This window comes from Streptomyces sp. YIM 98790 (assembly GCF_011421595.1).
In the GTDB taxonomy this organism is placed as follows: domain Bacteria; phylum Actinomycetota; class Actinomycetes; order Streptomycetales; family Streptomycetaceae; genus Streptomyces.
Genome location: NZ_WTLH01000025.1, coordinates 1 through 44,513 on the forward strand (window position 1 = coordinate 1; position 44,513 = coordinate 44,513).

At 73.3% G+C, this 44,513-nt stretch carries 25 protein-coding genes and 4 pseudogenes; 13 read left to right on the forward strand and 16 right to left on the reverse strand.

The features are described 5' to 3' along the window. Positions 1 to 6,493 (reverse strand): ricin-type beta-trefoil lectin domain protein (locus GQS09_RS30590; RefSeq protein ID WP_165985116.1); only part of this gene is annotated, 6,493 nt, incomplete at its 3' end. A 718-nt stretch (positions 6,494 to 7,211) separates the two neighbouring features. Here GQS09_RS30590 and GQS09_RS06985 point away from each other — a divergent pair. Next, the gene (locus tag GQS09_RS06985; protein WP_165985117.1) at positions 7,212 to 10,502 is read left to right on the forward strand and encodes a VCBS repeat-containing protein; all 3,291 of its coding nucleotides are present in this window, start codon (positions 7,212 to 7,214) and stop codon (positions 10,500 to 10,502) included. A gap of 62 nt (positions 10,503 to 10,564) precedes the next feature. Here the strand turns inward: GQS09_RS06985 and GQS09_RS06990 are convergent, their stop codons facing one another. Further along, positions 10,565 to 11,443, reverse strand: coding sequence for an AfsR/SARP family transcriptional regulator (locus GQS09_RS06990; protein ID WP_165985118.1), 879 nt, complete (start codon positions 11,441 to 11,443; stop codon positions 10,565 to 10,567). A 224-nt stretch (positions 11,444 to 11,667) separates the two neighbouring features. Here GQS09_RS06990 and GQS09_RS06995 point away from each other — a divergent pair, with 224 nt between their 5' ends. The 3 genes from GQS09_RS06995 to GQS09_RS07005 all read left to right on the forward strand — a co-directional run bounded on the left by GQS09_RS06995 (position 11,668) and on the right by GQS09_RS07005 (position 16,490). Next, complete coding sequence (locus GQS09_RS06995; RefSeq protein WP_165985119.1) at positions 11,668 to 11,826, forward strand: hypothetical protein; 159 nt, start codon at positions 11,668 to 11,670, stop codon at positions 11,824 to 11,826. A 101-nt stretch (positions 11,827 to 11,927) separates the two neighbouring features. Beyond that, positions 11,928 to 13,664 (forward strand): SagB family peptide dehydrogenase, encoded by a 1,737-nt coding sequence (locus GQS09_RS30595; RefSeq protein WP_165985120.1) that lies wholly within the window; start codon positions 11,928 to 11,930, stop codon positions 13,662 to 13,664. A 261-nt stretch (positions 13,665 to 13,925) separates the two neighbouring features. Then, entirely contained in the window at positions 13,926 to 16,490 is a 2,565-nt protein-coding gene (locus GQS09_RS07005) for a sensor histidine kinase (protein WP_165985121.1), read from the forward strand. A gap of 202 nt (positions 16,491 to 16,692) precedes the next feature. Here GQS09_RS07005 and GQS09_RS07010 read toward each other — a convergent pair whose 3' ends face one another. The 5 genes and pseudogenes from GQS09_RS07010 to GQS09_RS07030 all read right to left on the reverse strand — a co-directional run bounded on the left by GQS09_RS07010 (position 16,693) and on the right by GQS09_RS07030 (position 25,144). After that, positions 16,693 to 19,002, reverse strand: a complete 2,310-nt coding sequence (locus tag GQS09_RS07010) for an MMPL family transporter (RefSeq protein WP_313896024.1) — start codon at positions 19,000 to 19,002, stop codon at positions 16,693 to 16,695. A 353-nt stretch (positions 19,003 to 19,355) separates the two neighbouring features. Further along, complete coding sequence (locus tag GQS09_RS07015) at positions 19,356 to 20,258, reverse strand: 4'-phosphopantetheinyl transferase superfamily protein (RefSeq protein WP_165985122.1); 903 nt, start codon at positions 20,256 to 20,258, stop codon at positions 19,356 to 19,358. After that, positions 20,255 to 22,060, reverse strand: a complete 1,806-nt coding sequence (locus GQS09_RS07020; protein ID WP_165985123.1) for an acyl-CoA dehydrogenase — start codon at positions 22,058 to 22,060, stop codon at positions 20,255 to 20,257. Before GQS09_RS07020 ends, GQS09_RS07015 begins: the two co-directional genes overlap by 4 nt. A 363-nt stretch (positions 22,061 to 22,423) precedes the next feature. Further along, a pseudogene (locus tag GQS09_RS07025) lies at positions 22,424 to 22,960 on the reverse strand (PadR family transcriptional regulator); the annotation flags it as partial. Between the two features lie 117 nt (positions 22,961 to 23,077). Then, positions 23,078 to 25,144, reverse strand: coding sequence for an FAD-dependent oxidoreductase (locus tag GQS09_RS07030; RefSeq protein ID WP_165985125.1), 2,067 nt, complete (start codon positions 25,142 to 25,144; stop codon positions 23,078 to 23,080). Between the two features lie 331 nt (positions 25,145 to 25,475). Between GQS09_RS07030 and GQS09_RS07035 the strand changes: the two genes are divergently transcribed. Then, positions 25,476 to 26,459: a TerC family protein gene (locus GQS09_RS07035; RefSeq protein ID WP_165985126.1), complete on the forward strand. Its 984-nt coding sequence runs from the start codon at positions 25,476 to 25,478 to the stop codon at positions 26,457 to 26,459. An 89-nt stretch (positions 26,460 to 26,548) separates the two neighbouring features. Here the strand turns inward: GQS09_RS07035 and GQS09_RS07040 are convergent, their stop codons facing one another. The 3 genes and pseudogenes from GQS09_RS07040 to GQS09_RS30305 form a co-directional block, all read right to left on the reverse strand. Beyond that, complete coding sequence (locus tag GQS09_RS07040; RefSeq protein WP_165985127.1) at positions 26,549 to 26,731, reverse strand: DUF397 domain-containing protein; 183 nt, start codon at positions 26,729 to 26,731, stop codon at positions 26,549 to 26,551. Further along, a pseudogene (locus GQS09_RS30300) lies at positions 26,718 to 27,022 on the reverse strand (Scr1 family TA system antitoxin-like transcriptional regulator). The gene GQS09_RS07040 and the pseudogene GQS09_RS30300 overlap by 14 nt, the downstream one beginning before the upstream one ends. 14 nt (positions 27,023 to 27,036) lie before the next feature. After that, entirely contained in the window at positions 27,037 to 27,228 is a 192-nt protein-coding gene (locus tag GQS09_RS30305) for a Scr1 family TA system antitoxin-like transcriptional regulator (RefSeq protein WP_165985129.1), read from the reverse strand. Between the two features lie 478 nt (positions 27,229 to 27,706). Here GQS09_RS30305 and GQS09_RS07055 point away from each other — a divergent pair, with 478 nt between their 5' ends. Next, complete coding sequence (locus GQS09_RS07055) at positions 27,707 to 28,099, forward strand: hypothetical protein (protein WP_165985130.1); 393 nt, start codon at positions 27,707 to 27,709, stop codon at positions 28,097 to 28,099. Between the two features lie 104 nt (positions 28,100 to 28,203). Here the strand turns inward: GQS09_RS07055 and GQS09_RS07060 are convergent, their stop codons facing one another. Continuing rightward, positions 28,204 to 30,426 (reverse strand): catalase, encoded by a 2,223-nt coding sequence (locus GQS09_RS07060; protein ID WP_243761186.1) that lies wholly within the window; start codon positions 30,424 to 30,426, stop codon positions 28,204 to 28,206. Between the two features lie 431 nt (positions 30,427 to 30,857). On the opposite strand from GQS09_RS07060, the gene GQS09_RS07065 reads away from it, so the two are divergent. After that, positions 30,858 to 32,789, forward strand: coding sequence for a SpoIIE family protein phosphatase (locus GQS09_RS07065; RefSeq protein ID WP_165985132.1), 1,932 nt, complete (start codon positions 30,858 to 30,860; stop codon positions 32,787 to 32,789). Positions 32,790 to 32,855: 66 nt separating this feature from the next. Here GQS09_RS07065 and GQS09_RS07070 read toward each other — a convergent pair whose 3' ends face one another. Both GQS09_RS07070 and GQS09_RS07075 read right to left on the reverse strand, forming a co-directional pair. Next, positions 32,856 to 33,527 carry a response regulator transcription factor gene (locus GQS09_RS07070; RefSeq protein WP_165985133.1) on the reverse strand — a complete coding sequence of 224 codons (672 nt, stop codon included), beginning with the start codon at positions 33,525 to 33,527 and terminating at the stop codon, positions 32,856 to 32,858. Further along, positions 33,524 to 34,948, reverse strand: coding sequence for a sensor histidine kinase (locus tag GQS09_RS07075; protein WP_165985134.1), 1,425 nt, complete (start codon positions 34,946 to 34,948; stop codon positions 33,524 to 33,526). The genes GQS09_RS07070 and GQS09_RS07075 overlap by 4 nt, the downstream gene beginning before the upstream one ends. Positions 34,949 to 35,210: 262 nt before the next feature. On the opposite strand from GQS09_RS07075, the gene GQS09_RS07080 reads away from it, so the two are divergent. Continuing rightward, positions 35,211 to 36,602 (forward strand): Cmx/CmrA family chloramphenicol efflux MFS transporter, encoded by a 1,392-nt coding sequence (locus GQS09_RS07080; RefSeq protein WP_399552434.1) that lies wholly within the window; start codon positions 35,211 to 35,213, stop codon positions 36,600 to 36,602. A 170-nt stretch (positions 36,603 to 36,772) separates the two neighbouring features. Then, a pseudogene (locus tag GQS09_RS07085) lies at positions 36,773 to 37,475 on the forward strand (lytic polysaccharide monooxygenase). A gap of 222 nt (positions 37,476 to 37,697) precedes the next feature. Here GQS09_RS07085 and GQS09_RS07090 read toward each other — a convergent pair. Then, positions 37,698 to 39,113, reverse strand: a complete 1,416-nt coding sequence (locus GQS09_RS07090; RefSeq protein ID WP_207957549.1) for a DUF2252 domain-containing protein — start codon at positions 39,111 to 39,113, stop codon at positions 37,698 to 37,700. Positions 39,114 to 39,267: 154 nt separating this feature from the next. Continuing rightward, positions 39,268 to 39,831: a uridine kinase gene (locus GQS09_RS07095; protein ID WP_207957550.1), complete on the reverse strand. Its 564-nt coding sequence runs from the start codon at positions 39,829 to 39,831 to the stop codon at positions 39,268 to 39,270. 314 nt (positions 39,832 to 40,145) lie between these two features. On the opposite strand from GQS09_RS07095, the gene GQS09_RS07100 reads away from it, so the two are divergent. After that, positions 40,146 to 40,586: a pyridoxamine 5'-phosphate oxidase family protein gene (locus GQS09_RS07100; protein ID WP_165985138.1), complete on the forward strand. Its 441-nt coding sequence runs from the start codon at positions 40,146 to 40,148 to the stop codon at positions 40,584 to 40,586. A 198-nt stretch (positions 40,587 to 40,784) separates the two neighbouring features. Further along, positions 40,785 to 41,696: a helix-turn-helix transcriptional regulator gene (locus GQS09_RS07105; RefSeq protein WP_165985139.1), complete on the forward strand. Its 912-nt coding sequence runs from the start codon at positions 40,785 to 40,787 to the stop codon at positions 41,694 to 41,696. A gap of 138 nt (positions 41,697 to 41,834) precedes the next feature. Here GQS09_RS07105 and GQS09_RS07110 read toward each other — a convergent pair whose 3' ends face one another. Next, positions 41,835 to 42,167, reverse strand: coding sequence for a trypco2 family protein (locus GQS09_RS07110; protein WP_165985140.1), 333 nt, complete (start codon positions 42,165 to 42,167; stop codon positions 41,835 to 41,837). 300 nt (positions 42,168 to 42,467) lie between these two features. Here GQS09_RS07110 and GQS09_RS07115 point away from each other — a divergent pair, with 300 nt between their 5' ends. Beyond that, positions 42,468 to 44,216 carry a serine protease gene (locus GQS09_RS07115; protein WP_165985141.1) on the forward strand — a complete coding sequence of 583 codons (1,749 nt, stop codon included), beginning with the start codon at positions 42,468 to 42,470 and terminating at the stop codon, positions 44,214 to 44,216. Further along, positions 44,213 to 44,513: pseudogene (locus GQS09_RS07120) on the forward strand (hypothetical protein); the annotation flags it as partial. The gene GQS09_RS07115 and the pseudogene GQS09_RS07120, both read left to right, overlap by 4 nt.

Sequence of the window (44,513 nt, forward strand, 5' to 3'; positions counted from 1 at the left end):
GGGCGATGTGGTCCTTGGCGAAGTCATAGGTTTCCACAAAGGGCTTTGCCGCGCCTTTGAGGAAGCTGACGACCGCGTTGGAGGACTGCCTGGGGGCTGCCTGGACGGCGATGTCGACCAGGGCGTCGTGGTAAGGATTGGCGCCCCGGCTTCCGCCGGCGGTGCTCCAGGGCGGGCGTCCGGTCACGCCGGCCTGGCAGGGGCCCTGTCCGGCTGAGGGCAGAGTGTTGCAGTGCGCGATGGCCGGGCCGGCGTTGTGGTCCTTCGCCGCGTAGCAGGCGCTCTGGCCCGCCGAGGGCAGGGACGCGCAGTCGGACAGTCCGGAGGGGTCGGCGAAGGTGACGGGGTTGTTGCGGCTGTAGGTGTAGCCGTTCATCCGCAGGGGTTCGGTGAGATCCAGAAGCGGGTCCGCGGAGAGGAAACGGCCGGTGGCCGGGTCGTATTCGCGGGCGCCGAGGTGGGTCAGGCCGGTGGAGTCGTCCTGGGTGCCGCCGAGGAAGCCGCGGTCGGGCAGCCAGTCGGCGTGGCGTGCGCCGCGCGGTGCCCCGTACGGGTCGTACTTCTCCCGCAGCACCCGCTGGTCGCCGTCGAGTTCGACGGTGGCCACCGGGGTGCCGTGGTGGTCGGTGAGCAGAGTGGTGAGCGTGGAGTCGGACTGCCCGGCGGAGATGTGGCGCATCACCGTGGGCGCGCCGGGGTGGGCGTAGTAGCGCCGGGCGGAGGAGAAACCGCCGGCGCCGTCCGTGGACAGCTCCTGACCGCCCAGGTAGAGCGTGTGGGAGCCGGCGGTCGAGGCGATGACGCGGTTGCCGCCCGCGTCGTAGAGGTAGGTGGTCTCGTCGGCGAAGGACCACTGCTGCTCCGGGCTGGTGCCGGTGCACGCGGACAGGGTGAGGTTCGTGCCATCGGTGGTGTCCCCGCCGGGGACGGTCAGGCACCGGCCGGTGCCGAGGTGTTCCAGGTCGCCGTCGAGGTGGGAGCGCCACTGCTGGCCGGAGCCGCCGTCGCAGGGGACCAGGACGACACCGGAGCCGGAGGCGGCGGGGGCGGCGCAGTGGTCGAGAATCTTCAGCTCACCGGTGGAGGGGTCGGTTCCGGCCGCGTCGATGTGGGCGAGCTGGGTGCGGTCCCCTGTGCAGGTGCGGATCTCCAGCGGGCTCCCGGCCCCCGGGTCGCTGCCCTGGAGGGCGAGGCATTTGCCGTCCGGACCGAGCAGCTCGCCGCGCCCCTCGGCGCCGAAGCCGGTGACGGTCTCGGCCAGCCCGTCCCATGTCCAGGACAGCGTCTGGGTGTCTCCGCCCTGGGTGCGGGAGACGGTGTTGCCCGAGTCGTCGTAGGCCCAGGTGGCCAGGGAGTCCACCTGGGGGGTGTCCGTGGTCAGCCGGGTGAGGGTGTGGGGCTGGGCGCCGGTTGCGTCACCGTAGGTGTAGTCGGTGACGGTGTCACCGCTGGTGTCGACCTGGCCGGAGGTGAGGGTGACGTCCGGGTCGTGCTGGACCAGCCGGGTGCGGTTCCCGAGGGTGTCGTAGGTGTAGGTGTGCCAGTAGCCGTCGTTGGTGGCGGTGACGTTGACGGTGCCGTCGCCGTAGACCGGCTCGGCGGTGGACTTTCGGGGTGCTGTGCAACCGGAGTGCGGGGAGGTCCAGGCCTCGGTGAGCTGGGCGAGTGCGTCATAGGTGAAGCACTGCCGGTCCACGGTGGAGCCGGTGGTGTCGGTGATGGAGGTGGCGTTGCCGGCCGGATCGTAGGCGTAGACCCGTGCGTTGATGCGGGGGGTGGCGGTCTCGCGGTCGGTGATGGACTCGATGAGCTGCTTGGTGTTCTCGTCGAACAGGTTGGTGGTCCATACCCGGTGCGGCTGGGCGCCGGTGACGCTGCGCTGCACCTGTCCCCAGGGGTTGTAGGTGACGTCCGCGGTGTACCAGTCGAACCCGGAGGTGGTCACCGGCAGCCCGTCGGCGTTGTAGCGGGTGATGATCTCTTCGCGGCCGAGGTCTCCGACGGCGGGCACGGTGGTGGACAGCGGCTTGCCGGTGCGGGTGTAGCGGTAGGTGTACTCGTAGGTGCCGGCCAGGCCGGTGGTGGGGCCGCCTGCCGGGCCCAGCGGGATGGTGATCTTCTCGCCGGTGGGCTGGTACTCGGCGTTGTAGCCGGTGATCTCGGTGGTGATGGGCAGACCGTCGGTGTAGCGGGTGGAGGCCACGGGGAGGCCATGGGCGCCGGGCAGAGTGTCGTAGGTCTGCTCCGTGAGGAGTTCGCCCGTGGAACCGTCCAGGCGCTGTTCGGTCCGGCGGCCGATGATGTCGTAGCCGTTCCAGACGGTGATGCCGCGGGCGTCGGTGGTGGTGACGATCTGGTCGAGGTCGTTGTACGTGGTGGTGGAGGTGCCGGTGTCCGGGTCGACGGCCCGGGTGACGCGTCCGCGCGCGTCGTAGGTCCAGCTCCAGACGTTGCCCTCGGTGTCCTTCACCTCGGTGCGGTTGCCGCGTGCGTCGTAGGTGTAGGTGGTGGAGCGATGGGTGGTGCGTGCCGCGTTGGTGAAGTGGTCCAGCCTTACCGGGCGGCCCACGGCATCGGTGAAGGTCCGGGTGGCGACCGCGCCCTTGGGCGGGATGACGGTGGTGACGTCGTGGTCGTAGGTGTAGCGGGTGCGGCGGTCGGGCTGGACTGTGTCGTCGACGACGGTGGCGCCGTCCTGCGGGAAGCTGGAGTGGACGGGTGTGACGGTCAGCGGACGGCCCAGGCCGTCGTAGGTGTAGCGGGTCGCATGGGGCACTTCCGTCTCCGAGCGCAGCTCGAACAGCGTGGTGCCCGGCTCACCCTTGCCCAGATAGGCGTCGTTGGTCTGGCGGACGGAGCCGTTGGCGTTGTAGAGGGTGTCGGTGATCAGCCTCCCGCCGCCGGCGGCTTCGGTCTGGCTCTGGCGCTCCCGCCCCAGCCCGTCGTAGAGAACGGTGCTGACGGCGTAGGTGCCGTCGTCCCGCAGGCTGGACCTGGTGACCGCCAGCGGTTTGCCGAGGGTGACCTGGTAGGCGAAGGCGTGCCGCGGTGGCTCGGACGCGGCCTGCTCCGGGGTGCGCACGGAGGTCAGGCGGCCGAGCGCGTCGTAGGACTGGGTCACCTCGCGGCCGTTGGTGTCCGTGGTGACGACCGCGGTGCCGCGGCCGGGCTCGACGTCCACCGTGGCGGTGTGGCCGAGCGCGTTGGCCGTGACGGTGGTGAAGGTCTGTCCGGTGGCCGGGCTGTATGCGGTGGTCGTGGTGTGGCCGGCGGTGTCGGTGACGGAGGTGAGCCGGCCGTAGCTGTCGAAGGTGTTGACGGCCACGCGGATCCAGCCGGTGCCCGCGCCGTTGATCTCCCACTGGGTGGTGGCCATGCCCTTGGTGGGGGTGGAGCCGAAGGCACCGCCGTCATGGGCGGTCCGGGCCGCGGCGATGATGTCGTCGCCGGTGGCGGTGGCGGCATCATCGCAGGTGCCGGCGGTGGTCTTGACCTCGCTGGGCAGGCCGATGAGGTGGGCTCCGGTGTTGTGGACGTGGGAGAGCAGGGTGCAGGTCCGGGGATCTGGGGAACCCGTCTCGCCCGAGGTCTCGACCTGGGTGGGCAGGCCGTAGGTGGTGTCGTACCAGGTGCGGGTGGTGACGGTGCGGGTGGTGCGGGGGTCGTCGGGGTTGGTGCCGGAGGAATCGGTTTCGGTGAAGGTCTCGTCGGTCTGGACCCGGTAGGCCTTCAGATCGGGGACGCCGTCGCGGGCGCGGGTGGCCAGCAGGTGACGGGAGGGTGTGGTCACGGTGCGGGAGACGACCGCGCCGCCGGAGCGGCTGTAGGTGATCGTTTCGGCGGCCATGCCCTGGAAGGCGGGGTGGTCGGTGGCGATGGTGGCGCCGGTGGAGTCGGTGAGGGTGACCGAGCGGGAGGCGCCGCCGGGCAGCGGGTCGCCGTGCAGGCCGCGGAAGTAGCGGGTGGTGGTCTTGCCCTGCACCGTGCCCACGGCCGCGTCGGTGACGCCGCTGACCACACTGACCTGCGCGTAGCCGCGCCACTGGTCGTAGGTTCTGGTGGTCTTCCTGGTGAATTCGCCCTGGTTCCTGGCCCAGCCGGCGCCGCCGGAGTACTGGTACTGGGTGACCACATCCGGCACGCCGTCGATGCGGGGTTTCTGCTCGACCTTGGTGACGAGGTACTTGTTGAACCAGTCGATGGATTCTTCTTCCGGGTCCGGGTGCCAGTAGACCGGGTAGCACAGGGAGGTGTTGTCCTGCGGGGCGGGGTGTCCGGTGCCGGTGGCGCAGTGGCCGTTGGGGGTGCTGTAGGTGACGGCGATCTCGCCGCCGATCTCGGTGATCACCCGGCGGATCCGCAGCCGGTCGAACGCCGGGCGCGGGTCGGAGGCGCCGGCGACGACGCGGTTGGGCATGGGGTCGTTGTTGTGGGAGAACTCCACCGGGTTCATCCGCTGCGAGACCCCGCCGGGGGCATAGCCGGTGCGGGTGATCGACTCCAGCCACAGCGGGGGTGCGGTGTCGGTCAGGGTGCGGGGGAAGGACTGCGCCAGGTCCCAGGAGTCCACGGCGGACAGGGTGGTGGAGCCGGGGGTGCGCTGGGCGCGGGTGGTGATCTTGTCCAGCAGCTTGCGTGACCAGAAGGTGGGAGCGGAGACGGGGCAGCGTTTGCCGGTGGTGCCGGGGCAGTGCAGGTTGACCGGGGTGTCGTACCAGATGCGGTAGCGGCCGAAGTCGCGGGAGGTGAAGGCCTCTTCGGTGCACTGCAGTTCCTGCTCGGCGAAGCACCGCTCGGCCACGGTGAAGACCACTTCGGCGACCGGAGCCGCGGAGAACAGGGTGCCGGAGCGCTGGCCGTACTTGATGGTCTTCAGGTGGCCGCCGCGCACGTAGGGCACCGGTGAGGTGTATTTCTCGTTCTTGGCGTAGTGGTTGGTCTCCTTGTTCCACCACAGCGACATGGCGTTGCCGTGCACGTCCACCACGTAGTCCAGGTTCCAGCGCCAGGCCTGGGTGCAGAAGGAGGAGGTGAAGGCGGTGTCGTAGCAGGGCTCGCCCGGGTGGTTGCCCGCGACCGGCACGGTGAACACCGAGTCGGTCACCGGGTCACCGCTTGCCCAGCCGGGCAGCTTGTGCCGGCCGAAGAAGTACTGCGTGCCGTCCCGGGAGGTGATCTTCCAGTACTCCCCGTCGGCGTCCCCGTTGGAGGTGGCGGTGTCGGTGACGCGCTGGATCCTGCTGCCGTCTCCGTTGGCGGTCACCCAGGTGCCGGTGGTGTCATCGCGTACGAGTTCGACGGTGGACCCGCCCAGGTGCATCACCGCGTTCCACGACGCCCAGCACAGGTCCGAGGTTTTGCGTGAGGTGTTGTTCGCCCCTCCCGTGGCGTCGTCCTCACAGTTCCGGTAGGTGCGCTCGATGTAGCCGGGGTGGTAGTCCCAGCCGTCCCCGATCCAGGAGGCCTGGTTGTTCGTGACCGAGGTCCGCCCGTCCACCACCTGGGAGTTGTAGGACAAGGAGATGTTCGGGCTCGGGCCGGCCGGCACCGGCGGCACCGCAATCGGCTCCGACCAGCTGAACGCCCCCGAGGACCCCCCGGCCGACCACGTCCCCGCCGCCGCGATCGGCGTCGCGGTGTAATCCCCCTTCGCGCCCGAACCCGAATCCGTCGCCGCCAGCACCGCCGCACCACCGCCCGAGGAGGAGGCGGTGAACGCGGCCTGGACGGTGGAGCCTTCTCCCCCCGCGGACGTCTGCGCGGCCTGGCCGGCCGAGGCCGCGGCCACGGTGGCGGCCTGCGCCGACGCGTCGGCCGCGGCCGCCATGTCCACCGTCGCGGTGATCTGCCCGGTGGTGTCGTCGTTCTCGGTCGGCAGCGTCCTCGCCTCGTTACAGGCCTCCACCTCCGGGGAGGTCAGGAAGCACTCCGGATAGAGCACGAACTCCATCCGGTCCGCCCAGTCCGCCGAGTACAACTGCTCGAAATCGGAGTAGTCCAGCACCACATCGACCTCACCGGCCGACTCCGACGGCGGCGTGACACTCAGCACCAGCGCCTCGATCTCATCGGCCACCGCCTGCTCCGGCGTCGGGGAAGCCGCCTCCTCCGGTGTGCCCAGAGCGACCTGCCAGTCCCCCTCCAGCGCCGCGGCCTCCGCCGCGGTCGCGTCCTGCGGCACCCCCACCAGCACCGGCAACTCACCGGCCGGGACCCGGTCACCCGCTGCAGGCGCGCTCAGCTCCGCCGCATCCGTTCCCGACACCGGCGCCGCCGTCTTCGACGGCTCGTACTCCACCACCGGATCCGCACCCTCACCGGCCAGGTCCGCCAGCACACCGGTATCCGCGTCCGCCGTCGGTGTCTCCTGCGGCAACTCCGGCAAGTCCACCCCCGTCCGGTCACCGTCCGACGGCGGCACCGCCCACACCTGCCGCGGCATGACACCCACCAGCAGCACCAAGGCCAGGACGGCGAGCACTGAGGCCCGCACCCACCGCACACCACGGACGGCCCACGACGACGGCACAGGCACCGGAACAACCCCCAACGAGCGCAGCGGAAAACCCCCGAAGAAGCAGACCACCCCGGAAATTGCGACAAGAGAACTGCCGCATCCTCGGCAATGCGCATTCCTGCGTCAACAATCGACAATGGCGGTGTGACCGGATTCACACGAGGGGACCGACCGCGATCCGAAGGATTCCGTGAGCGACAAGGGAGGCGGAGCAATCGCGATTTGGGCAGTTCCAGAACCTTTCTTCTCATGCATGAAGGAAAAGTGAAATTCAGGCGCAGATCCACGCAAAGCAGCCTTGCCACCAGGCTTGATGCCACAGGTTTCGCCGGGCAATCGAGGGGGTAGTGTGAAGCCCCGTGTGCTCCGGAAATGCGGAAGCAGCCTCGTCGGCCGGTGTTCAGAACCACGTTTCACGTGGCAGACCTGGCGCCGATGACGCATATGGGGCATGATCTGCTCGCGCTTTTCCGTCCTGCGCCAGGGTGTCTTCCCCCGCGCTGAGGGCGACCGCGCACGAGGACCACCGCTTGCCGACACAGGGAATTCCGGGGCTCCTCACTTCGGTGTCCGGTGGTGGCGGCCGGCCGGTGAGACGGGGCGGACGCGTGAGCAGGGGAGGGACCTTCCGGTGAACGGGCAAGGACTGCGGCCGCCGGCGGCGAACAGACGACGGACGGGGATGCTGGCCGTGGTGACCGCGACGGCTGTCGCCGTCGCCGGGCTCGGCCTGTGGGGACTGACCGGCGCCGACGAGTCCGGCCGGGCGAAGACCGGCACCGGGACCGAGGACGACAACGGTGCGCTGCCCGAGGGGCCGTGGGACGAGTCGGAGGCACAGCAGGTGGCCAGGGCCCGCGGTGAGCGGGTGGAGGCTACGGAGCTGCGCGACGCCTACAGCACCACCTGGGCACTGCCCGACGGCTCCTTCGAGTACGAGGCACATGTGGCGCCCGTGCGGGCCCTGGTGGACGGCGAGTGGCGGGAGATCGACACCGCCCTGGAACCGGACGGAGAGGGCGGCTGGTCACCGGCCGCGGTGACCCGTCCCATGGTGTTCTCCGGCGGAACCGCATCCGGGACCGCAGCGTCCGGGAGGGCGGACCGGGCCGGTGCCCGCCCGGCCGAGTTCACCCGGGACGAGAGCACGGCAGAAGGCCGGGAATGGTCGGAGCTGGTGACCTTCACCGTCGACGGTCGCCAGATGACCCTGTCCTGGCCCGGGGTTCTGCCCCAGCCGGTGATCGAGGGGCCTCGGGCGCTGTACCAGGAGGTCCTGCCCGGGGTGGACCTGCTGCTCACCGCCCGCGACTCCGGATTCTCCAACGTACTGATCGTCAAGACCCGCCAGCCCGCGGCCGACGGGGTGGTCGAGCAGGTCCGCTACCGGCTGACCTCACCGGACCTGACCTTCACACTGGACCCCGTCACCGGTGTGGTGTCCGCCAAGGACGCCAGCGGCAAGGAGGTCGCCGTCTCGCCCTCCCCCTACATGTGGGACTCCGCCGGGAAGCCGGCGATGACCCAGGGGGACGATCCGCAGCCGGACCCCCCGCAGGAGGAGCCGGTACCGGAGGCGGACGAGAGCATCGACCCACCCGAGGAGCCCGAAGACACCATCGACGACAGCTACGTCCCGAACCCGCTGGACGAGGACCGTGCTGACCGCGGCCGGTCCCCACGGGCCGCGCCGACGGCGGCGGATGCGGGCCAGATGCTCGAGCTTCCGGGGCTTGCCGGTCCGCAGCCGGGCACCCATGACGCGGTGGCGGGGATCTCCCTGGCCGCCGACGGAACCCTCACCCTCTCGCCGGACACCGGCCTGCTGGCCGACGACCGGACACAGTTCCCGGTGTTCATCGACCCGTCGTTCACCGCCGGCACGAACAACTGGACCACCGTCTACGCCAAGCACAAATCCACCAGCTTCTGGAACGGTCAGAACTTCAACGACGGCACCAACAGCGCCCGGGTCGGATACGAATCGACGACGGGGGGGCTCTCCCGCTCGCTGTTCCAGCTCCAGTGGGACAGAAAACTCCGTGGCGCGCACATCTCCTCGGCGTACTTCTACGCCAAGGAGACCTACGCCTGGTCGTGCTCTCCGCGCAGCGTGGAGCTGTGGCGCACCGGCCCGATCAGCTCAACGACCACCTGGTACAGCCAGCCGGACTGGCACGACGTGGTGGATTCCAAGAACGTCGCGCACGGCTACAGCAGCTCCTGCCCGGACGAGTTCGTCAAGTTCACCGCCACGTCCCTGGCCCAGACCGCCGCCGACTCCGGCTGGTCCCTCATCACCGTCGGCCTGCAGGCGACGAACGAGGCGGACGACCACGCCTGGAAGAAGTTCACGGCCAACGGCTCGGATGCGCCGCGCCTGAAGGCCACCTACAACCGCAAGCCCAACGAACCCACCAAGCTGAAGATGAGCGGCGGGCACGGGTGTGACACCGGCGGGCAGATCTCCATCGGCAAGCAGGGCACCATCAACTTCGCGGCCACTTCCTCCGACCTGGACCACAACCTGAAGTATCTGCACTTCCAGTTGTGGCGCGAGGGCTGGAGCGACATCAAGATCCTCGACCGCAAGGTCACGGTGGACTCCACCGGCCACGCCTGGACCGGTGTCTCCACCACCGCCACCGAGGAGCAGCCCCACCCGCTGCGCAACGGGGTGCGGTACTGGTGGCGGGTGCGGGCCATCGACTCCACCGGCGCCGCCTCCACCTACGCCCCGCCCGGCTCGGACAACTGCGGCTTCGTCTACGACAGCACCGCCCCCAGCTCTCCGTTCGTCTCCTCCACGGACTTCCCCGCGGAAAGCCCGGACAACGAATGGAGTCTGAAGAAGTTCGGCGAATCCGGCGTCATCACTTTCGCGCCCGGCGACGAGAACGACGGTGTCGTCCGCTACGACTACTCCTTCAACGGCCATGCCTACAACAAGGAGGCCACTCCCGGTACCGACGGCACCGCGGAGATCACCGACTTCCGGCCCCCGCACGCCGGCCCGAACGTGGTGTACGTGCGGGCGGTGGACACCGCCGGCAACGTCTCGGCAGGCACCCCTTACGTCTTCTACGTCAGGCCCCGCAACACGCCCGACGCACCAGGGGACACCGGGGGCGACGGCTACCCGGACATGTTCGTCATCAACCCCGACGGCAGTCTGCGCTCCCTGCCCGGTGACGACGCCGGCGACCTCCACCGCTCCATCGGCGGTGCCCACGACAGCGGCGACCCGCCCCCGGCCGGATACTGGAAGGACGCCGCGGGCAACCCCGCCCTGATCACCCACAACGGTGACTTCCTGCCCGGCGATGGCATAGCCGACGTCCTCGCCCGCATGCCCGTCCCCGACGACCGGCTCTACCTCTATCCCGGCGACGGCTACGGCAGCGTCGACATCAGCAGACGCATCGAGGTGCTGCTGCCCCCGAACGCGCCGGACCCCGCCGCGCTGACCGAGATCAAGGCGGCCGGTGACATCACCGGCGACGGACGGCCGGACATGTTCGCCATCGCCGAAGATCAGCTGTGGGCCCTCACCGGCTACACCGGCGGCGCCTTCGACCGGGCCGTGCTGCTGCTCAATGGCGCCTGGGGCAACCGTGACATCGTCAATGTCACCGACATCTCCGGTGACGGCATCGCCGACCTGCTCTACCGCAACCGCAGCAACGGCGAGCTCCTGCTGCGCCTGGGCAAGCCCGGCGCCGACGGGACCGGGGTGGATCTCACCTCACTGGGCCGCGCCGTGGACTCCGCCACCGGCACCGACGCCGTGTACGGCACCGGCTGGACCGCCACCGGCCACCCGATGATCATGGGCATCCCCGACGCCAACGGCGATTCCGTCCCCGACATCTGGACCACGGTCTCGGACGGCTCCCTCCGCGTCTACCACGCCACCCGCACCTCGGCCGGAAGCTGGACAAAGATCATGAACGTCAACTGGGACACCAAACTCGCCCTGGGATGACTGCCCTTGGCGCGGCGCCCGCTCCCCGGCCGGGGTGAGGGGTCGGGGAGCGGGCGCCGGGTTCAGGCGGCGAGGTAGCCGGCGAGTTCCCGGCCGGTGCGGGACGTGCCCGCGGGCACGGGCTGCTGCCCGTCCTGGACGCCGCCGCGCCGGGCGACCGGCGGGTCGAGTGCCGGGTCGCCGACCAGGATCGCCTGGTGCAGCCGCCGCACCCACGGCGCGGGCTCCACACCCAGGGCGGAGATCAGGGTCGAGCGGAGCTGCTGGAAGGTCTCCAGGGCCCGGGCGGTGTGGCCGGAGCGGTACAGCGCGGTCATCAGCTGCGCGCTCAGGCTCTCGTGCATCGGGTTGCGGGCCACCAGGGTCAGCAGCTCGCCGAGCAGTTCGGTGTGGCGGCCCAGCCGCAGGTCGGCGTCGATGCGGCGGCCGAGCAGGCCCAGCCGGGTCTGCTCCAGCGAGTTGGCCTCCAGCTCCAGCACCCGGCCCAGCGGCAGGTCCATCAGGGCCTCGCCGTGCCAGAGTTCCAGGGCGCGGCCGAAGTAGGCGGAGGCGGCCCGGTCGTCACCGGCGTCGAAGGCGGTCCGTCCGGCGCGGGCGAGCCGGCGGAATTCGTGGACGTCGACGCATTCCGGCTCGACGGCCAGTGAATACCCGCCGTGCCGGGTGACGAGAATGTCCTTGGCGGTCCGGCCGTCCTCGTCCCCCTCGGCCAGGGCCTTGGTCAGTTTGCCGCGGAGTTGCAGGATGTACGTCTGCAGCGTCGTCGGCGCGCTGCGCGGCGGATGGTCTCCCCACAACTCCTCGAACAGCCGGGCGACCGTGACCACCTGGCCGGGAGTGAGGGCCAGCAGGGCGAGGATCTGCCGCTGCTTCGCCGCGCTCGGCACGACCGACCGGTGGTTGAGGCGCGCTGACAGATGTCCCAGGAGTTTGATCTGCATGACACGTCGCTCCTTTAGCGCCGGTGATTCCCGGCCCCCCGTCCGAGAACGGGCCGGATACCGCTTGAGTCTGGAACGAAGCGCGCTCCGGGCCCAGTTATGCGCTCATGAACCCGGCCATGAATAGTCCACGCCCGGGGCATGAGATTTTCACTACCGGTGGCCGGTCCGGAGCCTGGATGCTGAGTGCCGTCCTCAACGCCGACGGATCCTCAGGGGGAACCATGCCGATCAGTGAGCTCCTCTCCGCCGCCACTCCCGAGACCGGCGCCATCATCGCCCAGGGCACCGCCGCCGCGGCCGGCGACCTGGTCATCGAGCCCCTCGACTACACCGGTGACCTGGGCAGCGCCATCCCCTGCTTCAGCTCGTCCGACGCCTGAACCGCCGCACCGCCCGCCCCGATTCCGGCGACGCCGGACGGCCCTCGCCGTCCGGCGCGCCGTGCCGTTTCCGCACCGATTCCGCACCGTCTGGAGTTCCCGTGTCAGCACAGGATCCCGCGCACAAGGACGACGTTCATGGCGCCTCGGTGTTCCCGCTGTGGTCCCTTCGCGAGGATGTGCGGATCGAGGACGAGAACGAGAACGGAGCCGAGGACGGAGCCGAGGAGGGTGGGCGGGGCGGGCGGGGGACCGGCGGGGGGCGGCTGACGCTGCTCTGCCGCTGGGGCGAGACCGTGCTGGACCGGCCGCAGCCACTGCTGCGCCAGGCCCTGCACCGGATGAGCCTGGGCCCGATCCGGCTGGAGAACGTGACGTCCGGGGACGGCGGCCACCGCGAGCGGGCGCTGACCGTCCTGCTCCGGGAGCTGCGCCCGCTGCATCCGCTGACCGTGCGCTCGCTGGGCGCGGACGCCGCCCGCCCGCTGCTGTCCGTGGTGCCCCTCACGCCGGAGGCGGGGCTCCGGCTGCATGCCCCGCGTCCCGGCCGGCCGCTGCGGGTGTCCCGGTTCGCCATGCTGCGGGCGGACGGCGGCACCATGCGCATGGAGTCGCCGCTGTCGCTGCACCGGGTGGAGTTCGGCCGGCCCGAGGCGCTGGGCGTGATCGGCGCCATCGGCGCGGCCACACCGCCGGAGGAGGTGGCCTCGGCATCGGGGCAGCCGCCGGAGGTGGCGCACGCCGTGCTGTCGTATCTGCTGTCGGCGGGCATGCTGGTGCAGGCCGGGGCGGGGACGGGCACGGGGGAGGAACGGCACAGTGACGGCGACGGCGACGGGGACGGGGACGGCGACGGTTGCGGGGACGGCGGGCGGCCGGTGTTCGGCGAGGACGACGACCCGGTGCTTGCCGCCTGGGCCCCGCTGGAGCTGCTGTTCCACACCCGCAGCCGGCCCGGCCTGCACGACAGCGACTTCGGCACCGTGGAGGAGGCGGCAGGCTTCTCCGCGCCTCCCGAGCCGGTGGTCAAGCCGCCTCGCGGCGGCCCCGCCCTCCCGCTGCCCCGCCCCCGCTGGGAGGACGTGCTGGCCGCCGATCCCCCGCTCACCGCGGCCGTGGAGGGCCGCCGGTCCCGGCGGCTCTGGCACCACGGCCGGCTGACCGCGGACCAGCTCGGCGAGCTGCTCTACCGGTCCGCGCGGGTGCGGGCGCTGACCGGCCCGGGCACCGGCCCGACCGGCGCCGGAACCAGTGACCGGCCGTATCCGAGCTTCGGCTCGCTGCACGAGCTGGAGCTGTATCTGACGGTCAGCGACTGCGACGGCATCCCGGCCGGCGTCTACCACTACGACCCGCTGGGCCACCGGCTGGAGCGGCTGCGCACCGACACCCCCGAACGGCTGCTGCGCTGCGCCGCGCCCGCCACCGCCGCCGGGCCGGCCGCCGCCGAGGGGCCGCACCGGCCGCCGGTGCTGATCACCATGACCGCCCGGTTCCGCCGGCTGGCCGGGGTGTCCTGGGGTCTGCGTTACGCCCTCACCCTGAAGCATGTGGGCGTGCTGATGCAGAACGTCTACCTGGTGTGCGAGGCCATGGGGCTGTCGGCGTGCGCGGTGGCCAGTGGCGATGTGGAAGCCTCGGCCCGGGTGCTGGGCACGGACTGGCGCGAGGAGTCCAGCGTCGGGGAGATCGTGGTCGGCCCCCGCGGGCCCGAGTCCGAGCCGTCCCGGGAGGCAGGGCGGGACGACGGGGGCGGGCGGCGGGCCGCCAACGACCCGGAGTGGGCGGCCCGCGCGCGGGCCCTGCTCGGCGGCCCGCCGGCCGGGAGACAGCGGTGATGGCGCTGGTGGCGATGACGGCATGACGGCATGACGGCATGACGGCAGCGGCAGCGACGGCAGGGGCAGCGGCGACGGCGGTAACGGCGGCCCGGGCGGGGACACGCGGGGCGCGCGGCGGGCGGGCGCGCGACGGCATGGTGACGCTTCGTCATATCACGGGCGGCTTCTGGTTTTTGATGTCCGTCACACATACCATCTGACCAGTCCTTCCACCGAGGTGCGGCGTTGGTGTGCCCACAGCGAACAGAAGGAGCAGGCATGGCCGGCGGTCAGGCGAGGAGGGTGGCTCACCCGGCCGCGCTCGGGGTCTTCGGCGGCTACTACGTGGTGACGCTGCTCAATGTCGCCTCGCTGCGTCCCGGGGCACCGGGGATGATCGCCTTCGCGGGATGCGCGGCGGCGGCCTTCGCCCTCCACCTCCTCCACCTGGCCGCGGCCCGGCGCTGGCCCGCCCGGTTACGGCTGCTCACGCTGACGCTGCAGGCGGCCATCAGCTTCCTTCCGCTGCTCTGGCTGGGCCAGCCCTGGGGCAGCATGACCGCGTTCCTGGTCGGCTCGCTGCTCCTGCTGCTCCCCGGCTGGATACGGTGGGTCTGCTTCGGCGGTGCCGTGGCCGCCGTGCTGGCCCTGAGCGTGGCCTCCGGCGGCGACACCCTGTGGCGCGTCTATCTGGCGCTGGCCGCGGTCAACAGCGGGCTCGCCGTCTACGGCCTGAGCCGGCTGTCCGCCTCCGTGCTGGAGGTGCGGCGCACCCGCGGCGAGCTGGCCCGGCTGGCGGTGATCCGGGAACGGCTGCGCGTCGCCCGCGACCTGCACGACCTGCTCGGCTACAGCCTCTCCGCCATCACCCTCAAGTCCGAACTGGCGCACCGGCTGCTGCCGCAGGCCCCGGGCAGGGCCCGGGAACAGGTCGGCGAGGCGCTCGCGGTGTCCCGGCAGGCCCTGGCGGACGTGCGCTCGGTGGCCAGCGGCTACCGGGAGATGTCTCTGAAGGCGGAGGCCGACTCGGCCCGCTCGGTGCTGGCCGCCGCCGACATCGACGTCGATCTGGCCGTCACCGCCCGCTGCCTGCCGGCTGAGGTGGACACCCTGCTGGCGACCGTGCTGCGCGAGGCGGTCACCAATGTGCTGCGCCACTCCCGCGCCAGCAGGGTCGAGATCCGGGTCACCGAGACCTCCGGCGCCGTCGGCCTGACCGTGGTCAACGACGGGCCGCTGCCGGCCGGGGCGGATGCCCTCGGCGAGGGGGCGGGCAAGGGTGAGCGCGAGGGCGAGCGCGAGGGCGAGCGCGACGCCGGGCCGGGCGGCAGCGGTCTGGGGAATCTCACCGAGCGGGTGAAGCAGGCGGGCGGCACGCTGAGCGCCGGTCCGGACGGGCAAGGACGGTTCCGTGTCACGGTCGCTGTTCCCCGGACCGGCGGCGAGGGCCGGCCGGCCGCCGGGGCGGCACCGCCCGGCATGGCCTCGGCGACCGTGACAGCAGCCGCGGCGGCAGCAGCAATGGCGGCGGTTCCGGCAGCGGACGAGGATGTGCCCGCAGCCGTGCGGGCCACGGTCGCGGACGCGGCCGTGGACGGCGCCGTGGACGGCGCCGGCCCGGGCGGCGGCGCGGCCGATACCGAGCTCACCGACCTCACCGCGCCCCGGCTGGCGCTCGTGGTCGCCCTGGTGGTGTTCACCGGCTATGTGGTGCTGGCCGTGCTCAACGTCCTCCAGCTCTGGCCCGGCGCCGATCCCGCCGCGCTGGCGTTCTGGATCGCGGTGATCCTCGCCTGCCAGCTTGCGCACTCCCTGACCGGTCCGGCCGAACGGCTGGGCCGGATGCGTCTGGCCACCCTGGCCGTGCAGGGTGTGGCCACCTACCTGCCGCTGGTCTGGTTCGGCTGGCCGTGGTGCGCGATCTCCGGCTTCCTTGCCGGCTCGGTGCTGCTGGTGGTGTCCTCGGGGCGGTTCCGCTGGCCGCTGTTCGGCATGATCGTGGCCTCCATGCTGGTCATCGCCAGGGACGCGGGCATGAACTGGGTGGACTCCGGCTATGTGGCGCTGAACGCGGTGATCAGCGGCCTGACCGTGTACGGCCTGAGCCGGCTCTCGGTGGCCGTGGTGGAGGTGCGGCGCAGCCGGGGCGAGCTGGCCCGGCTGGCGGTCGCCCGGGAACGGCTGCGGGTCGCCCGCGAGCTGCACGACCTGCTCGGCTACAGCCTCTCCGCCATCACCGTGAAATCGGAGCTGGTGCACCGGCTGCTGCCGTCCGACCCCGACCGGGCGCGGGAGCAGGTCGGGGAGGCGCTGGCGGTGTCCCGGCAGGCGCTGGCCGATGTGCGCTCGGTGGCCCGCGGCTACCGGGAGATGTCGCTGGAGGCGGAGGCCGACTCGGCACGCTCGGTGCTCCTGGCCGCCGACGTGGAGGTCGACGTGGCGGTGTCGGTGGGCACGGTGCCGCCCCGGACGGGCACCGTACTGGCGGCGGTGCTGCGGGAGGCGGTGACCAATATCCTGCGCCACTCCCGGGCCCGCCGGGTGCAGATCGTGGTGGTGCAGACGGATGGCATGGTGCGGCTCACCGTTGTCAACGACGGGTCCCTGCCGGCCGAGGAGCAGGCCGTGAAGGAGGGCGGCGGGCTGGCGGATCTGGCGGTCCGCATGGTGCAGACCGGCGGCTCGCTGACCGCCGGCCCGGACGGGGCGGGCCGCTTCCGTCTCACCGCCGAGGCCCCGCTGACCGACGCGCGGGAGGCCGGAACCGGCACCCGCGGTCCCGGCCCCGGTCCCGGCTCCGGCCCCGGCCCCGGCCCGTCGGAATGGATCACCCTTCCGAGCTGAACGCGCAGCACGCGCAGCACGCACGTTCCGCGCATTCGCGAAGCGGCGCCGGCGGGGTGTCCCGCCGGCGCCGGGTGGGGGTTGCCGGCGTACGGGCCGGATGCCCGGGCCCGTACGCCGGTTGCCGTCGCGTGCCGTGTGCGGCGTCCGGTGCGCGGGCCACGCTCGCCCGGCCCGCGCACCGGAGCCCGGTCGAGCCCGGTCACTGCCGTACGAGGTGCTCCTCGGGGCGGCCGCCGCCGGCCGCGGCCGGGACCGCATCGGCATCGGCATCGTCCGCGCCCTCGGCGCCTCCACCGGCACCGGCACGACCACCGGCCCCGGCGTGGGCACCGGCATCGGTGTCGTCGGGCTCGCGCTCCGACAGGTCCGGCAGCCAGCGCAGCCAGCTCGGCAGGTACCAGTTGGCCTCCCCGAGCATCGCCATCACCGCGGGCAGCAGCACCGCCCGGATGATGGTGGCGTCCAGCAGCACCGCCACCGCCAGGCCCACGCCCATCTGCTTGACCGAGGTGGCGGACACCGTGGCGAAGACCAGGAAGACCGCCACCATGATCAGCGCCGCCGCGGTGATCACCGACGCCGTGGAGCGCAGGCCCCGCACGATCGCGGTCCGGGTGTCCGCGCCGCGCAGCCGCGCCTCACGGATGCGGGACACCACGAACACGTGGTAGTCCATGCTCAGCCCGAACAGGATCACGAACAGGAACAGCGGCAGCCAGGAGGCGATCGGCCCGGCCGTGTGCGCGCCGGTCAGCCCGATCCCCACACCCTCCTGGAAGACCAGGGTGAGCACCCCGTAGGCGGCGCCGGCGGAGAGCAGGTTGAGCACGATCGCGGTGAGCGCGATGGTCAGCGAGCGGAACGAGGCCAGCATCAGCACCAGGGTGAGCAGCAGCACGAAGGCCAGCACCGGCGCCACCGCATCGCCGAGCTGCTCGTTGAAGTCGACCGAGCCGGCGGTGACGCCGTTGACGGCGGTCTCCGCGCCCTCGACCGCGCCCAGGGTGCCGGGCAGGACGTCGCCGCGCAGCGCCTCCAGGGCGGCCACGCTGGTGTCGTCGCTGCCCTCGCCCGCCATCGGCACCTCGATGGCCAGCACCGAGCCGCCGGCGTGCTCGGTCACCTCGATCGGCTCGAAGAGCTGCCCGGTGGCCACCGCCTCGGCGCGGAACGCCGCCACGGCCGCGTCCAGTTCGGCCGGGTCGGCGTCTCCGGCCGCCACCACCACGGTGGCGAGTGTGGCGCTGCCCGGGAACGATTCGTCGATCGCCTCCATGGCCTGGACGATGGGCGTGTCCGGGTCCATGTCCTGGGCCGCGCTGGGCATGGCGGTCTGCATGTTCAGCACCGGCAGGGCCAGCGCCACGAGCGCGCCGACGGCCACCGCGGCGGACAGCGCGGGCCGGCGCAGCACCCGGTCGGTCAGCACCCGCCAGAAGCGGGAGTCGCCGCCCTTGCGGTCACGGCGCAGGAACGGCAGCCGGCCCTTCTCCACCTTGTCGCCGAGCATCGCCAGCATGGCGGGCAGCACGGTGACCGAGCCGAGCACGGCCACCGCCACGGCGGCGATGGCGGCCACGCCCATGGCGGCGAAGGTGGCGATGCCGGTGAGGAACATGCCGGCCATGGCGACGATGACGGTCAGGCCGGAGACCACGACCGCCCGGCCGGAGGTGGCCGCGGCGATCCGCAGGGCGGTGGCGTTGTCCCGGCCGGCCGCCCGTTCCTCACGTGCGCGGCGCAGGTAGAACAGGCTGTAGTCGACGCCGACGGCCAGGCCGACCAGGGTCAGCACCACGCTGGCGTTCAGGTCTGTCGGCACCGCGTGGCTGCTCACGACGAGCAGGCCGTAGGCGGCGGCGGTGGCGGTCAGCGCCAGCACCACCGGCAGCACGCTGGCGACCAGCGCGCCGAAGGCCACCAGCAGGATGCCGATGGCGAGCGGGACCACGGCGTACTCCGCGAAGACGAGGTCCTCGGCGAAGGTGTCGTCCAGCGCCTTCTGGGCGGTGGCCTCGCCGAAGAGTTCCGCGGACACCTCCGGGTGGGCCGCGACGGCCTCCTCGATGGCGTCCAGCACCCCGCCGATGTCCTTGGAGGCGTCGATGCGGCCCTCGGTCATGGTGTAGCCGACCAGTGCGGCCGTGCGGTCCTCGGAGATGGTGCCGGTCTCGTAGGGCGAGTCCACGTCCGTGACGTGCTCGGAAGCCCCCACCGCGGAGACCACGTCGTCGACGGCCGCCCGGAACGCGGTGTCGTCGGCCGTCACGTCCGTACCGGTGATGAGCACAAGTTCCTGGGCGGGCGACTTGACGCCCGCGTCGGCGAGGATCTGCGCCGCCCGGCCGGACTCGCCCACGCCGTTGTCCACGTCGTCGGACAGCACCGTGCCCAACGAGCCGCCCATCGAGGCGAGCACAACGAACAGCAGCCAGCCGAAGACGGCTGTTTTCCGGTGCTGCGCGCTCCACCCACCGATTGCAGCGGCAATGCCCTTCTTGGCTGCCACGTCGGTCCTCCTCTTGTAGGTCGCCTCATCGGCTGGCTTCAGCGTGGGTCAGTGCGGTGGAGCCGCCCTTGAGCGCATGCGTGACGGATTCCTATACGCTCGGTAACTCTGACGCGGCGTCACGATGTGCGGGAGCAGCCGGCGGGAGCGGCCAACCGGTGCGGCCGGTGGGTCTCCACGGCGGGCCCGCCCGCCACGACGCCCGGCCGGGGCCTCGTGCCCGGACCGGACCGGCCCCGGCCCGGACCCGCCCGGCTCCTTCGTGCCCCACCCCGCTCGGCTCGGGCTCGGCTCGGCTCGGACCCGGCTCGGACCCGGCTCGCCTCCTGCACGGAGGGCTGGGTACCGGGGACTCAGCCGGCGGCGGTGCGGCCCCAGATGGCGCGGACGGTGCGGCGGTCCACCGCGGTGCCGCCGCGGATGTCGTCCGAGGAGCCGATCGGCAGGTACTGCAGGGCGACCGCGGCCAGCATTCCGCCCTCCAGGTCCAGGCTGTGGAAACGCCAGGTCGGGGCGTCCACCGGGGCGCCGTCCCGGCCGCACAGCAGGGCCGGCCCGGGGCCCGCGGTCACCGTGCCGCCCAGCGGGGTGCGGGCCGCGCGCACCCCGCGTGCGCCCCGTCCCGGCGGGGCCGGGGCGAAGCCGAACTCGGTGAAGGAGAACCGCAGGCCCTGTCCCAGGGCCTTGCTGTACGCCTCCTTCAGCATCCAGGTGCGCAGCAGCCGGGCCGCGCGCTCCCCGGCCGGGCCCTCGTTCACCGCCCCCAGCTCGTGGGGGGTGCAGATGTGCCGGTCCAGCTCGGCGACCTCCTTGGCGCGCCCGGCCGGCTCCACGTCCACCCCGATGCGGCCCCGGGAGGTCACCCCGACGAGGATGATGTCGCCGGTGTGGCTGAGCGAGATGTCCACCTGGTCGTAGCCCCGGGCGTACGGCCGGCCGCTGAGGTGGTAGCCGATGTCCACGCCGCCCGGCGGCACCCCGATGGCGGCGGCCACCACGCAGCGCAGCAGCACCCGGGAGGCGGCGAACCGCTCCCGGACGATGCCCTCCTCCATGGCCGTGTACCGGGGCAGGTCCCGGCCCAGCAGGGTGCGCACCCGGGGCTCGACCGGACGGTCGCTCTCCCAGCGGCCCAGTGTGGTGGCGGCCAGCGCCACCCCGGTGGTGCGGATGTCCCTGGACACCGTGTCCCACACCCCCCAGGGCGCACCGACCATGCGCACCGGGGGGAGTGCGGGTTTCCGTTCGGCGCTCATCCCGCCAGCTCCGCGGCGTAGAGGTCGAAGGCGCGGGCGCCGTCTGCCCGCCGCCGCAGTTCGTCGTGGACCCGGGCCATCGCCTCGGCCGGCACCGCCGGCACCGGGCGGCCAAGCCGGCGCAGCAGCCGGTCCAGGGCCAGCAGCAGCCAGGCCGGGTCGGCCAGGAAGGCCGCGCCCGGGTCGTCGGCCGGGGCGGCGGCGGCCTCCCGCCAGACGCCCAGGCAGGAGGCGGCGGCCAGCAGCAGGGTGTAGCGCTCGCTGAGCGGGATGGCCCGCGGGTCGTCCACCGGGTCGCCGGTGTCGAAGCCCAGGTCGGTGGCGGTCTCCATGACGTCGGCCAGTTCGGCGGCGAATGCGGTGGCGCGCACCGCGAACTCGTCGCCGAGTTCGTCGGCCGTTCCGGCCGGGCCGAGTTCGCCGCTCTCCACGGCACGGGACAGGTAGCCCCACAGCCGGTCGCCGCCGCCGAACTGTGCCAGCCGGTCCGGGTCCAGGGCGGGCACCGTGGTGCCGGGCCGGAACAGCGCGGGCTCCGGCTGTGCCGAGCGGGCGTCCGAGTCACGGGCCAGCAGCGGCAGGAACGGCACGATCGCGGTCTGGCACACCGCGCTGCCCACGTGGCCGAAGCTGATCGTGTCGATGTCCCGCAGGTGCTTGCGCACCAGGGCGGACGGTCCGGCGGTGGTGTGGAAACCGTCGCCCAGGATGGTGGACAGGTGGTGCATGGACTCGCTCAGCACCTTCGGCACCAGGTACTTGGCGGCAGCAGTCAATACGTCGCACTGCTCCGGCACCAGGTGCAGGGAGCGGGTCGCGGTCAGTGTCAGGCAGTCCGCGATCAGGAGGTCGACGAAGGCGCCGTTGACGGCGGTGCGCACCTGGGCGGGGGTGGACCGGGCCAGGCCGGAACCAGAACGAGAACCGGGACCGGAACCGCAGTCGGAACCGGAGCCGGAGCGTTCGGCGGCGAACCGCAGGGTGACGCGGAGGGCGGTGTCCCCCAGGCCGATGAGCATGGCGGCGATGGTGGCGTTCATCAGCGGGTAGGCCGAGGCGCCCACCTCCACGCCGCGGCCCCAGCCGCCCACCAGGGCGGAGGCCGGGACGGGGCACTCCAGCAGTTCCAGGCCGCCCAGGCCCATGCCGCCCCAGCCCGTGGGCGCGCCGCCGAGCCGCTTCATCCAGGGGCCGGGCAGGCGTTCGCGGTCCAGCAGGAAGAGGGAGTGGCCGTCCGGTCCGGAAGCGAAGGCGAGGATCAGCTCGGCGCGGTCCAGGTTGTTGATGGCCGGTTTGCGGCCGGACAGCAGGTAGCCGCCGCCGGCCGGTCTGGCCCGGAACTCCTCCTGGAAGAAGATGTTGGCGTGCTCCAGCTGGTGACAGGCGATGGCCAGCCGGCCGCCGCCGAGCAGGGCGTCGGCCGTGCGGCGGCGCTGGGCCTCGCTGCCGGCCGCCCACACCACGGAGGCCGCCAGCAGGGAGGAGATGCAGCCGATGGCGCCCAGGCGGGCGTCCCGGCGGAACACCGGGCGCAGGAGGGCGCCGGCGGTGTCCATGCCCACCAGCCGCCCGCCCAGCGCAGCGGGTACGAATTCGGCGTTCAGCAGCTGCGCGTCGTAGGTCTCCAGGGCCGCCGGCAGACAGCTCTCCCGCTCGTCGGCGGACAGGATCTCGGAGAAGCCCAGCGGGTTGTTCTCGTCCCACGGATCGCCGAATGCCTGGTCCACCGCGGTGATCCGGCGGCGGACCGCCGCCCACTGGTCCACCGCCGGCTGTCGCGGGCGCACCTCGCTCAGCAGCATGTCCGTCTCCTCTCGCGCGACACCGGGAGATCCCACGGTGCGCCCCCGCGCTAGAGGCATTCTTGGCCGCCACCGGACGCCGACTCGTCTCCGGGCTGCTTTTCATACCTTCCGGGTGTTTCGCACGTTCCGCTTGTGTGGGCGCTGTCAGAGTTCCGGACGGACCTCGTGCGCCACCCCGTGCGGCCCGGCGGGGCGGGGGCGGGCGCCGCCCGTCCGCTGCGCCGCTGTGTCCGCCGCTGTGTCCGCCGCTGGTTCCGCCGCTGGTTCCGCCGCTGTTCCCGCTTCCGCTCCGGCACCGGCCTCGGCCTCGGGACCGGCACCGGTACCCGCACCGGCAGCGGCACCGGCAGCGGCACCGGTTTCGCGGATGCCCGCCAGCGCCTCGGTGAGCCAGTCGAGCCAGAAGGTCTCCAGCCCGATCCCCGCCCGCAGCACCAGGTGCCGCAGCCGCTGCCCACCACTGCCGTCGTCGCCCCGGGGGCCGGTGAAGTCCCGCTGTTCGATCTCCAGGTATTCCGCGAGCTGCCGACGGTGCAGGGCGAGATGGCGCGTCAGCTCCTCCTCCAGCCCTTCGGTGCCGATGACCGCGGCGGCGCGCAGCCGCAGCAGCAGGGCGTCCCGGACGGGCCGGGGTTCGTGGCGGCCCGCCGCCCAGGCGGCCAGCTCGGACCGCCCGGCGGGCAGCACCTCGTACTCCTTCTTCCGGCCCCGGGCGGGCTGTTCGGACGGCAGGGCCCGCACCAGGCCCTCCCGTTCCAGCCTGCCCAGCTCGCGGTAGATCTGCTGGTGGGTGGCCGGCCAGAAGTAGCCGATGGACTTGTCGAACCGGCGGGTCAGCTCCAGTCCGGAGGAGGGCTTCTCCAGCAGGGCGGTGAGGATCGCGTGCGGCAGCGACATGACGCCGGTACCTCCGGGCGGCGGGAGTGCGGTGCGTGGGGTGCGGGCAGGGCGGGCGGTGCGGGGCGGTGCGGGCGGTGCCGGGCCATCCTGGGAACGGCCCGGCACGGGGCGCGTCTACAGCCCGGCGGCCAGCCGGGTGCCCTGGTCGATGGCCCGCTTGGCGTCGAGTTCGGCCGCGATGTCGGCTCCGCCGATGAGGTGGACCGTCTGCCCGGCGTCGCGCAGCGCACCGTGGAGTTCGCGGCGGGGCTCCTGCCCGGTGCACAGCACGACGGTGTCCACGGCCAGCACCCGCGGCGCGCCGCCGTCCACGGACAGGTGCAGCCCTTCGTCGTCGATCCGGTGGTAGGTGACACCGGGCAGCATGTGCACGCCCCGGTGCCTGAGCTCGGCGCGGTGGATCCAGCCCGTGGTGCGGCCCAGCCCGGCGCCGACCTTGCCGGTCTTGCGCTGGAGCAGGTGGACCGTGCGGCGCGGCCGGTGGCGCCGGGGTTCCGTCAGCCCGCCGCGCTCCCGGTATCCGGTGTCCACGCCCCACCGCCGGAAGAACTCCTCGGCGTCCACCGCTTCTCCGGCACCCCCGGTGTCCTCGGCGCCCCCGGCGTCCTCGGTCAGGTACTCGGCCACGTCGAAGCCGATGCCTCCGGCGCCCAGGATGGCCACCCGCTCCCCCACCAGCGCATCGCCCGCGAGCACGTCCCGGTAGCCGACCACGCTGCGGTGGCCGACGCCGGGGATGTCCGGCGTCCTCGGGGTCACGCCGGTCGCCAGCACCACCGCGTCGTAGCCGCCGGTGAGCAGTGTCCCGGCGTCGGCCGGGGTGCCGGGCCGGACGTCGACGCCGCTGGCGTCCAGGCGGTGCGCGAAGTAGCGCAGCGTCTCGTCGAACTCCTCCTTGCCCGGGACGCGGCGGGCCAGGCTGAGCTGGCCGCCGATCCGGTCCTCGGCCTCGAAGAGGGTGACCCGGTGGCCGCGCTCGGCGGCGGCCACGGCGCAGGCCAGGCCGGCCGGTCCGGCGCCGACCACGGCCAGCCGCTTGCCCGCGCCGGACCGGACGGGCTCCAGCACGAGTTCGGTCTCGTGGCAGGCGCGCGGGTTGACCAGGCAGGAGCTGATCTCGCCGCTGAAGGTGTGGTCCAGGCATGCCTGGTTGCAGCCGATGCAGGTGTTGATGGTGTCCGCCCGCCCGCGCCGGGCCTTGGCCACGAATTCCGGGTCGGCCAGGAACGGCCGGGCCAGCGCCACCAGGTCGGCGGCACCGTCCGCGAGCAGTCCTTCCGCGACCTCGGGGGTGTTGATGCGGTTGGCGGCGGCCAGGGGGAGGGAGACCGCCCCCATGAGCCGCTTGGTCACCCAGCCGTAGGCGCCGCGCGGCACGGAGGTGGCGATGGTGGGGATGCGGGCCTCGTGCCAGCCGATCCCGGTGGTGATCATGGTGGCGCCGGCCGCCTCGATCTCCTTGGCCAGCGCGGTGACCTCGTCCGGGGACGACCCGCCCGGCACCAGGTCCAGCATGGAGAGCCGGTAGACGATGAGGAAGCCGGGGCCGAGCCGTTGCCGGGTCCGGCGGACGATCTCGACCGGGAAGCGGATGCGGTTCTCGTACGGCCCGCCCCAGCGGTCGGTGCGGTGGTTGGTCGCGGCGGCGAGGAACTCGTTGATCAGGTAGCCCTCGGAGCCCATGATCTCCACGCCGTCGTAGCCCGCGTGCCGGGCCAGCTCCGCCGCCCGGACGAAGTCCTCGACGGTCGCCGCCACCTCCGTGTCGTCCAGCGCGCGGGGTGTGAACGGGCTGATCGGTGCCTTGAGCGCGCTGGGCGCGACCAGGTCCTCGTGGTAGGCGTACCGGCCGAAGTGCAGGATCTGGAGGGCGATCCGGCCGCCCTCGCGGTGCACGGCGGCGGTGATCCGCCGGTGCCGTACGGCCTCTTCCTCGGTGGTCAGCTTGGCGCCGCCGGCCCCGGGCCGCCCGGCCTCGTTGGGGGCTATGCCGCCGGTGATGATCAGTCCGGCGCCGCCGCGGGCGCGTTCGGCGTAGAACGCCGCCAGCCGGCCGAAGCCGCCGGGGGACTCCTCCAGGCCCGTGTGCATGGACCCCATGACGATCCGGTTCGGCAGGGTGATGCCGCCGCCCAGCTCCAGCGGGCGGAACAGGTGCGGGTACGCAGCGCTCGTCTCCATGACCGGCAGGAAAGCATTGTGCAACTAGTTGCACAATGATCCGCGTCTCATCCGCCCTCCGCCCGCCATCCCTCCACCCGCCACGCCCCCCGATGTGCGGAGCGTTACATGATGCGCCCTTTACCGTTTCTTGGTGCGTGCCGTAGGCTCTCCTGGCAGTGGAGGGGAGTATTCCCCCGCGGTGTTCCCGTCAGTACGGACCGGTCCGCGCCGGTCCCGGGGCACCGGCCCGAGCGGCGCAGCCTGTGCCGGCCCGGGTGGAAGAGACCTCCGGCAGACGCGCTGCCTTGCCCTGCCCTGGCATGCGCCATCCCCCGCCGGAGGTTGCTCTGTGGACATCTCGCTGACCGTGTGGGTGCTGACCGTTGTCGGTCTGTGCGCCCTGATCGCCGTCGACTTCTTCTTCGGCCGCAAGCCGCACGAGGTCACCCTGCGCGAGGCCGGCACCTGGACAGTCATCTGGGTGATCCTCGCCGTGCTCTTCGGCATCGGCCTCTGGCTCTTCGGCGGCGGTCAGCCGGCCGGTGAGTTCTTCGCCGGATACATCACCGAGAAGTCCCTGAGCGTGGACAACCTCTTCGTCTTCGTCCTCATCATGGCGAAGTTCGCCGTCCCGCCCGCCTACCAGGCCCGGGTTCTGATGATCGGCGTCCTGATCGCGCTCGTCCTCCGGGGTCTCTTCATCGCCGCGGGCGCCACGATCATCGCCCACTTCACCTGGGTGTTCTTCATCTTCGGCGGCTTCCTGATCTGGACCGCCTGGAAGCTGGTGCGCGAGGCGCACGCCGAGGCGACCGGCCACGAGAGGGAGGCGTACGAGGAGAACCGCCTGCTCAAGCTCATCGAGCGCCGCGTGCCCTCCACCCCCGAGTACCACGGCACCAGGCTGACCATCATGCGCAACGGCAAGCGGCTGATCACCCCGATGATGCTGGTGATGCTGGCCATCGGCTCCACCGACCTGCTGTTCGCGCTGGACTCCATCCCGGCGATCTTCGGCCTGACCCAGGACCCGTACATCGTCTTCACGGCCAACGCCTTCGCGCTGATGGGCCTGCGGCAGCTGTACTTCCTGATCGGCGGCCTGCTCCAGCGCCTGGTGCACCTCTCCTACGGGCTGTCCGTCATCCTCGGCTTCATCGGCGTGAAGCTGCTGCTGCACGCCCTGCACGAGTACGGGGTGCACGTCCCGGAGATCTCCATCCCCGTCTCCCTGGCCGTGATCTGCACCGTCCTGCTGGTCACCACCCTCACCAGCCTGCGCGCCTCCCGCACCCAGCGGAAGACCCCGGCGGACGGCGGCACCCGGCACTGAGCGCCACGGCACCGCCTTCTCAGAGCTGCGGGCCGGGGTCGGGGGCAGCCCCGGCCGGATCGAGGCGCGATACGGAACCGTCCCCCCTCTCACCGCACCATGCGGACAAAGGCGCGCCAGGCGGCACCGGGTATCAGCAGCCGTGCCGCGTCCGGGACCTTGCTGTCCCGGACCGGCACGGCACCGGGTATGCCGTCCCGGACTTCGAGACATGCACCGTTCTCGGACCCGCTGTAGCTGCTCCGGCGCCACAGCGCTTCAGTCCTCTGCATCTTCGTAGTCCTTCATGTATCGCGCGATGGCAGCACTCGATTCGTGCACCGGCAGCGCTTTGACCTGAGCGGCCTCGTACAGCTCCTGGTACTCGACCACTTCCCGAGGAGATTCCATCGCCTGGCCGGTGCGGAAGCTCTCCACCAGGGCGACGACGCCTCCGGCCTCAAGATCCAGCAGGACCAGGCTCCCCCCTGCATGCCGTGTTCCTGGACAGCGCAGGGAAGCAACTGCACACGTACGTTGGGGAGACCAGCACAGTTCAGCAGTCCACGCAGTTGCGCCGCCATCACCTTGGCTCCTCCTACGGGCCGCGCGAGCGCAGCCTCGTCGATGATCGCGCGATACAGCGGCGGGCGGTCGGCGCGGTGAGCACCCGCTGCCGCCTCATCCGGAAGGCGACCTTCTTCTCGACCTCGGCGTCCGTATCCCGCGGCAGGCCGACGCGGGTCAGCGCCCGTGCGTAGTCCTCGGTCTGCAGGAGCCCGGGAATCACGCTGCTGGTAGGACTGGCTGAGTCCACGGCCCTCCCGCTGCTGCCGGAGTCGCTTGGCGATCATCTCGTCCGGCCCGAACCTGCTGCCGTCCACATGCTGCGCGTCGGCCACGCAGCCCGCCCTTCTCGCACGGGCGTCCCATAGCAAACCGGTTCTGTATGGCGTGAGCCCGTGTCGACCAGCCCTCGGTTACGGATGTTCAAAGAGCAGATCCCGCTGTGCACGGGGCCGATCCACCCGAAAGGAGGGACATGAGCAGCCGATCGTCCGGGGGCGACTGAGATGCCCTGCCGGCATACCGGGCGGCTGGTCACGTGCGGGGTGTCCGGTGACCGGCATTGCGAGAGCTGCGGGGCGCTGATCTACCGCGCTGCCGCATGGCAGGGGTTCGTGCCCCGAGAACACGAAGGCGCCCCGGCGGCCGACGCCACGGTCCCGGGGCAGGGCCGATCCGATTCCGATGGAGGCAGACCGACAGTGCAGGACGATAGTGCCCGTTTCTCCTGCGAGCCGAGGGTGATACTGGGCGACCTGGCAGCCGCCATTCTCCTCACCGGGGAGGAAGAACTGGTCCGGGACGCGTGGCGGCGGTTCACCGCCGCCATCGGCAGACGGCTGGACGTCAGCCTGACGACGTTCGAGCACTCCGCCCGGGTGCTGTCCCGGGAAGGGTGCCGCGTGGTCAGGGTGGAGGTCTCCGGCGCGGGCTGCCGGGTGCGCACCTGTGAGGCCGCGCCGGACGGGGGATGGACCGACGGCATCCCGCGCCGGTGCTCCCGGGCGGACGTGGTGCGGGTCGCCATGGAGATCGTCGACCACGGCGCGGAACGGCCCGCCACGAGGGCCGACGACGCGCCGGCCGCACCGTGAGGTGCGGGTAGAGCACACCTCTGTGGCGCAGCCGGGAGGGGGCCGGGCCGGGCTTGGCGCCGCGGACCGGCCCCCGAGGGCGGGACGGGATGCTGTCAGTGCTGTCAGTAGGTGGCCGGTGCCTGCGCGGGGAAGCGGTCCCAGACGCGGTGGTAGCGCAGGCGGGTGACGATGCCGTCGAAGACGGCGGCCGGGTCGTCGGAGGTGATGACGCCCGGGGCGTCGGGGGCGATGTTGAGGACCTCCCAGGTGCGCTGGACGTCGCCCCAGCCGCCGAGCGGCTTGGCGTGCCGGTAGGTCTCGTCGATCAGGAGCATGACGCGCGGGTCGGTGACCGGCCCGGCCGCGGCGCCCTCGCCCGCCTTGGCGTCGCGGGCGCCGAGCGCGTCCGCGCCCGGGGCCGGGGTCCCCGCCAGCACCAGGGCGTCGAACTCGATGGAGCGGGCGTTGGCGAAGGTGCGCTGCGCGTGCACGGTGTCGCCGCCCAGGGTGGGGGCGATGACCAGCGGGACCATGCCGGCGTCCAGGGCGGACCGGCGGACGGCGGCCACGTCGGAGAGGTCGCCGGTGCCGCCGGTGACGATGCCGAGGATGCGGCCGGTGACCGGCCATTCCTTCCCGACCTGGGAGAGGGCCGGGCTGGGCTGGACGTCGGCGAGCGGTCCGGAGGCGGCGGGCGCGGGCAGGCCGAGGCCGTTCGCGACCTGCTCGCACAGGTACGGGTCGATGTGGGCCAGGACCCGGAGCTGCCGCTCCTGGATGGAGCGTTCCCAGCACTTGCTGAGCTCGAAGGTGTAGGCGTTGATGATGTGCTCCTTCTCCACCGGGGACATGGAGAGCCAGAAGCGGCGCGGGTGGCTGAAGTGGTCCTCGAAGGTGGCGGGGGCCTCGCGCACCTTCTTCGACTCGGCCAGCGGCACCGGGACCTCGACGTAGCCGCCCTCGGCCGCACCGGCGGCGAAGGGGCAGCCGCCGTCGAGTGAGTTGGGCCGGTAGGGGGCGACGCCACGGTGCACCGCGGTCTGGTGGAAGGAGTCCCGCTGCATGTCGTTGACCGGGGCGTGCGGCCGGTTGATCGGGATCTGCGCGAAGTTGGGCCCGCCCAGCCGCATGATCTGGGTGTCGATGTAGGAGAAGAGGCGCCCGGCCAGCAGCGGGTCGTCGGTGATGTCGATGCCCGGCACCAGGTGCCCGGGGTGGAAGGCGATCTGCTCGGTCTCGGCGAAGAAGTTGGACGGGTTGGCGTTGAGGGTGAGCAGCCCGACCGGCTGCACGGGGGCGATCTCCTCGGGCACGATCTTGGTCGGGTCGAGCAGGTCGATGCCCTCGAACATCTGCTCAGGGGTGTCCGGGAAGGTCTGGATGCCCAGCTCCCACTCGGGGTATGCGCCCGCCTCGATGGCGTCGGCCAGGTCCCGGCGGTGGAAGTCGGGGTCCATCCCGGCGGCGATCTGCGCCTCCTCCCACACCATGGAGTGCACGCCCTGCTTGGGCTTCCAGTGCCACTTGACCAGGGTGGTGCCGCCCTCGGCGTTGACCAGCCGGAAGGTGTGGACGCCGAAGCCCTCCATGGTCCGGAAGGAGCGTGCGATGCCCCGGTCGGACATGTTCCACAGGGTGTGGTGGGTGGCCTCGGTGTGCAGCGAGACGAAGTCCCAGAAGGTGTCGTGCGCGGACTGCGCCTGCGGGATCTCCCGGTCCGGCTGCGGCTTGCCGGCGTGGATGACGTCCGGGAACTTGATGGCGTCCTGGATGAAGAACACCGGGATGTTGTTGCCGACCAGGTCGAAGACGCCCTCGCTGGTGTAGAACTTGGTGGCGAATCCGCGCGTGTCGCGGACCGTGTCGGCCGAGCCGCGTGAGCCGAGCACGGTGGAGAAGCGCACGAAGACCGGGGTCTCCGCGTCCTTGGCGAGGAAGGCCGCCTTGGTCACCTGAACGGCCGTGCCGTAGCTGCGGAAGACGCCGTGCGCGCCGGCGCCCCGCGCGTGCACCACCCGCTCGGGAATGCGCTCGTGGTCGAAGTGGGTGATCTTCTCCCGCAGGTGGTGGTCCTGGAGCAGGACGGGGCCGCGCGGGCCGGCCTTGAGCGAGTGGTCGGTGTCGGGCAGCCGCAGGCCCTGGGCGGTGGTGTGGTACGCCCCGGCCTGTGCCATGGCCGCCTCGTCGGCGCCGGTGGGCTGTCCGGTGGGGCTGACGGTGGCCGGGCCGTGCTGGTCCGGCTTGGGCGGCCACGGGTCGTGCGGCTCGGTCGGCTCCTCCAGCGGTGCCGGGCGGGCGGCCGGGGCGCCGGGCAGTTCGGCCTCCCGGCGGTCGTTTCCGGACATGCCGGCTGTACCCGTCTTGCCGGAGTCGTCGGTGTCGCCGGAGTCGCCGGAGACGGTGTCGGCGACCTTCTGTACGGCGGCCTTGATGCGGTTGGGCTGATCCACATGTACTCCCTGATCGGTGGCCGAGTTCGGTGCAGTGGACAACGACCCCACACGTGACCACCTCATCGCATCTCAAACCAGGCAAAGGGTAAATTCCGCCCTTCAGCGCGCCTCGCTGCACCGAAGGTGCACGGCCGCGCACCGCCGTCCGCCGCCGTCCGCCGCCGTCTGCTGCCGTGCAGCGCCGTGCACTGCTGCCTGGGTGGCCCGAACCGTTCCCGGCTGCCGAGCGGTGGCCGGGCGGGAACGTTTTAATGAAGAGGACGCAGACGCAGGAACCAGGGGCGGGCCCCGGTCCTGACCGGCACCGCCGCAGTGAGGCGCATATGAGCGACCACAGTCGGCCGTCGCGGCCGTCCGCCGGGCGGTCCTCCGCCGCGGACGCGCACGGCACGGTGCCCGACCGGACGCCGCCTCCGCTGCTCTCCCCGGACGGCTCTGCGCCGCCGCCGAATCCGCACGCACAGCACCGGCTGGACCTGCTGCACGCCGCCGCGCTGCGCATCGGCAACTCGCTGGACGTCACCGGCAACGCCGAGGAGGCGGCAGACGTCCTGGTCCCCGCCTTCGCCGACCTGGGCGCCGTGGACATCACCGAAACCGTGCTGGTGGGCGAGGAACCCGGCTACTTCCTGGCCGGGACACCCATGCGGCGCATCGCCGTTGCCGCCGCCGACGGCGAATGGCCGCCCGAGGTCTACCCGTTGGACGCCACCATCCGGCTGGGCGAGGCCGAGAGCGAGCACATCCGCAGCGGCCCGGCCGGAGTCCTGCCCGACCTCACCGAACTGCACGAAACGGTCGGGCGCCACGACGAGCAGGCCCGGCTGATGCTGCCCCCGGGCGCCACATCCCTCCTGGTGCTGCCGCTCCGGGCACGCGGCGCCGTCCTGGGCACGGTGGCGCTGTGGCGGACCGGCGGCCGCCCCGCGTTCGAACCGGCGGACGCCACCCTGGCCGAGGAGATCGGCTCCCGGCTGGCGCTCAGCATGGACAACGCCCGCCGCTACACCCGGGAACGGCGCACCGCCGAGGCCCTGCAGCGCAGCCTGCTGCCCCGGCCGGTCGTCACCATCACCGCCGCCGAGACCTCGGGCGTGTACGCCCCGGCCTCCACCGTGGCCGGGATCGGCGGGAGCTGGTACGACGTGATCGCCCTCTCCTCCACCCGGGTCGCGTTCGTGGTCGGACGGGTGGCCGGGCACGGGGTGAACGCGGCGGGCGCCACCGGACGGCTGCGGTCGGCCGTGCAGACCCTTGCCGACCTGGACTCGCCGCCCGACGAACTCCTCACCCACCTGGACGACCTGGTGGTGCGGTTCAGCGAGCACGAACGGTCACCGGACGCCTCCGAGGACGGCGGCGGCAGCGGAAGCGGCAGTGACAACGGTGTCGGGGGTGGGGGAGGAGACGAGGGCGACGGAACGGGCGGCCGGCCGTTCTGGGGCCGACGCGGCACCGTACCGCCGTCCGACTCCAGCACCCTGCTCGGCGCCACCTGCCTCTACGCCGTCTACGACCCGGTGACCCGGCAGTGCCTGATCGCCAGCGCCGGACACCCCTCCCCCGTGCTGACCCGGCGCGCCGACGGCATCTCGCGGGCGGTCGACGTGGTCCCGGGCGCCCCGCTGGGCGTCGGCGGGGAGCCCTTCGAGCCGCTGGAACTGCGCCTGGAACCCGGCGATGTGCTCGCCTTCCACAGCGGAAGCGCCACCCCCGAACGCGACCTCGCCGCGCTGAGCACCGGCGCCCGGGCGGCGGCCGACGGCAGCGAGCCGCTGGCCGCGGTCGGCCGCCGGGTGCTGGCCGGTCTCCGCCGCGAGCCCCGCCGGGACGATCTGGCGCTGCTGCTGGCCCGGGTACAGGAGGTGCCGGAGCGGGCAACGGCCGCCTGGGAGCTGCCCGCCGATCCCAGCCTGGTGGCCGACATCCGCTCCCGCGTCTCCGCCCAGCTCGACGCGTGGGGCTGCGCCGAGCAGGCGTTCGCCACCGAGCTGATCGTCAGCGAACTGGTCACCAACGCCATCCGCTACGCCGGCGGACCGGTCGGCATCCGCCTGATCAAGGACCAGCGGCTGATCTGCGAGGTCTCCGACCCCAGCCAGACCCAGCCCCACCTGCGGCGCGCCCGCCTCTCCGACGAGGGCGGACGCGGCCTGTTCCTGGTCGCCCAGCTCGCCCACCGCTGGGGCAGCCGCTACACCCCCACCGGCAAGACCATCTGGACCGAGCAGACACTGGAGCCGCAGCAGCCCTGATCCGCCCACGGACAGGCCCGCCCGGACCGCGCCGGACCGCACCGCCCGGTGCCGTGCCGTCGCAGCTCAGGCGCGGTCGGCGTCGTGGACGACGAGGGCGATCTGCACCCGGTTGTTCAGCGACAGCTTGGCCAGGATGCGCGACACGTGCGTCTTGACCGTCGGCACGCTCATGTAGAGCTGGGCCGCGATCTCGGCGTTGGACTTGCCCTCCCCCACGGCCACCGCGACCTCCCGCTCCCGCTCGCCGAGACCCGCCAGCAGGGCCCGTGCCCGTGCGGCACGCGCCTGGCGCGCCGGGCGCGGACCGGCCCCGTCCCGGCCGGCCACATGGCCGATCAGCCGCCGGATCACGCCCGGTGAGAGCACCGGCTCGCCCGCCGCCACCCTGCGCACCGCCGCCACGATCTCCCCCGGTGGGGTGTCCTTGAGCACGAAGCCCGCGGCCCCGGCGCGCAGCGCACGCAGGACATGCTCATCGGTGTCGAACGTGGTCAGGATGATCACCTCGGGCGGCCGGGGACCGGCGCGCAGCTCCTCGGTGGCGGCCAGCCCGTCCCTGCCGGGCATCCGGATGTCCATCAGCACCACGTCCGGCAGCAGGTCCCGGACCAGCCGGGACACCTCGGTGCCGTCGGCCGCCTCCCCGGCCACCTCGATGTCCGGCGCGCCGCCGAGCATCAGCCGGAGCCCGGAACGGACCAGCGCATCGTCGTCCACCAAGAGCACCCGGATCATGCATCCCACGGTAGCCAGGCGACGAGCCGGAAGTCGTCCCCCTCCCGGCCGTGCTCCAGCCTGCCGCCGGCCAGTCTGGCCCGCTCGGCGAGCCCGGGAAGGCCCTGCCCGGCGCCCGGTATCGACCCGGTGGCGGCGGTGGCGGCGGCCGTGGTCGTTCCCGTTCCGGTGGCGGACGCGGCGGCCCCGGCGGCGGTGACGGACGAGGCCGAGGCGGGGGCGGGGAAGGCGGAGGTGGTGGAGGAGGCGGCGGCGGAGGCCGCTGCGGAAGCGGGGAGGGCGGGGAGGGCGGAGGGAACGGTGCTGATCACGTCCGCCGGAGCCGCCGCCGCACCATCCCCGTCCGTCGTCCCGTCCTCCGCCGCGGCTCCGGCCGCACCGCCCCGCAGCCGCCGTGCGCTCCGGCCCGGCCCGGACACGTCGCGTGCCGCCGGTGACGCGGACAGCGGATTGCGCACCTCCACGGTCAGCCCCTCCCCCGGGCCGCCACGCACGCTGACCGTGACCGCCGCGCCGGGCGCGTGCTTGCGGGCGTTGGTCAGCCCTTCCTGGACGATCCGGTACACCGCCCGGCCGACCGCCCCCGGCACCCCCTGCCGCTGCTCCGCCGACAGCCGCAGGGTGATGTCCATACCGGCGGCCCGGGACTCCCCGGCCAGGCGCGTCAGGTCGCCCAGCGAGGGCTGCGGCCGGACCGCCCCGTCCTCCTCCGGCGCCCGCAGCACCCCGATGACCTCGCGCAGATCCTGCAGGGCCTGGTGAGCGCTGTCCCGGATCACCCCGGCCGCCCGCCGGACCTCCTCCGGGGAGGCCCCGGGGTTGAACTCCAGCGCCCCGGCGTGCACGCTCAGCAGCGACAGCCGGTGCGCCAGCACATCGTGCATCTCCCGGGCCACGTCCTCCCGGGCGCGGCGCCGGGCCTCCACGGCCGCGCGCTCCGCCCGCTCCCGCAGCGAGGCGAGGACCTGCCGCCGCGAACGGTGGAACAGGCCCCAGCCGACCGACCCCACGATCAGCGCGAAGTAGGCGAGCAGGCCGGCGGTGTCCTCGGTGTCCACGCCGTCCGCCTTCGGCGTGAGGACCAGCACCAGCACCAGCGGGGCGAGCGCGATGCCGGTCACCCAGGCGGTGGTGCGCGGGCGGCGCAGCGCTGCCACCGAGAACAGCGCGGCCAGGGTGGCACCGGTGGACAGGTGGGTGAAGAGCCCCGCGGCCAGCGTGGCCAGGGCCAGCAGCACCGGCCACCGGCGGCGCAGGTACAGCGCGGCGCAGGCCGCCCCGGCCACGGCCGAGTCCACCAGCAGGACGGTGCCGGACAGGCCGGCCGCGCGGACCGAGTCCGGGGCGACGAGCAGGCAGAAGGCCGCCGCCACCAGCACCACGCCGGTGTCGGCCGCCCAGTCCCGGGAGGTGCGCCGCATGGCCCGGAATCTACTGCCGCACGGGCCGCCGGGACCGGCCGTGCGGGCAGAAGCAGACTTCCGGACGACAGCGCCGGCCCGGAACCACGACTTCTGTAGCTCCGCGCCGCCCCGCACCCGGCCGCCGGCCGCCGGTACGGGCCAGTACGGGGGCGGACGGGCGGACCGGCCCGCCAGGGGCGGGAGTCCGCACCGGAACGGAAAGGAGCAGGAGGCGACCGGAAGGAGCAGGAGGGAAACGGGAAGGAACGGGAATGGCGCCGTGACGGGCGGCGTTGTCGGCGGTGTGCCGACCGCCGATTCCCGCCCCGCCCCGGAGCCCGACGCCCACCCCGACCCCGACCCCGACCCCGACCCCGACGACACCGGTACCGGCTCACGCCCCGGCCCCCGCCCGGCAGGGCTTCCGGCCACGGAGCCGGACCCGCCCCGGCTGCCGGCCGCGGTCCTGGTGCTCGGCGGGGCGGTCTTCGCGCTCGGCACCTCGGAATTCATGCTCTCCGGGCTGCTGCCCGAGGTGGCCGAGGACCTGGACGTCACCATCCCGACCGCCGGGCTGCTGATTTCGGCCTTCGCCATCGGCATGGTGGTCGGCGCGCCGGTCCTGGCCGCCGCCACCCACCGGCTGCCCCGGCGTGCCACGCTGATCGGCCTGCTGATCGTCTTCGGCCTCGGCCATGTCGTCGGGGCACTCGCCCCCGCCTATGCGGTGCTGTTCGTCTGCCGGGTGGTCAGCGCGCTGGCCTGTGCCGGGTTCTGGGCGGTGGGCGCGGCGGTGGCCGTCTCGCTGACCGCGCCCGAGCTGCGGGCCAGGGCGCTGGCGGTGATGATCGGCGGGCTGAGCGTCGCCACCATCGCCGGAGTGCCCGGCGGGGCGCTGCTCGGGCAGGCCTTCGGCTGGCGCTCGGCGTTCTGGGCGGTCGCCCTGGTGACGGCGCTCGGCCTGGCGGGGGTCCTGGCGCTGGTGCCGCGCACCGCTCCGCCGCGCGGGGACCATGCCGGGGACCGGCCGCGGATCCGCGCCGAACTGCGCGTCTACCGTGACCCGCAGGTCTGGCTCGCCGTCTCCACCATCGCCCTGTTCGCGGCGGGCACCTTCTGTTTCTTCTCGTATCTCGCGCCGCTGCTCACCGATGTGGCCGGGCTGGACGAGCGCTGGGTGCCGGTCACCCTGGTGCTGTACGGGGCGGGTGCGCTGACCGGCACGGTGGTGGGCGGCCGGATCGCGGATGCCCATATGTTCGGCACGATGTACGCGGGGCTGGGCTCGGCGAGCGCGGTGCTGGTGCTGGTCGCCGTCCTGGCCGAGGCGCGGTGGGCGCCCGTGGTGCTGGCCGGGCTGCTCGGGGTCGCCTCGTTCCTCTGCGCACCGGGCCTGAACGCGCGGATCTTCCAGGTGGCGGGGGCCACCGCGCCGACGCTGGCCGGCGCCACCGCCACCTCGGCGTTCAACACCGGGAACACCGTGGGGCCGTGGGCCGGGGGCATGGTGATCAGCGCGGGGCTCGGCTACACCGCCACCGCATGGCTGGGCTCCGCGCTGGTGCTGGCCGCACTGGCGGGTGCCTGGCTCCAGTCCCGCGCGGCCGGCCGTGCCCGTCGTGTCGTCTCCGCCCGTCCGGAACCGGCCATGGAACGCGAGGGTATCCGGTGAGCGGATGCACACCGACCGCCACGGAATGTTCGTCTCCGGTTTGCCTATATGTCGGTGGTGTGAGAGCTCGCGCGGCCTGCGTTTCGCGTGAGTGACGCCGGGTAATCCGCGATCTGGGAGCGCTCCCACTTCCCGGACACCCCCACACCGGAAAATGGAGAACTCGACAAATGCATTGTCATGAGCGCGTCGAAGGCAGGAGCTGGGCGCTGCGCGTCCTGGCCCTGTTCACGGTGGCGATGGTCGGTCTGATCCCCTGGGCCGACTCCGCTTCCGCGCACGGGTCCATCGTCGACCCGGCATCCCGGAACTACAGCTGCTGGCAGCGCTGGGGCAGTGACCACCTCAACCCCAACATGCAGCAGCAGGACCCGATGTGCTGGCAGGCATGGCAGGACAACCCCAACGCCATGTGGAACTGNATGGCAGGACAACCCCAACGCCATGTGGAACTGGAACGGGCTCTACAAGAACAACGTCGGCGGCAACCACCAGGCCCATGTCCCGGACGGCCAGCTGTGCAGCGGCGGCCTCGCCGAGAGCGGCCGGTACCGTTCGCTCGACACCCCGGGACCGTGGAAGACCACCACCGTCGGCAGCAACTTCACCATGCACCTGTACGACCAGGCCAGCCACGGCGCCGACTACTTCCGCGTCTACGTGACCCGTCAGGGCTTCAACCCGGAGACGCAGAGGCTGCGCTGGAGCGACCTCCAGCTGGTCCGGGAAACCGGCCGCTACGCCCCCGCCCAGAACATCTCCTTCGATGTCAGCGCCCCCGGCCGCAGCGGTCACCACGTGGTCTTCACCATCTGGAAGGCCTCGCACATGGACCAGACGTACTACATCTGCAGCGACGTGAACTTCCGCTGAGCCACCGCACCACCCCGTCACACCGCACCACCGTCGCCCCCGGACCGAGCTGAGCCGCAGAGCCGCGGAGCCGCCACATCGGCCCGGGGGCACGGCCCCTCACGCCCCGCCGGTTGCCAGCCGCTCCCGGCGGGGCGTTCCCGTCGTCCCGTCGTCCCTGCCCGGCGGCCCGGCGGCCCGGCGGCCCCGGCGGTCGCGGCGCGGGGCGGGAAGACGGCGGCGTCAGGCGCCGGAGACGGCGGGGAGGCGCCCGGCGCGGACGGCCCGGGTGAGGAGGGCGTGGTCGGCCTCGGTGCGGTCGGCGCAGGCGACCGCGAACGCGGCGACGGCCTCGTCCAGTTCGTCGGTCTCCCCGCAGTAGGCGGCGATGGCGCGGGGGTCGGCGGTGTGGGAGTGCGCGCGGGCCATCAGCGCGCCCGTCATCCGGGCGTAGTCGTCGAGGCGGCCGGGCTTCAGCGCGGTGGCGTCCACGCTGCCCTTGCGGTTGCGGAACTGACGGACCTGGTACGGGCGTTCCTCCACGGTGATCCAGCCCAGCAGGATGTCGGAGACCACCTGCATGCGCTTCTGGCCCAGGACGACGCGGCGCCCCTCGTGCTCCGGCGCCGGGAGCGGAAAGCCGGCCGCGGCCAGGTGGGGCCGGAGCACCGAGGGGCGGGCCTCCTTGACCTGCAGGACGAGGGGCTTGCCGCGGTGGTCCTGGAGCAGCACCACATAGGAGCGGGTGCCCACGCTGCCGGTACCGACGATCCGGAAGGCCACGTCCTGGACGGCGTAGCGGGCCAGAAGCGGCAGGCGGTCGTCGGGGAGAGTGCCGAGGTAGGCGGAGAGGGAGCCGGCGACGGCCGCGGCCTCGGCGTCCGGGACGCGGCGCAGCACGGGCGGGGAGTCCACGAAGCGGCGCCCGCCGTCGGGAAGGCGCTCGGTGGACTTGGCCGCGAAGCGGGCACTGGTGTTGCGGTGGGCCTTCTTGCCGACCCGCTCGAGGATGCCCTCCAGGTCGTGGGCGTCGGCGTGCGAGACGAGCTCCTCGTCCGGGATGGCGCTCCAGGAGGCCGCGGCGGGCATCTCGGCCAGCAGCAGCATGGTGCGGCGGTAGGCGCCCGCCGCGTCGCGGGCGGCGGTGCGGCAGGTGTCCTCGCCGGCCCCGGCCTCCCGGCCGGCCAGCACCAGGGAGGCGGCCAGTCGCTTGAGATCCCATTCCCAGGGCCCGGGGGCGGTCTCGTCGAAGTCGTTGAGGTCCATGACGAGGGCGCCGCGGGCGTCGGCGTAGAGGCCGAAGTTCGCGGCGTGCGCGTCGCCGCAGATCTGCGCGGTGATGCCGGTGGCGGGGGTGGCGCGGGCCAGGTCGTGGGCCATCAGCCCGGCCGTGCCGCGCAGGAACGCGAAGGGGGAGGCGGCCATCCGGCCGACCCGGATCGGGACCAGCTCGGACAGGCGGCCCTCGTTGGAGGCGATGACGGCGTCGACGGGGTCCGGGCGGCCGGGGTACGGGCGCAGTCCGGCGTGCGAGGCCAGGGGCACGGCGTCGCGCCGCGCCTTGCCGGCCGCGGACGGGGGCTCGGCGGGAGGCCAGTCCGCGAAGCCCGGTATGCGCGGTATGCGCGCCGCGTGCGGTGCTGTGTCCGATGCTGTCATGTGCGCCTCCCCGTGGTCGCCGTCGCGCCCACGACGGTACCGGTGGCCGGGGCGGGATGCCCCGGGCGGTGGCGGCCCGGGCGCGCGGGGGCCCCCGGCCGGGAGGGCGTGCGGCGGACGGCTCCGGCCGGGACGGGCACGGGGCGACGGACCGTCAGGGGGGCGACAGGCGGACGAAGGCGGCGTCCGGATCGTGCGGCGGCGCACCGGGACCGGGATCGCCGGCCACCCGCACATCGGCCCGCAGCGCCGTGCCGTCGTCCGCGAAGTGCCGGTCCTCATCGGCCATCCAGGCATCCCACAGGGGACGCGCCTGCTCACCGTCACGCTCCAGCCCGCGGCGCAGCCGCACGCCGCGGCCGGTCTCGATCCAGACGGCGCAGCTCAGGCGCGAGGCCACGGCCCGGCGCGCGGAGGAGACCCCTTCCAGCACCACCGCCCCGGCCACCGGGACCTCGTGCCACTCGGCCGGCGCCCGGCGCTCCCAGTCATACCGCTGGAAGCGGCCGGGGCGGCCCGCGCCCAGCGGCCGCAGCACCTGCTGCTCCAGCCGGGGCCACCAGTCGAGGGTGTTGTCCCAGGAGGCGAAGTCGTCGGTGTGCACCACCGGCACGGCCTGCCCCTGCGCGCCGGGCGCCGTGCCCAGCGCCACGGCCAGCCGCGCCGCGAAGGTGGACTTCCCGGCGCCGCCCGGCCCGTCCACCGCCACCAGTCGCACCGGCCCGCACCGCGCCGGACGCCCCCGCACCCACTCCGCCAGCGCGGCGAAACTCCGCGCTTTCTGCGTCTCCCGGACCCGCATCCCCCCAGCATCGCCGCCGGGCCGGGCACCGGGCACCCGGTTTTCCGGAGCCGGAGCGCACCCTCCTCGGTGCGCGGCCGTCCCCGGAGATCCGCGTCGGTCGGCAGGGCCGGGAGGAAACGGACGGGGACGGGAGAGGCCGGACGGGGACGGGAGGGGCCGGACGGGGACGGGGACAGGGCCGGTCGGCCCTGGGCGGGGGATGGGGGCCAGGGTGGATGCTGGGGTGCGTGTATCTCTCCGGCGGCTTCCGTGATCTCGACCGCGCCGAGTGCCTGCGGCTGATGGCCCGGGTGCCGGTCGGCCGCGTCGTCTACACCGAGGACGCACTGCCCGCCATCCGGCCGGTCAACTTCTGGCTGGACCGGGACGGGACGATCGTCCTGCGCACCTCGGCCTCCTCCCGCATCGCGCGGTCCGTGGCGGGCGGGGTGGCCGCCTTCGAGGTGGACGAGTTCGACCCGGGGCGGCAGGACGGCTGGAGCGTGGTGGTCACCGGCCGGGCCTCGCTGGTCACCGACCCGTCGGAGACCGCCCGGCTGCGGAACGCCGCCATGCCGGCCTGGGCCGCGATCGGGGACGAGGTCTTCCTCCGCATCGAGCCGGAAATCGTCACCGGCCGGGTGCTGTGCCGCCCGGACGGCACGGCACGGGCGGCCGACCCGGCCTGAGCGGTGCCGTTCCGCGCAACGCCCGGCCGACGGGCGGCCGAACGGACGAAAGGGCGGCCGAAGCGGCGGCCGAAGGGGCGGCCCAAGGCGTGCGGTGAATCCCTTTTGTCCCGCCCGCTGTGCGCACCCGTGCGGAAATGAGACGCTGGGCTCCGCTGCTTGGGGTAGCCGCGCTACCGCCGGAACACGGGAGCACGCATGGGCATCAGCGAGACCACCGGACCACGGCCCGGAGAACGGACCGGGCCCGCCGACCAGCCGGGGCCGACGGTCCCGCGTCTGATCCTGGGCAGCCGCCTGCGACGGCTCCGCCTGGACCTGGGCATCTCCCGGGAGTCCGCCGCGGCCCGGATCGGCTCCTCCACCTCCAAGATCAGCCGCCTGGAACTGGGCCGCACCGGCTGCAAGCCGCGCGACCTGACCGGGCTGCTCGGCCTGTACGGCGTCACGGACGAGGCCGAGCGCGCCGACCTGCTCACCCTGGCCGGGCAGGCCAACACCCCGGGATGGTGGCAGCCGTACTGCGACGTGGTCCCGGACTGGTACCAGGACTTCCTCGGCTTCGAGCAGGCCGCCGCGGTCATCCGCACCTATGACGTGCAGGCCGTGCCGGAGCTGCTCCAGACGCCGGAGTACGCGGACGCCGTGATCCGGCTGGCGCACCGGGCCGACCCGCCGGAGATCCTGGCCCGCCGCGCCGAGGTGCGGCTGCTGCGCCAGCAGATCCTGCACCGGGCCGCGTCCGCTCCCCCGCAGCTGTGGACGGTGATCGACGAGGCGGTGCTGCACCGCGCGGTCGGCGGGCCCCGGACCATGCGTGCCCAGCTCTCCCACCTGCTCGCCATGTGCGAACTGCCGCACGTCACCGTGCAGGTGCTGCCGCTGCGCAACGGCGGCTGCGCCACCGGCGCCGCCCCGGTCACCCTGCTGCGGCTGCCCGGCGGGGAACTGCCGGACATCGCCTACCTGGAGCAGCTCAGCTCCGCCGTCTACTTCGACCGGCCCGCCGACACCGACCCCTACGCGGAGCTGCTCAGCCACCTGGTGGTGGAGGCGGCCACCCCGGAGGAGTCCCGGCACCTGGTGGAGCGCGCCCGCGCCGCCCTGTGAGCACCGGCGGACGCGGCCGCCCGGCGCCCGGAAGGTCCGGCGCCCGGGGGATTCGGGGCCGGGGGATTCGGGGCCCGCGGCCGGCCGCACCGTGGGCACCGGCCCCGGGGCCGGTGCCGCCCCCGGCGGACTCCCGCCTCAGGAACCGCCGAGCCGCTCCCCGCCGACCTCGAAGGAGCCCTGCTGCCCGCCCCGCGGCAGCAGATCCACCTGGATGCGGTGGGTGGTGTCCTTGGCGACGCTCCCGCCCAGATCGGCGGTGACCACCCCGATCCGCAGCCCGGTGCGGCCCGAGCCCTCCCGGCGCACCTGCACGGTGATCTCCAGGCTCACCCGGTCCACGGCGAAGCGCAGTTCGTGCCCGTCCCGGAGGGCTTCCCGCTGCGCGGCCTCCAGATCCCGGCGCACCTGCCGGATCACGTCCGCCAGACCGATCTCGCTGTCCGCCGCCTGCTTCTCCTCCTGAGCCACCGGATGTCCCTCCCGCCGTCCGCGCCCGCGCGCCCGTCAACCACCGCTTCTGTACGAGAGGTTACAGCGGGGAGTCGGTCGTGTTTATCCTGCTTTCGATGGGGAGGGTTCGGTCACGCGATGAGGCAGATCGGTACGGGGCTCGGGGACGACGGCGGCGGCACGGGTGACGGAAGCGGCCGGGGCAACGCACCCCGCATGGACCGGGGAAGCGGCAGAAGCGGCAGAAGCGGCAGAAGCGGCGGCGCCGGCCGCGGCGCCGGGGACCGCCGGGGCCGCGGACGCGGCAGCAGCGGCGAGATGCCCGCGGCGCGGGACCCCTGGCGGGTCCGCATCCGCTCCCCCAGATCCGGGGAGGTCATCGGCTCCGGTGTGCTGCTCGGCGGCGACACCGTGCTCACCTGCGCGCACGTCTTACCCGGCCGGGACGCGCCGGTCACCGTCGAGTTCCCGGAGATCGAAGGCGCGGCCGGCTCCCCGGCGACCGTCCGGGAGGGCTGCTGGCACCCGGCCCGGGAGGACCGCGCCGATCTTGCCCTGCTCACCGTGCACAGCCCGCCGCCCGGACGGCCCTCGGCGCCGCTGGTGCGGGCCGCGCCCGCGGCCGGGCTGTCCGTGGAGCTGTGCGGCTACTCCGAGGCGGTGATGCAGGGCCGGGGCGCCGCGTTCGGGGCCACGGTGAGCCGCACGTTCGGCGAGCGGGTGCAGCTCAATCCGGCCCAGGCCCATCTGCCGCGGCACGGCTTCAGCGGCGGGCCGGTGCTGGACATGGGCCGCCCGACCGGGGTGCTGGGGATCACCGTCACCGCCTATCTGGACCGGGCGGGCGCGGCACCGCTGATGCTCGCGCACATGATCCCGGTGGACACGGTGATCCGGTACCTGCCCGAGGTGAAGCGCTGGGCCCGCGGGCGCCACGGGGTGGAACCCGGCCTGGCCACCACGGCCTCGGCCACGCAACGGGTGGACGCCGACTACGCCGCCCGCCTGGCCCGCTGGCTGAGCGGCCGGGACCCGGCCCCCGTCTACGCCACCGAGATCACGCCCGGCTCGGTGCGCGAGCGGACGGTGCAGCGGGCGCTGGCGCTCGCCGACCGCGAACTCTCCCCGGACCGGCCGGTGGTGGTCTCCTCCGCCCCGCCGGAGACGATCCCGCCGGTGGGCAGCCTGGATCTGGCCGTGCACGCGGCCGGGCGGACCGCCGAGGAGGTGGCCCGGCGGATAGCCGAACGGGTCCGGCTGCGGGCACCGGAGGAGGACGGCCCGCCGGACCGGACGCCGGACCGGCCGGACGGCGAGGGCGGCGGCGACGGGAGCCGCGGGAGCGGCGGCAACGGCCCCGCGGCGGGCGCACGGGAGCTGCTGCGCGGACTGCGGCTGTCGCTGACCGTGGCCGTGCTGGGCATGAACCGGGCCGCCACCCCGGCGGAACTGGTCGAGCTGTGCGGGGAGCTGGCGGAACGCGACTGCCGCCTGCTGCTGGTGTGGGACGGCGGCAGCACCGCCGCCCGGCGCGCGGCCCGGGAGTCGGTGCGGCTGCGCCACCGCATCGGGCGGATCACGGCACGGCTGCGCGAGCTGGACACCCGGATCGAGCACCTGCCGCCGCCGGCCGCGGCCGATCCGCCGGACACCGCGCCCCGGGCGGTCGCCGCACAGCTGTGGGTGGACCTGGCCGCGTACCACGGGGCGCACCGCACGGCGGGCGGCCGGCCTCCGGTGGCACAGCTCCACCGCGCGCTGGACCGGCTCAGCGGACGCATCGGCGCGCTGGAGGAACGCATCCGCGCCGCGCAGGACACGGCGGGGCGGCTGCGCGCCCGCCGCGCCGAGCTGCGCCGGGAGCTGGACACCTACCGGCAGCTCGCGGCCGGGCTGCTGCACGCCGAACACATCGGCCTGCACCCGCTGTACGAGGCGGCCCGCGAGGCGCTCTACGGCCCGCCGCTCGGCCCGGACACCGCGGGAGCGGCGGCCGAGGCGGTGGCCCGGTACACCGCCGCGGTCCGCCGGGCCCTCGGCTGGCCCCCGGCGGAGGAGGCCCCATGAGCCCGGTGCCCGAGCCCGGCAACACCGCTCCCGGCCCGGACGCCACCCCGGCGGCCGGGTCCGACGGGCCGGACCCCGGCGCCGTACGGCCCGGCGCGGGCCGTACGGGCGGAGCCGCGACCGGCGGTGCCGCGACCGGAGCGGGGGTCGCCGCGGGGAGCGAGGGAGACGCGGCCGTCGCACCCGGCGGGCTGCTCGCGCTGCCCGAACTGCCCCCGCCGGAGCCGGAATCGCTGCTCGACCCGAATCCGGTGCCGCCGGCCCACGGCCGGCCGTGCGGCAACCCCGCCTGCCGCC

Bases quoted from the DNA above. Each gene is read 5' to 3' on its own strand.
- GQS09_RS06990 (WP_165985118.1), bottom strand. From the start codon at position 11,443: ATGCAGATCAAACTCCTGGGACATCTGTCAGCGCGCCTCAACCACCGG.
- GQS09_RS06995 (WP_165985119.1), top strand. From the start codon at position 11,668: ATGCCGATCAGTGAGCTCCTCTCCGCCGCCACTCCCGAGACCGGCGCC.
- GQS09_RS07005 (WP_165985121.1), top strand. From the start codon at position 13,926: ATGGCCGGCGGTCAGGCGAGGAGGGTGGCTCACCCGGCCGCGCTCGGG.
- GQS09_RS07015 (WP_165985122.1), bottom strand. From the start codon at position 20,258: ATGAGCGCCGAACGGAAACCCGCACTCCCCCCGGTGCGCATGGTCGGT.
- GQS09_RS07020 (WP_165985123.1), bottom strand. From the start codon at position 22,060: ATGCTGCTGAGCGAGGTGCGCCCGCGACAGCCGGCGGTGGACCAGTGG.
- GQS09_RS07030 (WP_165985125.1), bottom strand. From the start codon at position 25,144: ATGGAGACGAGCGCTGCGTACCCGCACCTGTTCCGCCCGCTGGAGCTG.
- GQS09_RS07040 (WP_165985127.1), bottom strand. From the start codon at position 26,731: ATGCAGAGGACTGAAGCGCTGTGGCGCCGGAGCAGCTACAGCGGGTCC.
- GQS09_RS07060 (WP_243761186.1), bottom strand. From the start codon at position 30,426: ATGTCCGGAAACGACCGCCGGGAGGCCGAACTGCCCGGCGCCCCGGCC.
- GQS09_RS07065 (WP_165985132.1), top strand. From the start codon at position 30,858: ATGAGCGACCACAGTCGGCCGTCGCGGCCGTCCGCCGGGCGGTCCTCC.
- GQS09_RS07070 (WP_165985133.1), bottom strand. From the start codon at position 33,527: ATGATCCGGGTGCTCTTGGTGGACGACGATGCGCTGGTCCGTTCCGGG.
- GQS09_RS07075 (WP_165985134.1), bottom strand. From the start codon at position 34,948: ATGCGGCGCACCTCCCGGGACTGGGCGGCCGACACCGGCGTGGTGCTG.
- GQS09_RS07090 (WP_207957549.1), bottom strand. From the start codon at position 39,113: ATGACAGCATCGGACACAGCACCGCACGCGGCGCGCATACCGCGCATA.
- GQS09_RS07105 (WP_165985139.1), top strand. From the start codon at position 40,785: ATGGGCATCAGCGAGACCACCGGACCACGGCCCGGAGAACGGACCGGG.
- GQS09_RS07115 (WP_165985141.1), top strand. From the start codon at position 42,468: ATGCCCGCGGCGCGGGACCCCTGGCGGGTCCGCATCCGCTCCCCCAGA.